This is a genomic window from Pseudomonas sp. SWI36, from assembly GCF_002948105.1.
Lineage (GTDB): Bacteria > Pseudomonadota > Gammaproteobacteria > Pseudomonadales > Pseudomonadaceae > Aquipseudomonas > Aquipseudomonas alloputida.
Map to the genome: position 1 here is coordinate 3,327,501 of NZ_CP026675.1, position 57,184 is coordinate 3,384,684.

Annotated in this window: 47 protein-coding genes and 2 rRNA genes (2 of these 49 only partly in view); 29 read left to right on the forward strand and 20 right to left on the reverse strand. The window is 62.7% G+C overall.

Going from position 1 to position 57,184, the window contains the following annotated elements; all coding sequences use genetic code 11:
• The 8 genes from C4Q27_RS15905 to C4Q27_RS15940 form a co-directional block, all read left to right on the forward strand.
• Positions 1–576 (forward strand): 23S ribosomal RNA (locus C4Q27_RS15905); it begins 2,317 nt to the left of the window's first position.
• Between the two features lie 142 nt (positions 577–718).
• Positions 719–834: ribosomal RNA gene (gene rrf, locus C4Q27_RS15910) — 5S ribosomal RNA — on the forward strand.
• Between the two features lie 188 nt (positions 835–1,022).
• A complete protein-coding gene (recC, locus tag C4Q27_RS15915; RefSeq protein WP_064491014.1) occupies positions 1,023–4,505 on the forward strand; it encodes an exodeoxyribonuclease V subunit gamma in 3,483 nt (1,160 codons plus the stop codon).
• Complete coding sequence (gene recB / locus C4Q27_RS15920; RefSeq protein WP_104887048.1) at positions 4,502–8,176, forward strand: exodeoxyribonuclease V subunit beta; 3,675 nt, start codon at positions 4,502–4,504, stop codon at positions 8,174–8,176. Before recC ends, recB begins: the two co-directional genes overlap by 4 nt.
• Positions 8,173–10,248 carry an exodeoxyribonuclease V subunit alpha gene (recD, locus tag C4Q27_RS15925; RefSeq protein ID WP_104887049.1) on the forward strand — a complete coding sequence of 692 codons (2,076 nt, stop codon included), beginning with the start codon at positions 8,173–8,175 and terminating at the stop codon, positions 10,246–10,248. The genes recB and recD overlap by 4 nt, the downstream gene beginning before the upstream one ends.
• 100 nt (positions 10,249–10,348) lie before the next feature.
• Positions 10,349–10,915 (forward strand): YfiR family protein, encoded by a 567-nt coding sequence (locus C4Q27_RS15930; RefSeq protein WP_104887050.1) that lies wholly within the window; start codon positions 10,349–10,351, stop codon positions 10,913–10,915.
• The gene (locus C4Q27_RS15935; RefSeq protein ID WP_104887051.1) at positions 10,912–12,183 is read left to right on the forward strand and encodes a diguanylate cyclase domain-containing protein; all 1,272 of its coding nucleotides are present in this window, start codon (positions 10,912–10,914) and stop codon (positions 12,181–12,183) included. Before C4Q27_RS15930 ends, C4Q27_RS15935 begins: the two co-directional genes overlap by 4 nt.
• Positions 12,184–12,187: 4 nt before the next feature.
• On the forward strand, positions 12,188–12,679 hold the full coding sequence (locus tag C4Q27_RS15940) for an OmpA family protein (RefSeq protein WP_104887052.1): 492 nt from the start codon (positions 12,188–12,190) through the stop codon (positions 12,677–12,679).
• Positions 12,680–13,344: 665 nt separating this feature from the next.
• On the opposite strand, the gene C4Q27_RS15950 is transcribed toward C4Q27_RS15940, so the two are convergent.
• Positions 13,345–14,295, reverse strand: coding sequence for a LysR family transcriptional regulator (locus C4Q27_RS15950; RefSeq protein ID WP_010955323.1), 951 nt, complete (start codon positions 14,293–14,295; stop codon positions 13,345–13,347).
• 132 nt (positions 14,296–14,427) lie between these two features.
• On the opposite strand from C4Q27_RS15950, the gene C4Q27_RS15955 reads away from it, so the two are divergent.
• Entirely contained in the window at positions 14,428–15,954 is a 1,527-nt protein-coding gene (locus C4Q27_RS15955; protein ID WP_003251574.1) for a CoA-acylating methylmalonate-semialdehyde dehydrogenase, read from the forward strand.
• A 10-nt stretch (positions 15,955–15,964) separates the two neighbouring features.
• Positions 15,965–16,852, forward strand: coding sequence for a 3-hydroxyisobutyrate dehydrogenase (gene mmsB, locus C4Q27_RS15960; RefSeq protein WP_010955321.1), 888 nt, complete (start codon positions 15,965–15,967; stop codon positions 16,850–16,852).
• A gap of 192 nt (positions 16,853–17,044) precedes the next feature.
• On the opposite strand, the gene C4Q27_RS15965 is transcribed toward mmsB, so the two are convergent.
• Positions 17,045–17,389, reverse strand: a complete 345-nt coding sequence (locus C4Q27_RS15965) for a cupin domain-containing protein (RefSeq protein ID WP_003251579.1) — start codon at positions 17,387–17,389, stop codon at positions 17,045–17,047.
• A gap of 141 nt (positions 17,390–17,530) precedes the next feature.
• The gene (locus C4Q27_RS15970) at positions 17,531–18,412 is read right to left on the reverse strand and encodes a LysR substrate-binding domain-containing protein (protein WP_104887054.1); all 882 of its coding nucleotides are present in this window, start codon (positions 18,410–18,412) and stop codon (positions 17,531–17,533) included.
• A gap of 77 nt (positions 18,413–18,489) precedes the next feature.
• Here C4Q27_RS15970 and C4Q27_RS15975 point away from each other — a divergent pair, with 77 nt between their 5' ends.
• Entirely contained in the window at positions 18,490–19,254 is a 765-nt protein-coding gene (locus tag C4Q27_RS15975; RefSeq protein ID WP_104887055.1) for a sulfite exporter TauE/SafE family protein, read from the forward strand.
• Here C4Q27_RS15975 and C4Q27_RS15980 read toward each other — a convergent pair.
• Positions 19,244–19,558: a putative quinol monooxygenase gene (locus tag C4Q27_RS15980; protein ID WP_064491006.1), complete on the reverse strand. Its 315-nt coding sequence runs from the start codon at positions 19,556–19,558 to the stop codon at positions 19,244–19,246. The genes C4Q27_RS15975 and C4Q27_RS15980 overlap by 11 nt on opposite strands.
• 163 nt (positions 19,559–19,721) lie before the next feature.
• Between C4Q27_RS15980 and C4Q27_RS15985 the strand changes: the two genes are divergently transcribed.
• The 3 genes from C4Q27_RS15985 (at position 19,722) to ggt (ending at position 23,177) form a co-directional block, all read left to right on the forward strand.
• Positions 19,722–20,312, forward strand: a complete 591-nt coding sequence (locus tag C4Q27_RS15985; protein ID WP_049587100.1) for an NAD(P)H-dependent oxidoreductase — start codon at positions 19,722–19,724, stop codon at positions 20,310–20,312.
• A 183-nt stretch (positions 20,313–20,495) separates the two neighbouring features.
• Positions 20,496–21,392 (forward strand): LysR family transcriptional regulator, encoded by an 897-nt coding sequence (locus C4Q27_RS15990; RefSeq protein WP_010955316.1) that lies wholly within the window; start codon positions 20,496–20,498, stop codon positions 21,390–21,392.
• Between the two features lie 117 nt (positions 21,393–21,509).
• A complete protein-coding gene (gene ggt, locus C4Q27_RS15995) occupies positions 21,510–23,177 on the forward strand; it encodes a gamma-glutamyltransferase (RefSeq protein WP_010955315.1) in 1,668 nt (555 codons plus the stop codon).
• A gap of 139 nt (positions 23,178–23,316) precedes the next feature.
• Here ggt and C4Q27_RS16000 read toward each other — a convergent pair whose 3' ends face one another.
• Positions 23,317–25,284, reverse strand: coding sequence for a methyl-accepting chemotaxis protein (locus C4Q27_RS16000; RefSeq protein WP_371919372.1), 1,968 nt, complete (start codon positions 25,282–25,284; stop codon positions 23,317–23,319).
• Positions 25,285–25,407: 123 nt separating this feature from the next.
• Entirely contained in the window at positions 25,408–26,292 is an 885-nt protein-coding gene (locus C4Q27_RS16005; RefSeq protein ID WP_020193242.1) for a neutral zinc metallopeptidase, read from the reverse strand.
• Positions 26,293–26,492: 200 nt separating this feature from the next.
• On the opposite strand from C4Q27_RS16005, the gene pcaH reads away from it, so the two are divergent.
• Together pcaH and pcaG are read left to right on the forward strand one after the other, a co-directional pair.
• A complete protein-coding gene (gene pcaH / locus C4Q27_RS16010; RefSeq protein ID WP_009682255.1) occupies positions 26,493–27,212 on the forward strand; it encodes a protocatechuate 3,4-dioxygenase subunit beta in 720 nt (239 codons plus the stop codon).
• A gap of 10 nt (positions 27,213–27,222) precedes the next feature.
• Positions 27,223–27,828 carry a protocatechuate 3,4-dioxygenase subunit alpha gene (gene pcaG, locus C4Q27_RS16015; RefSeq protein ID WP_010955312.1) on the forward strand — a complete coding sequence of 202 codons (606 nt, stop codon included), beginning with the start codon at positions 27,223–27,225 and terminating at the stop codon, positions 27,826–27,828.
• Positions 27,829–27,965: 137 nt separating this feature from the next.
• Here pcaG and trmA read toward each other — a convergent pair whose 3' ends face one another.
• From trmA to C4Q27_RS16030, 3 genes are all read right to left on the reverse strand, one after another.
• On the reverse strand, positions 27,966–29,051 hold the full coding sequence (gene trmA, locus C4Q27_RS16020) for a tRNA (uridine(54)-C5)-methyltransferase TrmA (protein ID WP_004575991.1): 1,086 nt from the start codon (positions 29,049–29,051) through the stop codon (positions 27,966–27,968).
• Positions 29,048–30,343, reverse strand: a complete 1,296-nt coding sequence (locus C4Q27_RS16025; protein WP_010955311.1) for an NCS2 family permease — start codon at positions 30,341–30,343, stop codon at positions 29,048–29,050. Before C4Q27_RS16025 ends, trmA begins: the two co-directional genes overlap by 4 nt.
• 229 nt (positions 30,344–30,572) lie before the next feature.
• On the reverse strand, positions 30,573–31,793 hold the full coding sequence (locus tag C4Q27_RS16030) for an MFS transporter (RefSeq protein WP_010955310.1): 1,221 nt from the start codon (positions 31,791–31,793) through the stop codon (positions 30,573–30,575).
• 343 nt (positions 31,794–32,136) lie between these two features.
• Here C4Q27_RS16030 and C4Q27_RS16035 point away from each other — a divergent pair, with 343 nt between their 5' ends.
• The 3 genes from C4Q27_RS16035 to C4Q27_RS16045 are packed head-to-tail and all read left to right on the forward strand — an operon-like array spanning position 32,137 to position 34,749.
• Positions 32,137–33,573, forward strand: coding sequence for a cytochrome ubiquinol oxidase subunit I (locus C4Q27_RS16035; protein ID WP_010955309.1), 1,437 nt, complete (start codon positions 32,137–32,139; stop codon positions 33,571–33,573).
• 3 nt (positions 33,574–33,576) lie between these two features.
• On the forward strand, positions 33,577–34,584 hold the full coding sequence (gene cydB / locus C4Q27_RS16040) for a cytochrome d ubiquinol oxidase subunit II (protein ID WP_010955308.1): 1,008 nt from the start codon (positions 33,577–33,579) through the stop codon (positions 34,582–34,584).
• 9 nt (positions 34,585–34,593) lie between these two features.
• Positions 34,594–34,749 carry a DUF2474 domain-containing protein gene (locus tag C4Q27_RS16045; RefSeq protein WP_003251614.1) on the forward strand — a complete coding sequence of 52 codons (156 nt, stop codon included), beginning with the start codon at positions 34,594–34,596 and terminating at the stop codon, positions 34,747–34,749.
• A gap of 105 nt (positions 34,750–34,854) precedes the next feature.
• On the opposite strand, the gene C4Q27_RS16050 is transcribed toward C4Q27_RS16045, so the two are convergent.
• Both C4Q27_RS16050 and C4Q27_RS16055 read right to left on the reverse strand, forming a co-directional pair.
• Positions 34,855–35,979 carry a methyltransferase gene (locus tag C4Q27_RS16050; protein WP_064491002.1) on the reverse strand — a complete coding sequence of 375 codons (1,125 nt, stop codon included), beginning with the start codon at positions 35,977–35,979 and terminating at the stop codon, positions 34,855–34,857.
• Between the two features lie 96 nt (positions 35,980–36,075).
• Complete coding sequence (locus C4Q27_RS16055; protein WP_104887056.1) at positions 36,076–36,783, reverse strand: autoinducer binding domain-containing protein; 708 nt, start codon at positions 36,781–36,783, stop codon at positions 36,076–36,078.
• A gap of 215 nt (positions 36,784–36,998) precedes the next feature.
• Here C4Q27_RS16055 and C4Q27_RS16060 point away from each other — a divergent pair, with 215 nt between their 5' ends.
• Entirely contained in the window at positions 36,999–37,775 is a 777-nt protein-coding gene (locus tag C4Q27_RS16060) for a ferredoxin--NADP reductase (RefSeq protein WP_014592355.1), read from the forward strand.
• 532 nt (positions 37,776–38,307) lie between these two features.
• On the opposite strand, the gene mscL is transcribed toward C4Q27_RS16060, so the two are convergent.
• Positions 38,308–38,727, reverse strand: a complete 420-nt coding sequence (mscL, locus tag C4Q27_RS16065; RefSeq protein ID WP_020193520.1) for a large-conductance mechanosensitive channel protein MscL — start codon at positions 38,725–38,727, stop codon at positions 38,308–38,310.
• 176 nt (positions 38,728–38,903) lie between these two features.
• Between mscL and radA the strand changes: the two genes are divergently transcribed.
• Positions 38,904–40,274: a DNA repair protein RadA gene (gene radA, locus C4Q27_RS16070; protein ID WP_003251626.1), complete on the forward strand. Its 1,371-nt coding sequence runs from the start codon at positions 38,904–38,906 to the stop codon at positions 40,272–40,274.
• A 35-nt stretch (positions 40,275–40,309) separates the two neighbouring features.
• Here the strand turns inward: radA and C4Q27_RS16075 are convergent, their stop codons facing one another.
• Both C4Q27_RS16075 and C4Q27_RS16080 read right to left on the reverse strand, forming a co-directional pair.
• Positions 40,310–41,827, reverse strand: coding sequence for a nucleobase:cation symporter-2 family protein (locus C4Q27_RS16075; protein ID WP_012053706.1), 1,518 nt, complete (start codon positions 41,825–41,827; stop codon positions 40,310–40,312).
• Positions 41,828–42,090: 263 nt separating this feature from the next.
• Positions 42,091–42,453 carry a PilZ domain-containing protein gene (locus tag C4Q27_RS16080; protein WP_029615590.1) on the reverse strand — a complete coding sequence of 121 codons (363 nt, stop codon included), beginning with the start codon at positions 42,451–42,453 and terminating at the stop codon, positions 42,091–42,093.
• Between the two features lie 177 nt (positions 42,454–42,630).
• Between C4Q27_RS16080 and C4Q27_RS16085 the strand changes: the two genes are divergently transcribed.
• The 3 genes from C4Q27_RS16085 (at position 42,631) to yjiA (ending at position 45,967) form a co-directional block, all read left to right on the forward strand.
• Positions 42,631–44,697, forward strand: a complete 2,067-nt coding sequence (locus tag C4Q27_RS16085; protein ID WP_004577217.1) for a carbon starvation CstA family protein — start codon at positions 42,631–42,633, stop codon at positions 44,695–44,697.
• A 17-nt stretch (positions 44,698–44,714) separates the two neighbouring features.
• Positions 44,715–44,912 carry a YbdD/YjiX family protein gene (locus C4Q27_RS16090; protein WP_003251633.1) on the forward strand — a complete coding sequence of 66 codons (198 nt, stop codon included), beginning with the start codon at positions 44,715–44,717 and terminating at the stop codon, positions 44,910–44,912.
• A gap of 77 nt (positions 44,913–44,989) precedes the next feature.
• Positions 44,990–45,967 (forward strand): GTPase, encoded by a 978-nt coding sequence (gene yjiA, locus C4Q27_RS16095; RefSeq protein ID WP_064491637.1) that lies wholly within the window; start codon positions 44,990–44,992, stop codon positions 45,965–45,967.
• On the opposite strand, the gene C4Q27_RS16100 is transcribed toward yjiA, so the two are convergent.
• The gene (locus C4Q27_RS16100) at positions 45,927–47,414 is read right to left on the reverse strand and encodes a methylenetetrahydrofolate reductase C-terminal domain-containing protein (protein ID WP_104887057.1); all 1,488 of its coding nucleotides are present in this window, start codon (positions 47,412–47,414) and stop codon (positions 45,927–45,929) included. The two genes, yjiA and C4Q27_RS16100, sit on opposite strands and share 41 nt — an antisense overlap.
• 229 nt (positions 47,415–47,643) lie before the next feature.
• Between C4Q27_RS16100 and C4Q27_RS16105 the strand changes: the two genes are divergently transcribed.
• Both C4Q27_RS16105 and C4Q27_RS16110 read left to right on the forward strand, forming a co-directional pair.
• Complete coding sequence (locus tag C4Q27_RS16105) at positions 47,644–48,468, forward strand: 5-methyltetrahydropteroyltriglutamate--homocysteine methyltransferase (protein ID WP_104887058.1); 825 nt, start codon at positions 47,644–47,646, stop codon at positions 48,466–48,468.
• A 213-nt stretch (positions 48,469–48,681) separates the two neighbouring features.
• Complete coding sequence (locus C4Q27_RS16110) at positions 48,682–49,740, forward strand: IS110-like element ISPpu11 family transposase (RefSeq protein ID WP_104887826.1); 1,059 nt, start codon at positions 48,682–48,684, stop codon at positions 49,738–49,740.
• A 599-nt stretch (positions 49,741–50,339) separates the two neighbouring features.
• On the opposite strand, the gene C4Q27_RS16115 is transcribed toward C4Q27_RS16110, so the two are convergent.
• Entirely contained in the window at positions 50,340–51,518 is a 1,179-nt protein-coding gene (locus C4Q27_RS16115) for an acetyl-CoA C-acetyltransferase (protein WP_104887059.1), read from the reverse strand.
• A gap of 301 nt (positions 51,519–51,819) precedes the next feature.
• Here C4Q27_RS16115 and fabV point away from each other — a divergent pair, with 301 nt between their 5' ends.
• Together fabV and C4Q27_RS16125 are read left to right on the forward strand one after the other, a co-directional pair.
• On the forward strand, positions 51,820–53,031 hold the full coding sequence (fabV, locus tag C4Q27_RS16120) for an enoyl-ACP reductase FabV (protein WP_104887060.1): 1,212 nt from the start codon (positions 51,820–51,822) through the stop codon (positions 53,029–53,031).
• 144 nt (positions 53,032–53,175) lie between these two features.
• Positions 53,176–54,084, forward strand: coding sequence for an alpha/beta fold hydrolase (locus tag C4Q27_RS16125; RefSeq protein ID WP_104887061.1), 909 nt, complete (start codon positions 53,176–53,178; stop codon positions 54,082–54,084).
• Between the two features lie 44 nt (positions 54,085–54,128).
• On the opposite strand, the gene C4Q27_RS16130 is transcribed toward C4Q27_RS16125, so the two are convergent.
• Genes C4Q27_RS16130 through C4Q27_RS16145 form a run of 4 tightly spaced genes read right to left on the reverse strand, consistent with a single transcriptional unit; the run spans position 54,129 to position 56,100 of the window.
• A complete protein-coding gene (locus C4Q27_RS16130; protein ID WP_014592347.1) occupies positions 54,129–54,470 on the reverse strand; it encodes a HopJ type III effector protein in 342 nt (113 codons plus the stop codon).
• On the reverse strand, positions 54,463–54,759 hold the full coding sequence (locus C4Q27_RS16135) for a DUF1244 domain-containing protein (protein WP_158666133.1): 297 nt from the start codon (positions 54,757–54,759) through the stop codon (positions 54,463–54,465). Before C4Q27_RS16135 ends, C4Q27_RS16130 begins: the two co-directional genes overlap by 8 nt.
• Before the next feature lie 9 nt (positions 54,760–54,768).
• The gene (gene folM, locus C4Q27_RS16140) at positions 54,769–55,506 is read right to left on the reverse strand and encodes a dihydromonapterin reductase (RefSeq protein ID WP_010955293.1); all 738 of its coding nucleotides are present in this window, start codon (positions 55,504–55,506) and stop codon (positions 54,769–54,771) included.
• Positions 55,507–55,539: 33 nt separating this feature from the next.
• Positions 55,540–56,100: a hypothetical protein gene (locus C4Q27_RS16145; protein ID WP_064491633.1), complete on the reverse strand. Its 561-nt coding sequence runs from the start codon at positions 56,098–56,100 to the stop codon at positions 55,540–55,542.
• A 219-nt stretch (positions 56,101–56,319) separates the two neighbouring features.
• On the opposite strand from C4Q27_RS16145, the gene C4Q27_RS16150 reads away from it, so the two are divergent.
• Positions 56,320–57,184, forward strand: the 5' portion of a protein-coding gene (locus tag C4Q27_RS16150; RefSeq protein WP_041167076.1) for a MerR family transcriptional regulator. The gene runs 71 nt beyond the window's last position; only the first 865 of its 936 coding nucleotides appear in the window; its start codon is at positions 56,320–56,322; its stop codon lies off the right edge, out of view.

Genomic DNA, 57,184 nt, shown 5'->3' on the forward strand with positions numbered 1-57,184 from the left:
AGGCAAAAGCGCGCTTGACTGCGAGACAAACACGTCGAGCAGGTACGAAAGTAGGTCTTAGTGATCCGGTGGTTCTGTATGGAAGGGCCATCGCTCAACGGATAAAAGGTACTCCGGGGATAACAGGCTGATACCGCCCAAGAGTTCATATCGACGGCGGTGTTTGGCACCTCGATGTCGGCTCATCACATCCTGGGGCTGAAGCCGGTCCCAAGGGTATGGCTGTTCGCCATTTAAAGTGGTACGCGAGCTGGGTTTAGAACGTCGTGAGACAGTTCGGTCCCTATCTGCCGTGGACGTTTGAGATTTGAGAGGGGCTGCTCCTAGTACGAGAGGACCGGAGTGGACGAACCTCTGGTGTTCCGGTTGTCACGCCAGTGGCATTGCCGGGTAGCTATGTTCGGAAGAGATAACCGCTGAAAGCATCTAAGCGGGAAACTTGCCTCAAGATGAGATCTCACTGGGATCTTGAATCCCCTAAAGGGCCGTCGAAGACTACGACGTTGATAGGTTGGGTGTGTAAGCGCTGTGAGGCGTTGAGCTAACCAATACTAATTGCCCGTGAGGCTTGACCATATAACACCCAAGCAATCTGCTACGCAGATTGTGGTGGTGAAGACGAAAGACCCGAAAATTCGTGCTTTACACAAGAGCTTTGCAAATATCGCATATCCGAATTCGCTGGGCTGTCCATCTGGACATTCTGGCAACAGAATTTCTTGACGACCATAGAGCATTGGAACCACCTGATCCCATCCCGAACTCAGTAGTGAAACGATGCATCGCCGATGGTAGTGTGGGGTTTCCCCATGTGAGAGTAGGTCATCGTCAAGATTCATTTCGCAAAACCCCTATCTGCACATGCAGGTAGGGGTTTTGTCTTTGTGGGCAAAAAAACTCGACCTGCGCGAATCACTGCGGGAGCGGACACGCCCGCTCCCGTGGCCTGATGGCATTCGGCCGTTTCCTGTACGCGTGATATCGTTCCCCTCTCAGCCATCAGTGCCTCCAGAGATCTTCCGATGCTCAACACCGCCCATCTCCACCCTGGCTTCATGATCGTCCACGGCAACCGCCTCGACGACCTGCGTAGCCTGGTAGTGAGCTGGATGCGTCGCTACCCGCTGGCGCCTCTGGAAAACGAAATTGCCCTGGTTCAAAGCAATGGCATTGCCCAATGGCTCAAGTTGGCCCTGGCTGAAGATCCGCTAGACGATGACCTGGGCGGCTGCGGCATCGCTGCTGCAATCGATGTACAACTGCCCGGTAGCTTTATGTGGCAGCTCTACCGCAGCGTGCTTGGCCGTAGCGAAATCCCCGAAGTGTCTCTGCTCGACAAGGCACCCCTGACCTGGCGCCTGATGCGCCTGTTGCCAGCACTCATCGAGCGCCCGCATTTCGAGCCACTGCGGCGCTTCCTCACCGATGACAGTGACTTGCGCAAGCGCTACCAGCTCGCCGAGCGCTTGGCCGACCTGTTCGACCAGTACCAGGTCTACCGCGCCGATTGGCTCAAGGACTGGGCCACTGGTGAGCACGTCATCAACACGGCCCGCGGCGAGTGCAAAGTTCTGCCGCCAGGCAACCGCTGGCAAGCCGAGTTGTGGCGAGCATTGCTGGAGGATGTTGGCGAGCAAGGCATGGCGCAAAGCCGCGCCGGGGTACACCAACGTTTCATCGAGCGCATCAACAGCCTGGAGCAGGCGCCTGCCGGGCTGCCACCGAGGGTGATCGTGTTCGGTATCTCTTCGCTGCCGGCCCAGGCCCTGGAAGCACTGGCAGGCCTGTCGCGTTTCAGTCAGGTATTGCTGTGCGTACACAACCCATGCCGCCACCACTGGGCCGATATCGTTGCCGACAAGGACCTGTTGCGCCACCAGTACAAACGCCAGCAACGCAAGCAAGGCATGCCCCTGCAACTGGACGACCAGACGCTGCACCAGCATGCCCACCCATTGCTGGCTGCCTGGGGTAAACAAGGCCGCGACTACATCAACCTGCTCGACAGCTATGATGACCCGGGCAGCTACCAGGGCGTGTTCAGCGACGGCCGCATCGACCTGTTCAGCGACGGTTCGCCCACCACGCTGCTCAACGAACTGCAGGACGACATCCTGGAATTGCGCCCGCTCGCCGAGAGCCGCGAACGGTGGCCGGCAGTCGACACCACAAAAGACCGCTCGATCCGCTTCCATATCGCGCACAGCCCGCAACGTGAAGTGGAGATCCTCCACGACCAGCTGTTGGCCCGCTTCAGCGCCGACCCGACTTTGCGCCCGCGCGACGTGATCGTCATGCTGCCGGACATCGACACTTACGCGCCGCATATCCGCGCCGTCTTCGGCCAGTTGCAGCGCAACGACCCGCGCTACATCCCGTTCACCCTGACAGACCAGGGCCAGCGTGGTCGCGAGCCTTTGCTGATCGCGCTTGAGCACCTGCTCAAACTGCCTGACAGCCGCTTCGCGGTCAGCGAAGTGCTCGACCTGCTGGACGTGCCGGCAGTCCGCGCCCGCTTCGGCATCCGCGAAAACGACCTGCCCACGCTGCACCGCTGGATCGAGGGCGCTGGCATCCGTTGGGGCCTTGACGCCGAGCAGCGGGCGAGCCTGGGCTTGCCCGCCGGGCTCGAACAGAACAGTTGGCGTTTCGGCCTGCGCCGCATGCTGTTGGGTTATGCCGTGGGGGTGGGTGAGGCCTGTGATGGCATTGAACCCTACGATGAAATCGGTGGCCTGGACGCGGCACTGATCGGCCCGCTGGTCGCGTTGCTCGATGCGCTCGAAGTCGCCTGCCAGGCCCTGTCCGAGCCTGCCACCGTCAGCCAGTGGGGCGAACGACTGCATGCCTTGCTGCACGTGTTCTTCCTCGCCGAGGACGAGGGTGATGAATTCCTGTTGATGCAGTTGCAGGATCTGCGCGATAGCTGGCTTGAGGTGTGCGAGACCGTCGGCCTGCACGACCCGCTACCGCTGACCGTGGTGCGTGAAGCCTGGCTGTCGGGCCTCGATCAGGGCAAGCTGTCGCAACGTTTCCTCGCCGGCTCGGTCAACTTCTGCACACTCATGCCCATGCGCGCGATCCCCTTCAGGGTGGTCTGCCTGCTGGGCATGAACGATGGCGATTACCCGCGTGCGCAGCCACCGCTGGACTTCGACCTGATGGCCAGCGACTATCGCCCCGGCGACCGCTCACGCCGCGAAGACGACCGTTACCTGTTACTTGAAGCGCTACTGTCAGCACGTGACCAACTGTATGTCAGCTGGGTCGGGCGCAGTATCCGCGACAATAGCGAACGCCCGGCCTCGGTGCTGATCGGCCAGTTGCGCGATCACATCGCTGCGGGCTGGCATTTGGCCGACGCGCAGCAGGGCCAGCCCGCGAAACCGGGCGAGCAACTGTTGCACGCACTGACCCAGGAGCACCCGCTGCAGCCGTTCAGCCCTCGGTACTTCCAGAAGGGCAGCCCACTGTTCAGCTATGCCCATGAATGGCAGGTGCTGCACCAGCAGGGTGAGACAGACGCGCAGAGCGAGCCGGGCTTGCCGCCTTATCAGGACGCTGAAGCCCTGAGTCTGCACCAGCTGAATGACTTCTTGCGCCACCCGGTACGCCACTTCTTCAGCCAGCGCTTGAAGGTGTACTTTGAGGCGCTGGAAGCGCCGACCCCGGACGAAGAGCCCTTCGTCCTCGATACCCTGCAACGCTACGGCGCCAGTGAAAGCCTGCTTGGCGCCGCCTTGGCCGAACCGGACAACGCCGAACAAGCCTTGCGCGCCCAGGCCCGACGCCTGCAGGCCTGCGGTTTGCTGCCGCTAGCCGGTTTCGGCGAACTGCTGCAAAACGAGTTGATCGAACCGCTGCCGGACCTGCTGCAACGTCACCAGCAATTGCTGCAACGCTGGCCACAGCTGGTCGAGGGCGCTTTGCCAGTGCATTTCGAGCACGGTCAGCACCGACTTGAGGGCTGGCTGGGCCGGGTGTTCCAGGCGGAAGATCAGAGCCTTCTCAGCATCACCACAGTACCCAACACCATCAGTGCCGGGCGCAACAACCTGAAGTGGCACCGCCTTATCGCGCCCTGGGTTACGCACCTGGCGGCCTGTGCGGCGGGCTACCCCTATAACAGTGCATTGGTAGCCAGTGACCTGACCCTGTTGCTTGCACCGCTGCCGCAAGCGCAGGCCGCGCAACTGCTGGGCGACCTGTTGGTGGCCCGTCAGGCGGCAATGAACGCGCCGTTGCCAGTCGCGGCCAAGACCGCGTTCGCCTGGTTGGCCCAGGACGATGCGGATAAAGCCATGGCCGCAGCAGCTCGCGCCTACGAAGGCGACGAACGCACCAGCTTTGGCGAACGGAGTGAAAGCATTGCCTTGGCCCGCCAGTTCCGGGACTTTGCAGCACTCACCGCTGACGAAACGTTTGAAGGCTGGTGCGAAACCTTGTATCGCCCGTTGTTTACCGCCCCTTGGCAGACCTTGGGCAACCCGGAGAAAGGCGCATGACCCAGGACCGTCCTCTGGCACTGAGTTTCCCCCTGCACGGTAGCCAGCTGATCGAGGCCAGCGCCGGTACGGGCAAGACCTTCACCATTTCGGCGCTGTACCTGCGCCTGATCCTCGGTCACGGTGGCGAACAGGGCTTCGAGCGCGAGCTGCTGCCACCGCAGATTCTCGTGGTGACCTTCACCGATGCCGCCACCAAAGAGCTGCGCGAGCGTATCCGCGCCCGCCTGGCTGAAGCCGCACGGTTCTTCCGTGGCGAACTGGAAGGGGCCGATCCGCTGTTGCACCAACTGCGTGACGATTACCCACAAGAGAACTGGCCGCGTTGCGCCGGCCGGTTGGAAATCGCCGTGCAGTGGATGGACGAGGCTGCGGTATCGACCATCCATGGCTGGTGCCAGCGCATGCTGCGCGAGCATGCCTTCGACAGCGGCAGCCTGTTCACCCAGACCCTGGAAACCGACCACAGCGAGTTGTTGGGCCAGGTCATGCGCGATTACTGGCGGCGCTTCTGCTATGGGATGCAAGGGGACGCACTGGCCTGGGTGCGCGGCAACTGGGGGAGCCCCGACGCCTTGCTGCCGCGCATTCGCCCATTGTTTGGCCGTGTGCGCGCCCAGCAGAATGGGCCAGAGCCCGCCGCATTGATCCAGGCATCGTTGCAGCAACGGGGTGCACAGTTGGCCCGGATCAAGGCGCCGTGGGCACAGTGGGCCGAGGAACTGCGGCAAATCTGCCGCGATGCGCTGGCCGCCAAACAGGTCGACGGCCGCAAGATGCAAGCCCGTTACTTCGAGCCCTGGTTCGACAAGCTCTGCGCTTGGGCCAGCGATGAGCAACTGGTAGAGCTCGACTTGGGCACCGGCTTTACCCGGCTGACCCCGGCGGGCATGGCCGAGGCCTGGAAGGGAGAACCTCCCGAGCACCCAGCCCTCAACGCCATGCAGCACTTGCAGCAGCAACTGCAGGCACTGGACAGCCCGGATGCCCCGCTGCTCGAGCACGCCGCCAGTTGGGTATCGGCGCGTTTCGAAGTGGAGAAGCGCCGGCGTGCAGAAATGGGCTTCGACGACATGCTCGTGCGCTTGCAGCACGCGCTCGCCAGCGAGGCCGGCGAGCGCCTGGCCAGCCTGATTCGTGAGCAGTTCCCGGTAGCGCTGATCGACGAATTCCAGGACACCGACCCGGTTCAGTACGGCATTTTCGAGCGCATCTACCAGATCAGCGAAAATCGCGCAGAAACCGGTCTGTTCATGATCGGCGACCCCAAGCAGGCGATCTACGCCTTTCGGGGTGCCGACATCTACACCTACCTAGCCGCGCGACGCGCTACCAGCGGCCGCCTGCACAGCCTGGACACCAACTACCGCTCCAGCAAAGCCATGGTGGCGGCGGTCAATCAGGTGTTCCTGCAGGCCGAGGCGCGTGAAGCGGGGCGGGGTGCATTCCTGTTCCGCGAGGCTGATGACAACCCGCTGCCATTCATCGAAGTGCGCGCCAAGGGGCGTGGCGAACAGCTGCTGATTGACGGTGAAGTCGGTGCAGCCCTGCAATGCTGGCAGCTGGAAAGTGAAGAGCCAGTCTCCAGCAGCGTTTACCGCCAGCAACTGGCCGCCAGTTGCGCCAGCCATATTGTGGCCTTGCTCAATGGCGGCCAGCAGGGCACGGCGGGCTTCCAGAATGCCGAAGGCGAATTGCGCGCCTGCTTGCCCTCGGACATTGCCATCCTGGTGCGCGATGGCCATGAGGCGCAGATGGTCCGCGCCGAACTGGCCGCACGCGAGGTGCGCAGCGTCTACCTGTCCGACAAGGACTCGGTGTTTGCCGCCCAGGAAGCCCACGACCTGCTGGCCTGGCTCAAGGCCTGCGCCGAGCCTGACTCGGAGCGCCTGCTCAAGGCTGCTCTGGCCAGCCTTACACTGGGCCTGTCGCTGGCTGCGCTGGACCGGCTTAACCAGGACGAGCGGGTCTGGGAAAGCTGGGTGATGCGTTTTCGCCTGTACCGCGACACCTGGCAGCGCCAGGGGGTGTTGCCGATGTTGCGCCACCTGCTGCATGACTTCCAGCTACCGCGCACGCTGATCCGCCGCAGTGATGGCGAGCGGGTGCTGACCAACCTGCTGCACCTGGCCGAGCTGCTGCAGCAGGCCGCTGGCGAACTGGACGGCGAACAGGCGCTTATCCGCCACCTGGCCGAGCATCTGGCCAGTTCCGGGCAGGCCGGTGAAGAGCAGATCCTGCGCCTGGAGAGCGACGAACAGTTGGTCAAGGTGGTGACCATCCACAAGTCCAAGGGCCTGGAATATCCCTTGGTCTACCTGCCATTCATCTGCACCAGCAAACCGGTGGATGGTAGCCGTCTGCCGCTGGCCTGGCATGACAGCGAAGGTAACGCCCACCTCACTCTCACACCCGATCAGGAGCAGATCGAGCGTGCTGACGACGAGCGCTTGGCCGAAGACCTGCGCCTGCTCTACGTGGCCCTGACCCGCGCCCAGCATGCTTGCTGGCTGGGTGTCGCCGACCTCAAGCGCGGTAATCAGAAGAGCTCGCAGCTGCACCGCTCGGCGTTTGGCTACCTGCTGGGGGGCGGCCTTGCCTTGGCTGGCTCGGCGCAGCTGGCGGACTGGTTGCAGGCTTTGGCGGCAAGTTGCCCGCACATCACTTGCCCAGGCCTGCCGCAGGCGGATGAGCAGATGTATCGCACGCCACACGCCGAACGTGAGCTGCTGCCAGCACGCAGGCCACGCCATGCGGCTGCCGAGCACTGGTGGATCGCTTCCTACAGTGCCCTTCGTGTCGGCGATCAGACCCTCGGTGCCGACAGCTCGCAGGCCCAGCAACTGCTGGACGACGAGGTGCCCGATGCCCAGGTGTTGCGCGAGGTCCCGGCCGACAGCGGCGATATCCATCGCTTCCCACGGGGGCCTAACCCCGGCACCTTCCTCCATGGTTTGCTGGAGTGGGCAGGCCGTGAGGGCTTCAGCGAGGTCAGCGGTAACCCTCAACTGATTGAGCGCACCGTTGGCCAGCGCTGCAATCGCCGTGACTGGGCCGGCTGGATCCCCACCCTGAGCCACTGGATGCAACGTTTGCTGGGCGAGGCGTTGCCGCTGCCGGGCAGCGACCAGAGCGTAACGCTGGGCCAGCTGCGTCATTACCAGATTGAAATGGAGTTCTGGTTCGCAAGCCACCGGGTCGACGCAGAACAACTCGATCGCCTGGTGGCACGCCACACCCACCCCGGTCTGGCGCGCCCAGCTGCGCAGCCGACCGTGCTCAACGGCATGTTCAAAGGGTTCATCGACCTGGCGTTCGAGCTGGACGGGCGTTACTACGTGACCGACTACAAGTCCAACTGGCTGGGTGCGGACATCCAGGCCTACGATGCCATGGCCATGGAAAAGGCGATTCTTGAGCACCGCTACGACCTGCAGTATGTGCTGTACCTGCTGGCCCTGCACCGCCAGTTGCGCGCGCGGCTGGCGGACTACGATTATGACCGCCATGTTGGCGGCGCCCTGTTCATCTTCCTGCGCGGTGCCAGCAGCAGCGGCCACGGCGTGTACCACGCCAAGCCACCGCGTGAGCTGATCGAAAGCCTCGATGCGTTGTTCCGTGGCGAGCACGCGCCGGTACAGCAGGACCTGTTTGCCGGAGTTGCGCCATGAGCCGAAGCCTTGTCGACCTGTTGCCCACTCCGTTGCACGCCGAGCACCTGCTGGCGCTGGCACCACAGCACAGCAGCGCTGACCTGCTGCAATTACTCGACCGCTGGGTTGAGCGGGGCTGGCTACGAGCCCTGGACCGCGCGTTCGTGTCGTTCCTGGAAGAGCGCGCCCCCGGCAGTGATCCCTTGCTATTGCTGGCAGCGGCGCTGGCCAGCCACCAACTGGGGCACGGACATGTCTGCCTCGACCTGCAACAAACCTTGGCCGAGCCTGATTTCGCCCTGTCGTTGCCGCCGGAAGGTGACGCCCTTATCGGCCCTTTGCTACTGCCATCGCAACTGCTGGCCAACCTTGACTTGAATGCCTGGCTTCAGCGCATCAGCGCCAGCCCGCTGGTGGCCGCAGGTGATACGCCTGGCCAGCAATCGCGGCCACTGGTACGCAGTGGCGAGCGCCTTTACCTGCGCCGTTACTGGAGTTACGAGCGGCGCATCGACCAGGCCCTGCGCCAGCGCCTGAGTCAGGCCGAAGCACCGCCTGCGGACCTGCCAGAGCGTCTGGCGCAACTGTTCGAGGGCGGCGCGCCAGCTGGCCAGGTGGACTGGCAGAAGCTCGCCTGCGCCTTGGCCACCCGGGCCGGTTTCAGCATCATCACTGGCGGCCCCGGCACCGGCAAGACGACCACCGTGGTGCGCCTGCTGGCGTTGCTGCAGGCGCCGGCAGTGGAGCAGGGCAGGCCACTGCGCATCCGCCTGGCTGCACCGACCGGCAAGGCCGCTGCGCGCCTGACCGAATCCATTGGCCAGCAAGTCGAGCGCCTGCAAGTCAGCGCCGCAGTACGCGGGCAAATCCCCACTGAAGTCAGCACCGTGCATCGCCTGCTCGGTAGCCGCCCGGGCTCGCGGCACTTCCGCCATCATGCTGGCAACCCGTTGCCGTTGGACGTGCTGGTGGTCGACGAAGCGTCGATGATCGACCTGGAAATGATGGCCAACCTGCTCGATGCCTTGCCGCCGCGGGCGCGTCTGGTGCTGCTGGGCGACAAGGACCAGTTGGCCTCGGTCGAGGCCGGCGCGGTGCTGGGTGACCTGTGCCGGGATGCTGAGGAGGGCTTTTACTCGCCGGCGACTGCAGCGTGGCTTCAGCAGGTCAGTGGCGAGTCGCTGGCCGGCAGTGGCCTCAAGGCCGGCGATGAGCAGCGTCACCCGCTGGCCCAGCAGGTGGTGATGCTGCGTTTTTCACGGCGTTTCGGTGAAGGCAGCGGAATTGGCCAGCTGGCCAGACTGGTCAATCGTCAGGACGCTCACGCGGCGCGCAACCTGCTGGCCGCGCCGCCTGCCGACGTGCACAGCCTTTCGCTCAAGCACGAACAGGATCGTGCGTTCGACCGCCTGTTACTCGACGGCCTGAACCGCGGTACCGATGGACCGCAAGGCTACCGCAGCTACCTGCGCACCCTTGGCCGTTACCGGCCGGCACTTGATACCGCCTTTGACGACCCCGCCTGGGAGCAATGGGCGGGCAAGGTGTTGCGCAGTTTCGAGGATTTCCAGTTGCTGTGCGCGGTGCGCCGGGGCGCCTGGGGTGTCGAAGGCCTCAACGAGCGGGTGGCGCGAGTGCTGCACAATGCCGGTCTGATCGACAGCCAGCAGCCCTGGTACGAAGGACGCCCGGTGCTGGTGACCCGCAACGACTACGGCCTTGGCCTGATGAACGGTGACATCGGTATTGCCCTGCGCCTGCCGGATGAGCATGGCCAGCCGCTGCTGCGCGTGGCCTTCCCGCGCAACGACGGCAGTGGTGGTGTGCGGTTCGTTCTGCCGAGCCGGCTCAACGAAGTGGAAACGGTATTCGCCATGACCGTGCACAAGTCCCAGGGCTCGGAGTTCAGCCACACTGCCCTGGTGCTGCCGGAGGCGCTCAACCCGGTGCTGACCAAGGAATTGGTGTACACCGGCATCACTCGGGCCAAGCACTGCTTCAGCCTGGTCGAGCCACGCCAAGGCATTTTCGAAGAAGCGGTGGCGCGCAAAGTACGGCGTATTTCCGGGTTGATGCTCGAGCAGGTCTAGGGCCATGAAACCCATTACACGTGGCCGCACGCTCCTACAATAAAGCGGCCATGTGCTATCGTTGCGCCGATATCGGAAGGGGCTTCAAGGGATTTCCCACATGAACGTGGCCGCAAGGCGAGTGACAAGCTGTGCGCTTTCGCTATTGCTGGCCGTCCTGTTCCTTTCTGCAGGCGCTGCCCGGGCAGACCCCGGCACAACCTCCGCCCAGGCACAGCAACGCGCCAAGGCAGTCACCCAGGTAGTACTGGGTATCTTCAGTTACGCCCGCTGGCCCGTCGAACCTTCTCCTTTACGCCTGTGCCTGGTCGGCCCGACCGAGTACGCCGACGATCTCATCAAGGGCCATGTCCAGGAGTCCGGCCGGCCGCTGCGGGTGCGGCGCCTGCTGGCAGAAGACACCCAGGTCGCCCAGGCCTGCGATGCCCTCTACATTGGCAAGCTTGACCAGGGCCAGCGCGATCGGCTGTTCCAGCGTATCGGCGGCCACCCGGTGCTGAGCATCAGCGAGGCGGATGACCCCTGCACGGTCGGCAGCCTGTTCTGCCTGCGGGTCAGCGACCAGCAGGTGGCCTTTGAAGTCAATCTCGACTCGGTGGCACGCTCTGGCGTGCGTATTCACCCCAGCGTGCTGCAATTGTCGCGGCGCCGGGCGGAGCAGCCATGAAGCCGACCCGCAAGCGTACCGTGCGCCCGACCCTGCGCTCGGTGCTGGGCCGTGGCCACCTCAGCGTCGCCTTGCTTGCCGTTGGCCTGGCGGGTATCTCCCTCACCCTGCTGGGCGTGCTCGCCCTGCGTGTCTATGCCAACCATAACCTGCAGTTGATCGCCCGCTCGATCAATTACACGGTAGAGGCGGCGGTGGTGTTCGATGACAGCGCCGCTGCCAATGAGTCGCTGGCGTTGATTGCCAGTACCGAAGAAGTGGCCGAGGCCAAGGTCTTCAACAACGAGGGCGAGCAACTGGCGCACTGGCAACGCGACAATACCGGCATGCTCGCGCAGCTGGAGGTGCAGGTTGCCAGCACCTTGCTGGATGAGCCGGTCATTCTGCCGATCGTGCACCAGCAACAGCAGGTCGGGCATATCGAACTGGCAGGCCAGGGCAGGAGCCTGTTGCTGTTCCTGCTCAGTGGCTTGGCCGGAATCCTGTTCTGCACGGTCCTCAGCGCCCTGGCTGCCCAGTATCTGTCGCGGCGCCTGCTCAACGATATCACCCGCCCGCTGCGTGGCCTGGCCAGTGTCGCCCATGCCGCCCGCCGCGAGCGCAGCTTCGACCGGCGCGTGCCAGAAGCGCCGATTGCCGAGCTGAACGAGCTGGGTAACGACTTCAATGCCCTGCTGGATGAACTGGAGGTGTGGCATAGCCACCTGCAGAGCGAAAACCAGACCCTGGCCCATCAGGCCAGCCACGACAGCCTGACCGGCTTGCCCAACCGCGCCTTCTTTGAAGGGCGCCTGAGCCGCAGCGTGCGAAATGCGGCGCGCCAGCAGGACCACCTGGCAGTGCTGTTCCTCGACAGCGACCACTTCAAGCAGATCAACGACACCCTCGGCCACGCCGTGGGTGACGAGGTGTTGATCAGCGTGGCCGAACGTGTGCGCGCCCAGTTGCGCGAGCAAGACCTGGTGGCGCGCCTGGGGGGCGACGAGTTTGCCGTGTTGTTGACGCCTTTGCATACGCGCAAGGATGCCGAACACATTGCCGAGAAGATCGTTGCCAGCATGAGGCTGCCGGTGCAACTGGACAGTGGCCGCAGTGTTTCCACCTCGCTGAGTGTCGGTATTGCCTATTACCCGGATGACGGCGCTGACCCCGCCAGTCTTCTGAATGCCGCCGATGCGGCAATGTACCAGGCCAAGCGCGAACGCCGTGGCCATTGGCAACTGGCGCAGACGGAACGGTCCGCCAACGAAATCAGGAACAGGAGTTGAACCCGTGATGCAAGCTTTACGTTTTCCGCTTTGGGCCTTGTTGCTCGTCATGCTGGCGCTGACGGGTTGCCAGAGCGCTCCCCCGAAAGGCCTTACCCCAGAACAGATTGCCGTGCTCAAGCGCGAAGGTTTCACCCCGACCGATGAAGGTTGGGCCTACGACTTGTCTGGCAAAGTGCTGTTCGGCAGCGATCTGGACAGCCTCAACGGCCAGAGCCAGGCGATTGTCGAGCGCATCGGCAAGGCGCTGCTGGGCGTGGGTATCCAGGGCGTGCGGGTGGACGGGCATGCCGACTCGTCGGGCAAGGCGGCGTATAACCAGCAGCTGTCCGAGCGCCGCGCGCAAAGTGTGACCAAGGCGTTGGTGGGGATTGGCATGCAGGCGCAGAACATTCAGAGCCGCGGCCTGGGCAGCAGCCAGCCGGTAGCGGACAACCGCACCAGCGCCGGGCGTACCGAGAACCGTCGGGTGTCCATCGTGGTAGCGTCCTACTGATCGTTGCCGCTCGGGCTGTCACATAGTCCCTGTAGGTGCGGGCAACGCGGTGCCTGGCACCGGCTTCGCCGGTGTTCGCGGGCAAGCCCGCTCCCACAGGATCTGTGCTTGTCCTTGGAAATGTGCAGGCCCATCGGTCACATATCCCCTGTGGGAGCGGGCGTGCCCGCGAAGCAGGCAAGGCGGTATCTGGCACCGGCTTCGCCGGTGTTCGCGGGCAAGCCCCCACAGGATCTGTGCTTGTCCTTGAAAATGCGCAGGCCCGTCGGTCACATATCCCCTGTGGGAGCGGGCGTGCCCGCGAAGCAGGCGACGCGGTATCTGGTACCGGCTTCGCCGGTGTTCGCGGGCAAGCCCCCACAGGATCTGTGCTTGTCCTTGGAAATGCGCAGGCCCGTCGGTCACATATCCCCTGTGGAAGCGGGCGTGCCCGCGAAGCAGGCGACGCGGTGTCTGGCACCGGCTTCGCCGCTGTTCGCGGGCAAGCCCGCTCCCACAGGATCTGTGCTTGTCCTTGGAAATGTGCAGGCCCGTCGGTCACATATCCCCTGTGGAAGCGGGCGTGCCCGCGAAGCAGGCGACGCGGTATCTGGCACCGGCTCCGCCGGTGTTCGCGGGCAAGCCCCCACAGGATCTGTGCTTGTCCTTGAAAATGCGCAGGCCCATCAGTCCTGGGCAAAGCGCATCTCGCGGGTTTGCCCCATCAACAACGGCGCATTCGCCTCGGTCACCCCGCGGATGTAATCCCACAGCAGGGTAATGCGTTTCAACTTGCGCAAATCCTCCCGGCAATACATCCAGAACTGCCGCGTCACCTCGATCTCCTCCGGCAACACCGTGACCAATCGCGGGTCCTGCGCGGCGAGGAAGCACGGCAATATCGCCAGCCCACGCCCCTGCAACGCTGCCGTGTACTGCGCGATCACGCTGGTACTGCGCAAATGTGCGCTGGCGTTGGGGATCAGGTTGGCCAGGTACAGCAGCTCGGAGCTGAACGCCAGGTCATCCACGTAACTGATGAAGGGGTGTTTGGCCAGGTCCGTCACCTGGCGGATCGGCGCGTGGCTGTCCAGGTAGCCCTGGGTGGCATATAGCCGAAGGCGGTAATCGCACAGCTTGCAGCACACATAAGGCCCATGCTCGGGCCGCTCCAGCGCGATGACGATGTCCGCTTCACGCTTGGACAGGCTGATGAAGTGCGGCAGCGGCAGGATGTCCACCGAAATTGCCGGGTAGGCGTCGACGAAGTGGCTTAGCTGCGGCGTGATGAAAAAGCTGCCAAAGCCCTCGGTGCAGCCCATGCGCACATGGCCCGACAACGCCACCCCCGACCCGGACACCTGCTCGCAAGCCATGTGCAGCGTGCTCTCGATCGATTCGGCATAGCCCAGCAGGCGCTGGCCCTCGGCGGTCAGCACAAAGCCGTTGGTGCGCGACTTTTCGAACAGCAAGGTGCCCAGCGCACCCTCCAGCGAGCTGATGCGTCGCGACACGGTGGTGTAGTCCACGCTCAGCCGTTTGGCGGCACTGCTGGCCTTGCGGGTGCGAGCCACTTCGAGGAAGAACTTCAAATCGTCCCAGTTGAGCGCGCTCAGGGATGTGAGGTCTTTTTGCATGATGATCCGGTTTTTTTGTGCGTTCTTGTTGGATGTTTGCACATCTATACTCGAAACAAGCCTCAGGACGCCACCCCGCGTTTGCCCGGCGCTGGCGATCTCGTCCCGACAACAATTCCAAGGAGAACGCAGATGAACGCACCGCAATCCCCTAACAGCACCAAGGTCGAGCAGGTCAAGCTGCTGATCGACGGCCAGTGGGTCGAGTCCAAAACCACCGAATGGCGTGACATCGTCAACCCGGCCACCCAAGAGGTGCTGGCGCGCGTACCGTTCGCCACCGTCGAGGAAGTCGATGCAGCCGTGGCCGCTGCTCACCGCGCTTTCCAGACATGGCGTAACACCCCGATCGGCGCGCGCATGCGCATCATGCTCAAGCTGCAGGCGCTGATCCGCGAACACACCAAGCGCATTGCCCAGGTGCTCAGCGCCGAGCAGGGCAAGACCCTGGCCGACGCTGAAGGCGATATCTTCCGCGGCCTGGAAGTGGTCGAGCACGCGGCGTCCATTGGTACCCTGCAGATGGGCGAATTCGCCGAGAACGTCGCCGGCGGTGTCGATACCTACACCTTGCGCCAGCCGATCGGCGTATGCGCTGGCATCACACCGTTCAACTTCCCGGCAATGATCCCGCTGTGGATGTTCCCCATGGCCATCGTCTGCGGCAACACCTTCGTGCTCAAACCGTCCGAGCAGGACCCGCTGTCGACCATGCTTCTGGTCGAGCTGGCGCTGGAAGCCGGCGTACCGGCCGGCGTGCTGAACGTGGTGCACGGCGGCAAGCAGGTGGTGGATGCCATTTGCACCCACCAGGACATCAAGGCGATTTCCTTCGTGGGCTCTACTGAAGTCGGCACGCACGTTTACAACCTTGGCAGCCAGCATGGCAAGCGTGTGCAGTCAATGATGGGGGCCAAGAACCACGCGGTGGTGTTGCCTGATGCCAACCGCACGCAAACCATCAATGCGCTGGTGGGTGCTGCCTTTGGCGCGGCGGGCCAGCGCTGCATGGCGACCTCGGTGGCCGTGTTGGTGGGCAAGGCCCGCGAATGGTTGCCGGATATCAAGGAGGCCGCCAGCAAGCTCAAGGTCAATGCTGGCTGTGAGCCGGGCACCGACGTTGGCCCGGTGGTTTCCAAGCGTGCCAAGGAGCGCGTGCTGGGCCTGATCGAAAGCGGTATCAAGGAAGGCGCCAAGCTGGAACTCGACGGCCGTGACGTCAAGGTACCGGGCTATGAGCAAGGCAACTTCGTCGGCCCGACCCTGTTCTCGGGCGTGAAGACCGACATGCAGGTGTATACCCAGGAAATCTTCGGCCCGGTGCTGGTGACCCTGGAAGTCGATACGCTCGACGAGGCCATCGCCCTGGTCAATGCAAACCCGTTCGGCAACGGCACCGGCCTGTTTACCCAGAGCGGCGCTGCGGCCCGCAAGTTCCAGAGCGAAATCGATATTGGCCAGGTCGGCATCAACATCCCGATCCCGGTACCCGTACCGTTCTTCAGCTTCACCGGTTCGCGTGGCTCCAAACTCGGTGACCTCGGGCCGTACGGCAAGCAAGTGGTGCAGTTCTACACTCAGACCAAGACCGTCACTGCTCGCTGGTTCGATGACGACAGCGTCAACGACGGTGTGAACACCACCATTAGCCTGCGCTAAGGAGTACGTCATGCGTATCGCATTCATCGGCCTGGGCAACATGGGCGCGCCCATGGCCCGCAACCTGATCAAGGCCGGGCATCAGCTGAACCTGTTCGACCTGAACAAGGCCGTGCTGGCCGAGCTGGCAGAACTGGGCGGGCAGATCAGCCCCTCGCCCAAGGACGCGGCGGCCAACAGCGAGCTGGTGATCACCATGCTGCCGGCCGCAGCCCATGTGCGTAGCGTGTACTTGAACGAGGACGGCGTACTGGCCGGTATTCGTCCTGGCACGCCGACCGTTGACTGCAGCACCATCGACCCACAGACCGCACGTGACGTGTCCAAGGCCGCAGCGGCAAAGGGCGTGGACATGGGGGATGCGCCGGTTTCCGGTGGTACTGGCGGCGCGGCGGCCGGCACCCTGACGTTCATGGTCGGCGCCAGTACCGAGTTGTTCGCCAGCCTCAAGCCGGTACTGGAGCAGATGGGCCGCAACATCGTGCACTGCGGGGAAGTCGGTACCGGCCAGATCGCCAAGATCTGCAACAACCTGCTGCTAGGCATTTCGATGATCGGCGTGTCCGAGGCCATGGCCCTGGGTAACGCGTTGGGCATCGATACCAAGGTGCTGGCCGGCATCATCAACAGTTCGACCGGGCGTTGCTGGAGTTCGGATACCTACAACCCGTGGCCGGGCATCATCGAAACCGCTCCGGCATCGCGTGGTTACACCGGTGGCTTTGGCGCCGAACTCATGCTCAAGGACCTGGGGCTGGCCACCGAAGCGGCACGCCAGGCACACCAACCGGTGATTCTCGGTGCCGTTGCCCAGCAGTTGTACCAGGCCATGAGCCTGCGAGGCGAGGGTGGCAAGGACTTCTCGGCCATCGTCGAGGGTTATCGCAAGAAGGATTGATGCAAGAGGTGGACTTCATCGCGGGCCAGGTGGCCTTCCCTCTGTAACTGCGCACCAGAGGGAAGGGCGTCTGCTCCGCGATATTTTTTGTCCACGCTTACAGGTAGTGCGCGGCCGTAGTAGGAGCGGGTTCACCCGCGAATGCGACAGAAGCCTCACCGCCGCATTAGCAGGTAAACCCGCGCCTGCAAGTCAGGCGAAGACGAAATACTTACGTACAGTCTCGACCACTTCCCACGTACCTTTCATGCCCGGTTCGATCACGAACACATCACCCGCTTTCAGGTGCTTGGGCTCTTCGCCTTCCGGGGTGATGATGCAGTAGCCATCGAGGAAGTGGCAGAACTCCCATTTATCGTAGTTGACCTCGAACTTGCCTGGGGTGCAGATCCAGGTGCCCATGATTTTGCTGCCGTCGGCCGACAGGTAGGCATTGAGGTTGACGGTGTGCGGATCGCCGCCGATGCGCTTCCACTTGGTGGCGTCCACGACCGGCGTCGGGCAGGTTTCGCGCAGGACGGTGATGAAATCGGACATGGCACAACTCCTGGTGACTGGCTGAATGACGGGTCACCATAGGCCCAACGGCCGAGCCGCAGTTGCCTGGGCTCGACGTCCAGGTGTCTGGCCGCGCTATGGCAGGCGGTTTACCTCGACAGTGGTGTGCGCCCTTGCGCATCAGCCGGTAAAGGTGGCTACCAGTTCTGCGGCATAGCCTGGTAATGCCGCAAAATCCCGCGCGCACACCAGCAACCGGCGGTTGGCCCATGGCTCCTGCAGCGCCACCCAGTGCAACGGCAGCATGCCTTGCCAGCGCTGTACTGCTGCCAGCGGCACCACCCCGATTCCGGCCCCGCCCGCGACCATGCGGATCACCCCATCAAACCCCTCCGCACGCACCCGAACCTGCATGCGCTGCCCCTCGTGCAGCGCTTGCTCTTCAAGGTACAACCCCAATGCACTGCCGGCCCCCAGGCCGACATAGCCATGGGCCAGGCTGTCGACGAAGCTTGGCGCCAGCGCACTGGCCAGGGGGTGGCCCTGTGGCGTCACCAGCACCAGCGGGTCGTCTCGAAACGGCCGGGTCTGCAGGTGCTCGCTGGGGGCGGCTGTGGACACGATGCCCAGGTCGGCCATGCCTTGGGTAATTGCCTGCACGATGCGCAAACTCGGCAGCTCTTGCACATCCACGCTGACGCCCGGGTTCTCAGCCAGGTAGCTGGCCAGCAGTTCGGGCAGGTATTCGGTCAGCGCTGCGGTGTTGCACAGCAGGCGCACCTGGCCTTGCTGCCCTTGCGCGTATTGGCCCAGGTCGAACTGCAGGCGTTCGACCTGCTGCGTTATCAGCCGTGCATGCTGCAAGAGTGCCTGGCCAGCCGGCGTTGGTTGTACGCCACGGCGGTTACGTTCCAGCAAGGGAATGCCCAGCGATGCTTCCATGGCGCGAATGCGCGCACTGGCTGCCGGCAGCGACAGATGGCTGCGGCTGGCGCCGGCGGTAATGTTGCCGCACTCCAGGGTGTGCTGGAACAGCTTGAGGTCGATCAGGTCGAAATGCATATGGCTCTTTCCTGGCAAGAGGCTGGCTGAGTATATGGCAGATTCTCACGTCGCCCGGGGCACGGCATCATCGACCCATGACGACCTTGCTTGCTTTCTACCAGAACATTGGCCCGGCACTCTCGTTGCTGGTTGTACTGACCTTTCTGCTGGCTGGCGCAGTGAAGGGGGTCATCGGCCTGGGCCTGCCGACCATTGCCATGGGCCTGTTGGGCCTGGCTATGCCACCGGCGCAGGCTGCCGCGTTGTTGATCGTGCCCTCGACACTCACCAACCTGTGGCAGCTGGCCAGCGGCGGGCATCTGCGAGGGTTGTTGGTCCGCCTGGGGCCGATGCTGGCATTGATTTTTGTCGGCACCTTGCTGGGCAGCGCCTGGCTGGGAATCAACAGTGGCCCCTGGGCTGCGCACGCGCTGGGGGGCGCCTTGCTGGTCTATGCGTTGTATGGGTTGGTCGGCCCGGGCTTGCAGGTAGCCCCGGGACACGAGCGCTGGCTGGGACCGCTTTGCGGGCTGGTCACGGGTGTGGTCACCGCGTCGACCGGAGTGTTCGTGATGCCAGCGGTGCCTTACCTGCAGAGCCTGGGCTTGAGCCGCGAGCAGATGATCCAGGCCCTGGGCCTGTCGTTCACGGTCTCGACCCTGGCCTTGGCCCTAGGCCTGGCCGGGCAGGATGCCTTGGGTGGCCAGGCGCTGGGGGCGTCGCTGCTGATGCTGGCGCCGGCCTTGCTCGGCATGCTGGCGGGCCAGTGGCTGCGTCAGCGGATCAGCGCGCTGCTGTTCAAGCGTTGCTTTTTCATCGGCCTGGCCGCCCTCGGCGGCCACCTGCTGATCAACGGCTAGCGGACGAAGCGCTGAGCATGTCGACCCTCTGGATATCGAAATCGCGCTCCAGGTAATCCATGCGGCTTTCGAAGAAGGCGGCCATGTGCGGGAGGGCCGAGTGCACGTCCAGCGCGGCCTTGTCGGCCCACACTTCGAAGAACACAAACAGGCTCGGGTCCTGCTGGTCGCGCAGCATGTGGTACTCGATGCAGCCGGGTTCCTGGCGGCTTGGCTCGACGTAGGGACGCAACAGGTTTTCAAACGCATCAGCCATTTCCGGGCGGGTCTTGGCTTTGAGGATAAAGGCGAACGGCTCACTCATGGGGCGCTACTCGGTGATGGGTGGTGAGTCGATTCTACGGCAATAATGCATCGCTCATTCGTGACTTCTGGTCAATTGTATTTTGCCCCGTCACCGCTGTATCCCGCCCCCGCGAGCCTCTAACCTGCCGGCATCAATTTTTGATTCGGCCGTGGAGGCCAGCATGAAAAAGATCCTTCTGCTCAATGGTGGTAAACAGTTCGCTCACTCCGAAGGCCGCCTCAACGCGACCTTGCACGAAGCGGCCATCGCTCACCTGGACCGCGCCGGTTTCGATGTGCGCCAGACGTTCATCGACGGCGGCTACGATGCCCAGGAAGAGGTGGAGAAATTCCTCTGGGCCGATGTGGTGGTCTATCAGATGCCCGGCTGGTGGATGGGCGCGCCGTGGACCGTGAAGAAGTACATCGACGAGGTGTTCACTGCCGGTCACGGCAGCCTGTATGCCAATGACGGTCGTACCCGTTCTGACCACTCGCAGAAATACGGCAGCGGTGGTCTGGTGCACGGCAAGCAATACATGTTGTCGCTGACCTGGAACGCGCCGCAGCAGGCGTTCGATGACCCGAGCGATTTCTTTGAAGGCAAAGGGGTGGATGCCGTGTATTTCCCGTTCCACAAGGCCAACCAGTTCCTGGGCATGACCGGCCTGCCGACCTTCCTGGCTGTGGATGTGATGAAGCGCCCGGATGTGCCGGCGGCGTTGGCAGCTTATGAGGCCCATCTGGACAAGGTGTTTGGCAAGGCACAGTAATTTTATGTCTGTACCGGCCTCTTCGCGGGCTTGCCCGCTCCCACAGGTATTACGCAGGTTTCAAGGACTTTGCAGTACTTGTGGGAGCGGGCAAGCCCGCGAAGAGGCCCGTACAGGCGCTGCTGGACTTGGCCTCGACAAGCGGTTATCTAATCCTTGCACAGACCAACCACAGGCCCTGATGTGAAAACCCGATCCGAAGAACTCCAGGTATTCGTCGCCGTCATCGACTGCGGCTCGATTTCCGCTGCTGCCGAGCAGATGGGCCAGACCCCGTCTGCCGTCAGCCGCACCTTGTCGCGTCTGGAGGGCAAGCTGGGCACCACGCTGGTCAACCGCACCACCCGGCGCATGGACCTTACCGAAGAGGGGCGCTACTTTCTTGAGCGCGCGCGGCTGATCCTGCAGCAGATGGACGAGATGGAAGAGCGTCTGTCGATGAACCGCCAGACCCCGACCGGGCGATTGCGCATCAATGCCGCTGCGCCGTTCATGCTGCATGCCATCCTGCCCTGGATCGGCGAGTTCCGCCGCCAGTACCCAGGCATCGAACTGGAGCTCAACACCGACGACCTGATCATCGACCTGCTGGAGCAGAGCACTGATGTGGCGATACGCATCGGAGAGCTGGCCGACTCCAGCCTGCACGCGCGCAGCCTGGGTTGCAGTCCGGTGCAGGTGCTGGCCAGTCCGGCCTACCTGGAGCAGCACGGCACGCCACGGCAGGTCGAGGACCTGGCCAACCACTGTCTGCTCGGCTTCAGCCAACCTGAGTCGCTCAATCACTGGCCGCTACGCCACGCTCAGGGCGATCGCTGGAGCATCCGCCCGACGCTGGTCGCTTCCAGCGGCGAAACCCTGCGCCAGCTGGCGTTGGCCGGGGAGGGCATCGTCAGCCTGTCGCACTTCATGACCCACGAAGATATCCGCACAGGGCGCCTGCAGGTGCTGCTGAGCGAGGCCAACAATGGCTACCGTCAGCCGATCCACGCGGTGTATTACCGCAACACCCAGTTGGCGCTGCGCATCCAGTGCTTCCTGGATTTCATCCAGCGCAAGCTGGCGATGTACGCCTGCTGAGTTGCCTGATCGCGACAAATCCTGTCCACAGGCGGCGAAACTTCCGACGGTTGATTGCACAGTCGAAGCGCTTCGGCCTTACTGACTGCTCAACAAAAACAACACCAAGGAAGTGTCATGCGTATTGTCCCGTTCCAGTACCTGGCTCTCGCAGCCGCGATCCTGAGCTGTTCCTCGGTTTACGCCGCCACCCTGGAGGGCGGCGCGGTGGCCGCCCCCGATCAATATGGCGCACAGGTGGCCGCCGATATTCTGAAAAAGGGCGGCAACGCGGTGGACGCGGCAGTGGCGACCGCCTTTACCCTGGCGGTGACTTACCCAGAGGCCGGTAATATCGGCGGTGGCGGCTTCATGACCCTGTTCGTCGATGGCAAGCCTTACTTCCTCGACTACCGCGAAGTCGCGCCCAAGGCCGCCACGCGCAACATGTACCTGGACGACAAGGGCGAGGTCATCGAGAACCTCAGCCTGGTCGGGGCACGCGCCGCAGGCGTACCCGGTACGGTAATGGGCCTGTGGGAGGCGCACCAGAAGTTCGGCAAGCTGCCCTGGAGCGAGTTGCTGACCCCGGCCATCGGCTATGCGAAAAACGGCTTCAAGGTGGCGGAAAAGCAGTACCAGTACCGCAACGATGCCCAAGGCATGTTCAAGACGGCGACCAACTTCAACGATTACTTCGGCAACATGAAGGTCGGCGAGCTGTTCAAGCAGCCGGAAATGGCCCAGACCCTGGAGCGCATAGCCGACAAGGGCGTGAGCGAGTTCTATCAAGGCAAGACCGCCGATTTGCTGGTGGCGCAGATGCAGGCTGACAAAGGCCTGATTACCAAAGAAGACCTGAAGGATTACAAGGCGGTATGGCGTGAACCGATGGCCGTGAGCTGGCGTGGCAATGTGGTGTATACCGCGCCACCGCCGAGCTCGGGCGGTGTGGCGCTGGCCCAGTTGCTGGGCATCAAGGAAGACCGCGCGGCCGACTTCAAAGGGGTGGCGCATAACTCGGCGCAATACATCCACCTGTTGGCCGAGATCGAAAAGCGGGTGTTCGCCGACCGCGCCGATTACCTGGGCGACCCGGCCTTCACCAAGGTGCCGGTGGACCAGCTGGTGGCCAAGGATTACCTGGCCAAGCGCGCAGCTCAGGTCAACCCGAAGGCCATTTCCGACACCGACAAGGTCAAGCCGGGCCTTGAACCGCACCAGACCACGCATTTCTCGATCGTCGACAAGCAGGGCAACGCGGTCAGCAATACCTACACCCTCAACCTCGACTACGGCAGTGGTGTGGTGGTGAAGGGCGCCGGTTTCTTGCTCAACGACGAGATGGATGATTTCAGCGCCAAGCCGGGGGCGGCGAACGCCTTTGGCGTGGTCGGCGGTGATGCCAACGCGATCGAACCGGGCAAGCGCATGCTGTCGTCGATGAGCCCCAGCCTGATGACCCGCGATGGCAAGGTCGAGCTGGTTATCGGTACCCCGGGTGGTTCACGGATCTTTACCTCGATCTTCCAGGTGATGAACAACCTGTACGACTACGGCATGCCGCTGGACAAGGCGGTGGCGGCGCAGCGCGTGCACCATCAGTTGCTGCCCAAGGACACCATCTACTTCGACAGCTATGCGCCACTGACCGGGCCGGTAGCTGATGAGCTGAAGAAGATGGGCTATGTGCTGGAGGACCAGGGCTGGGAGATGGGCGACATCCAGGCGATCCGCGTCGATGGGGCGAAGCTTGAGACCGCTTCCGACCCACGTGGGCGTGGGGTGGGGATGATCGTCAAGTAGTACCTGTCAGAACGCCGGGAGGGCTTTGCCCTCCTATCGCGACACAAGGCCGCTCCCACGAGGACCTGCGTACGTCGATCAATGTGGGGTGCGGCCTTGAATCGCGAAAGGGCCGCAAAGCGGCCCCAGGTGCCAACGGTCAGACGCGGAACTGGCTGACCAGTGTCTGCAACTGCCCACCCAACCGCGCCAGCTCCACACTCGACGCTGCCGTCTCGTCACTGGCTGCTGCGGTTTGCTCCGAAACATCACGCACATTCAGGATGCTTCGGCTGATCTCTTCAGCCACCGCACTCTGTTGCTCTGCCGCCGCAGCAATCTGCTGGTTCATCGACTGGATGCTCGATACCGTACTGGTGATGCTCTCCAGCGATGACCCGGCCTTTCGCGCCAGTTCGACGCTGCTGTCGGTCAGGGCACGGCTGCCCTGCATGGCATTCGCCACTTGCTGGGTACCGTGCTGCAGGCTGGCAATCAGCTCTTCGATCTCTTCGGTAGACTTCTGCGTGCGTTGGGCCAGGCCGCGCACTTCGTCGGCAACCACGGCAAAGCCACGGCCTGCCTCGCCGGCACGCGCCGCCTCGATCGCTGCGTTGAGCGCCAGCAGGTTGGTCTGTTCGGCCACCGACTTGATCACGTCCATCACGCTGCCAATTTTCTGGCTTTCCTGCTGCAGCAGGTTCATGGCCTCGGTGGAGCGGTGCATGTCTTCGGCCAGGCGTTCGATCTGGCCAATCGCTTCGCCCACCACGCGGTCGCCGGCACGGGCTTCGTCATCGGCTCCGGTGGCTGCATGTGAGGCCTGCTCGGCATTGCGCGCCACTTCCTGAACGGTAGCGGCCATTTCGTGCATGGCGGTGGCCACCTGGTCGGTCTCGACTTTCTGGCTGTTGGCGCCTGCGCTGGTCTGTTCGGTGACTGCCGACAGCTCTTCGGCGGCGCTGGCAATCTGGGTGACACCATCGCGGATGCCGCTGATCAGCTCGCGCAGGGTGGTGCCCATGCGCGCGATGCCTTGCTGCAGCACGCCCAGTTCGTCACGGCGGGTGACGCGCATGTGCTGGGTAAGGTCGCCACTGGCGATTTTTTCCACGGCCACCAGGGTGTCTTGCAACGGGCGCGTGATCTGGCGGGTGATCAGCACCGCCGCCAGCACGCCGACCAGCAGCGCCAGCAGTGTGGCGATGGCCTGCAGGCTGCGGGCCTGGGTGCTCTCGATGTCACGGCGCTCCAGCTGGATCTGGTACAACGCGTCGCTGCGCTTGACGATGTCGGCACCCTGCACGGTCATTTCGGCACGCGAGGTGGTGATGTTGGCAACCGCGTCGCGGAACTGGCGTACGGCGTCACGATAGGCCAGTACTGCGTTTTCGAACTGTTGCAGGCGCGCATCTTCGCTGGGCAGCTGGCGCTTGAGGTTGTCGGTATCGGCCAGTGCTGCATCCAGCTGGCGCAAGGCGGCCTGCTCGTTGGCGCTGCTGTTGTCGGCGATGTAGCCACGCACATCGATGCGTACCTGCAGCAGTTGCTGGCGGGCCTTGCTGATCAGCTGGTACTGGGCCAGGCGCACGCTGTCAGCCTCGGGGCGAGCCATCACCTCCCGGCTGAGCGCATCCATGGCCTGGTCGGCGCGGATGGCCGAGCTGTCCATGGAAACGCGCGCTGCGCGGGTGGCGTCGTAGCCCTGGCGCATCTTGTTCAGCGACAGCTTGTAGGCACTGATGGTATCGCCCAGCTCACCCAGCAGCTTGACGTTCTCCGGGCTTTTGAAGGTGGTGGCCAGGTAGGCTTGCTGCTTGCTGAATGCGTCCAGCTTGGCCAGGGTGTTGGCGGCGGCGGTATCGTCGCCGTTGGCGATCATGTACTGCAGGCGCGCAATGCGCAGATCGGTGAGGTCCTTGTTCAACTGGCCAATATCGCCCATCCAGTTGCTACGGTCGATCAGGCTGCCCAGGCTGGTCCAGCCGGTGAGGGCCAGCAGGCCAGTGAGGACCAGCACCAGGCCGAAGCCCAGGCCGAGTTTAAGGTTGACGCTGATGTTGGCGAACCAGCTGTTCATGCACGCTCTCCAGAAGTTGATTTCGCTCTCTTGATCTTCGATCGCCAGGCGTTGTTGTTCTGGATGCCCGCTGATTCGTGCAGGGGTTATCGGCCGTGATCGGGGAAGCTGAAACGCTTTTTCAGCAAAATATCAGCAGATGGTCTCACTTGGTCCCTGTTGGGCCCGGGATCAGAGGGTGCGTGCGCTGAAGGTGTCGCAGCGGTTCACTTCACCTTCGGCAAACCCGATCTTGAACCAACGCACCCGCTGCGCGGAAGTACCATGGGTGAACGAGTCCGGCACTACGCGGCCGCGGCCTTGCTGCTGCAGGCGGTCGTCGCCAATGGCATTGGCCGCATTCAGCGCTTCCTCGACATCGCCTGGCTCCAGCCAGTTCAGGCGTTTCTGCGCCTGGTAGGCCCATACCCCGGCCAGGCAGTCAGCCTGCAACTCCTGGCGCACCAACAGGCCGTTGTCGCCCTCCATGCGCTGGCCGGCGCGTCGTGCGGCATCGATCTTGGCCGAAACGCCCAGCAGGGTCTGCACATGGTGACCGATTTCGTGAGCTATTACGTAGGCCTGGGCGAAGTCGCCCGCTGCAGCGAAGCGGGTTTCCATTTCGCGGAAGAACGACATGTCCAGGTACACCCGCTGGTCCGCCGGGCAATAGAACGGCCCGACCGCTGCCGAGGCAAAACCACAGGCCGAATTGACCTGGCCACTGAACAGGACCAGTTTGGGGTCACGGTATTGTTTGCCGGCCTGGGCGAACAGGGCTTTCCAGGTGTCCTCGGTGTCGCCCAGAATCGAGGCGACGAACTCGGCCTGCTGGTCGTTGGCCGGGGGGGCCTTGGCGCTTGTACCACTGGGGGCCGTTTGCTGTTGCTCCAGCTGGCCGGTGAGCTGGCCAAGAATCTGCAGCGGGTCCTGCCCGGTGAGCCAGCCGATGCCGACGATCAGCAGAATCGCCCCGAGCCCCAGCCCCTTGCCGCCGCCGAAGCGCATGCCGCCACCGCCACCTTCGCCCCGAGCATCGACCACGTTGTCGCTGCGTCGGCCTTTTCGCCATTCCATGAATGCTCTCCCGAGCGTGAAACAAGAAGTCAAAGATTAGTTCAGGAAAGCGGCAGGTGTCAGGCAAAGGTGTTAAGCCATAACCATTTGGTTATGTATGAGGTGGTCGATTTCAATATTCATCGCGCGCGACCTGCCGGAAACTGCAAGTCCGCCTGCCACGCCCAGGCGTTCTCACAATTCCAAGAGAGGAAACCGGCATGCCCGCCCAGGACAACAGCCGCTTCGTGATCCGTGATCGCAACTGGCACCCTAAAGCCCTTACGCCTGACTACAAGACCTCCGTTGCCCGCTCGCCGCGCCAGGCACTGGTCAGCATTCCGCAGTCGATCAGCGAAACCACTGGTCCGGACTTTTCCCATCTGGGCTTCGGCGCCCACGACCATGACCTGCTGCTGAACTTCAATAACGGTGGCCTGCCCATTGGCGAGCGCATCATCGTCGCCGGCCGTGTCGTCGACCAGTACGGCAAGCCTGTGCCGAACACTCTGGTGGAGATGTGGCAAGCCAACGCCGGCGGCCGCTATCGCCACAAGAACGACCGCTACCTGGCGCCGCTGGACCCGAACTTCGGTGGTGTTGGCCGGTGCCTGACCGACCGTGACGGCTATTACAGCTTCCGCACCATCAAGCCGGGCCCGTACCCATGGCGCAACGGCCCGAACGACTGGCGCCCGGCGCATATCCACTTCGCCATCAGCGGCCCATCGATCGCCACCAAGCTGATCACCCAGTTGTACTTCGAAGGTGACCCGCTGATCCCGATGTGCCCGATCGTCAAGTCGATCGCCAACCCGCAAGCCGTGCAGCAGTTGATCGCCAAGCTCGACATGAGCAACGCCAACCCGATGGACTGCCTGGCCTACCGCTTCGACATCGTGCTGCGCGGCCAGCGCAAGACCCACTTCGAAAACTGCTGAGGACCCCGCCATGCCAATCGAACTGCTGCCGGAAACCCCTTCGCAGACTGCCGGCCCCTACGTGCACATCGGCCTGGCCCTGGAAGCCGCCGGCAACCCGACCCGCGACCAGGAAATCTGGAACTGCCTGGCCAAGCCAGACGCCCCGGGCGAGCACATTCTGCTGATCGGCCACGTATACGACGGAAACGGCCACCTGGTGCGCGACTCGTTCCTGGAAGTGTGGCAGGCCGACGCCAACGGTGAGTACCAGGATGCCTACAACCTGGAAAACGCCTTCAACAGCTTTGGCCGCACGGCTACCACCTTCGATGCCGGTGAGTGGACGCTGCAAACGGTCAAGCCGGGTGTGGTGAACAACGCTGCTGGCGTGCCGATGGCGCCGCACATCAACATCAGCCTGTTTGCCCGTGGCATCAACATCCACCTGCACACGCGCCTGTATTTCGATGATGAGGCCCAGGCCAACGCCAAGTGCCCGGTGCTCAACCTGATCGAGCAGCCGCAGCGGCGTGAAACCTTGATTGCCAAGCGTTGTGAAGTGGATGGGAAGACGGCGTACCGCTTTGATATCCGTATTCAGGGGGAAGGGGAGACCGTTTTCTTCGACTTCTGAGGTGAAGCTTGGGGCCGCTATGCGGCCCATTCGCGGGCAAGCCCGCTCCTACAACGATCTGCGTACACCGACGCCGATCAATGTGGGAGCGGGCTTGCCCGCGAATGGGCTGCAAAGCAGCCCCGGCGATACAACGATCAGCGCCGAACCAGCAGAACCCCACTCTCCATATGGTGGGTATACGGGAACTGGTCAAACAATGCACAGCGCTCGATGCGGTGGGTGTCCTGCAACTGGGCAATGTTCGCTGCCAGCGTTTCCGGGTTGCACGAGATGTACAGAATGCGCTCGAAACGACGGGTCAGCTCGCAGGTATCCGGGTCCATCCCCGCACGCGGTGGGTCGACGAACACTGTACCGAACTGATAACTCTTCAGGTCGATGCCTTCCAGGCGCCGGAACGGCCGCACTTCATTCAGTGCCTGGGTCAGCTCCTCTGCCGACAAACGTACCAGCCGCACGTTATCCACAGCGTTTTCGTCAAGGTTGCTCAGTGCGGCATTGACCGACGTCTTGCTGATTTCGGTGGCCAGCACCTGGCGTACGCGCGTGGCCAGCGGCAGGGTGAAGTTACCGTTGCCGCAATACAGCTCCAGCAGGTCATCCTCACGCTCGCCAATGGCCTCGAAGGCCCAGCTGAGCATCTTCTGGTTCACTGCGCCGTTGGGCTGGGTGAACGCACCCTCCGGCTGGCGGTAACTGAACACGCGGCCAGCCACATCGAGTTTTTCCACTGCGTAGTCGCGGCCGATAACCAGGCGTTTGCCCTTGGAGCGGCCGATGACGCTCACCCCCAGCGCTTCAGCCAGTTGCCGTGCTTCCACTTCCCAGGCCTCGTCCAGCGGGCGGTGATAGCACATCGTGATCATCGCATCGCCAGCCAGCGTGGTGAGGAACTCCACCTGGAACAGGCGGTTGCCCAGTTCTTCGCTGGCCTGCCAGGCTGCCTTCAGGCGTGGCATCAACGCGTTGATGCGTTCGCTGGCAATGGGGAAATCGTCGATCAGGATTGCCTTGTGCTTCTCGCCCGGGGCGAACATGGCGTAGTGGCGCTGGCCATCCTCGCGCCACAGGCGGAACTCGGCGCGCAGGCGGTAATGCTCGCGCGGTGAGTCGAAAACAGCCGGTTCCGGCGCGCCGAACGGTGCCAGCAGCTCGCGCAGCCGGGCCACTTTGGCATCCAGCTGGGTGGCGTAGGAGGAGGGGTCGAAAGCAGCACTCATGCGTTGAACCAGCCTAGCTTGATGACGAACAGGATGGAAAGGATCACCAGCGCCGAGTTCAGTTCGCGGTGGCGGCCCGAGATCAGCTTGACGGCGGTCCAGGCGATGAAGCCGAAGGCGATACCATTGGCGATCGAGTACGTCAGCGGCATGGCCAAGGCAGTTACCACCACCGGTGCGGCTTCGGTGACGTCGTCCCAGTTTATTTCCGCCAGGCCCGAGGCCATCAGTACCGCGACGAACAGCAGCGCCGGAGCGGTGGCGAAGGCGGGCACGCTACCGGCCAGTGGGGCGAAGAACAGCGCCAGCAGGAACAGCACGGCAACCACAATGGCCGTCAGGCCGGTGCGGCCACCGGCGCTCACGCCCGCAGCGGACTCGATATAGCTGGTGGTGGTCGAGGTGCCCAGCAGGGAGCCGGCCATGGCGGCGGTGCTGTCGGCGATCAGGGCGCGGCCCATCTTCGGCATGTGGCCGTCCTTGCCCATCAGGCCGGCGCGCTTGGCCACGGCGATCAGTGTGCCGGAGTTGTCGAACAGGTCGACGAACAGGAACGCGAAGATCACGCTGATCAGGCCCACATCGAGGGCACCGGCGATGTCCAGCTGCAGGAAGGTGGGTGCCAATGAAGGTGGCATCGACACGATCCCGCCGAACGGCGTGACGCCCATGGCGATCGATGCGACGGTGACGGCCAGGATGCCGATCAGCACCGCGCCGCGAACTTTCAGCGACTCAAGGCCGACGATCAGGAAGAAGCCCAGTGTGGCGAGAATCACCGAAGGCTGCTTGAGGTCGCCCATGCCCACCAAAGTGGCTGGGTTATCGACGACGATGCCGGCGTTATGCAGGGCGATCAATGCCAGGAACAGGCCGATGCCGGCGGCAATCGCCGAACGCAGCGGCAGCGGAATGCTGTTCACGATCCACTCGCGGATGCGGAAGATCGACAGCAGGAAGAACATCACTGCTGACAGGAACACGGCACCCAGTGCCACCTGCCAGGTGTGGCCCATGTGCAGTACTACGGTGTAGGTGAAGAACGCGTTCAGGCCCATGCCCGGTGCCAGGGCGATCGGGTAGTTGGCAATCAGGCCCATGGTGGCGGAGCCGATGGCGGCTGCCAGGCAGGTGGCGACGAAGATCGCGCCCTTGTCCATGCCGGTCTCGCCGAGGATGCTCGGATTGACGAACAGGATGTAGGCCATGGCCAGGAAGGTGGTGACGCCCGCGAGAATCTCGGTGCGCACGTTGGTGTTGTGTGCTCTTAGTTGAAACAGCCTTTCCAGCATGCCCGCTCCCCAAGGCGCCCCCGGCGCCATGAATGTATCGACCCCATCAGCAAAGCACAGACCGTACCGGATGCTGTGGTTTTGTGTGGGGAGGAAAAAAGCCGCGCATCATACCAGCATGCATGGCGGGGGCCTATGGCCGTTGGGGAATGGGTTTTTCTGGCCCTGCGCGGGGTACGCCCCCTGTAGGCGCGGGCTTGCCCGCGAAGCGGCGGGCACAGGTGACCCATCACCCGTTATGCAACCGATCCCGCTTGGCCAGGGTAGGGAACAGTTTTATCCACACCCCGGTCACCACCAAGGTGCCCACCCCGCCCAGCACTACCGCCGGCACTGTACCAAACCAGTGCGCGGTCACCCCCGATTCGAACTCACCGAGCTGGTTCGAGGCACCGATGAACAGGCCGTTCACTGCGCTCACCCGCCCACGCATTTCATCCGGTGTCTCCAGCTGCACGAACGAGCTGCGAATGACCATGCTGATCATGTCTGCCGCACCCAGTACCACCAGTACCGCCAGCGAGAACCAGAACGAGGTCGACAGGCCGAAGGCGATGGTCGCCACGCCGAACACCCCGACCGCAGTGAACATCGTCCGCCCGACGTTGCGCTGGAACGGGAAGCGCGCCAGCCAGAGCGACATCAGCAACGCCCCCACCGCTGGCGCGGAGCGCAACAGGCCAAGGCCCATCGGCCCGGTCAGCAGGATGTCTTTGGCAAATACCGGCAGCAACGCGGTGGCCCCGCCCAACAATACGGCGAACAGGTCCAGCGAGATGGCGCCGAGGATGTCGGGCCGGCTGCGAATGAAACGGATGCCAGCCAGCAGCGATTCGATGCTGGCGCGCCCGCGCTGGGCGACCTGGCCGCGCGCCTGCAGGCTCAGGGTCAGCACGCAGGCAATGGCGTACAAGGCCACCGTCGGGCCGTACACCCACATGCTGCCAAAGGCATACAGGAAACCGCCCACCGCCGGCGCCACGATGGTCGCCGACTGGGTGGCCGAGGCCGACGCCGCCACTGCCCGCGGGAACAGCCCGGCCGGTACCACATTGGGCAACAGCGCCTGGGTTGCCGGCATTTCGAATGAGCGGCTGGCGCCGAGCAGGAAGGCCAGGGCAAAGATCAGTTCGCGGGTGACGTTGTCGGTGGCACTGCCCACCGCCAGCGCCAGGGCAATCAGCCCCTGAAGGCTCTGGCACAGGGCGGCGACCTTGCGCCTGTCATAGCGGTCGGCGACATGGCCGGTGTGCAGCATGAACAGCACCCGTGGGGCGAACTCGACCAGGCCGACCAGGCCCAGGTCCAGTACGTTGCCGGTCAATTGGTAGAGGTGCCAGCCGATGGCCACGGTGAGCATCTGGAAGCCGCTGGCGGTGAACACGCGAGCCAGCCAGAAGGCCAGAAAAGGACGATGGTGACGCAACAACTGCGGTGCGGAATCGGACATCGGAAACCAGGGGCCTCGGCGCAGTAGAGGGGTGCGCAGCGTATCATCTGTTTGTAACAAACGGTTACTGTTTGCTCAGGTCGGCACTTTTCCACTGCTAATCAAAGAGGGTGAGGCAACAGGTCACGCGGCAATCCACCACACGGCCCACCAGGCCATTCGGGACTATGCTTCCTAGCATTCATTGATCTGGGTCAATCGTTCCAGATCAATGAATTGGCCGTCTGGCCGGAATCCCTGCGATCGAACAGAACAATTCCAACACGCCGTACTCGACCCAGTGGGGGCAGTGGGCGACTGGGGCCACAAGCCCGGACGCCGGATTATCTGAAGAGGAAGCACCATGTTCGGAATAGAGGCCTTAGAGCTCGCCCGAATGCAGTTTGCCTTTACCGTGTCGTTCCACATCCTGTTCCCGGCCATCACCATTGGCCTGGCCAGCTACCTGGCAGTCCTCGAAGGCCTATGGCTGCGGACCCACAACCAGGTCTACCGTGACCTCTATCACTTCTGGTCGAAGATCTTCGCCGTCAACTTCGGCATGGGCGTCGTCTCCGGCCTGGTCATGGCCTACCAGTTCGGCACCAACTGGAGCCGCTTCTCCGACTTTGCCGGCGCCGTTACCGGCCCGCTACTCACCTACGAAGTACTGACTGCGTTCTTCCTCGAGGCCGGTTTCCTGGGCGTCATGCTGTTTGGCTGGAACCGCGTCGGCCGTGGTCTGCACTTCTTCTCCACGGTGATGGTAGCGCTCGGTACGCTGGTCTCGACCTTCTGGATTCTCGCCTCCAACAGCTGGATGCAAACCCCGCAAGGTCACGAGATCATCGATGGTCGGGTGGTGCCGGTGGACTGGTTTGCGGTGGTGTTCAACCCCTCCTTCCCCTACCGCCTGATGCACATGGCCACTGCCGCGTTCGTGTCCACCGCGTTCTTCGTCGGTGCCTCGGCGGCCTGGCACCTGCTGCGCGGGCGTGACAACCCGGCTGTACGCAAGATGCTGTCGATGGCCATGTGGATGGCACTGATCGTCGCCCCGATTCAGGCAGTGATCGGCGATTTCCACGGCCTCAATACTCTCAAGCACCAGCCGGTGAAAATTGCTGCGATCGAAGGCCACTGGGAGAACGTGCCCGGTGAGCCGACGCCGCTGATCCTGTTCGGCATTCCCGACATGGAGGCCGAGACTACCAGGTTCAAGATCGAGATCCCGGCGCTCGGTAGCCTGATCCTGACTCATAGCCTGGACAAGCAGGTGCCGGCGATGAAGGAGTTTCCGCCCGAGGACCGGCCTAATTCGACCATTGTGTTCTGGTCGTTCCGGATCATGGTCGGGCTTGGTTTCCTGATGATCTTCGTTGGCCTGTGGAGCCTGTGGTTGCGCAAACGCGGCACGCTGTACAGTTCACGCCCGTTCCTGCATGTGGCCCTGTGGATGGGCCCATCCGGGCTGGTCGCGTTGCTGGCCGGCTGGTTCACCACCGAAATTGGCCGCCAGCCCTGGGTGGTGTACGGCCTGATGCGCACGGCGGACGGTGTTTCCAACCACAGCTACGCCCAGCTCGGCTTCACCCTTGTGGCGTTCGTGGTGGTGTACTTCGCCCTGTTTGGCACCGGCCTTGGCTACATGATGCGCCTGGTGCGCAAAGGGCCGCAGACCGGCGAGGGTGACGAGCACACACCGGGAGGCCCAGGCCAGAAACGCACGCCGGCACGGCCTTTGTCCGCTGCCGATGATGGCCGCGAGGCCACCTCTGCCAGCCTGAACGAGGGGAACTGAACCATGGGTATCGACCTTCCACTGATCTGGGCCGTGATCATCATCTTCGGCGTCATGATGTACGTGGTGATGGACGGATTCGACCTGGGGATCGGCATGCTCTTCCCCTTCGTCAAGGGCGAGCAGGACCGTGATGTCATGATGAACACTGTCGCGCCGGTATGGGACGGCAACGAAACCTGGTTGGTCCTGGGCGGTGCCGGACTGTTCGGGGCCTTCCCGATGGCCTATGCCGTGGTCCTCGAGGCCCTGTACCTGCCCCTGATCCTGATGCTGATCGGCCTGATTTTCCGGGGCGTGGCCTTCGAGTTTCGCTTCAAGGCCAAGGCCGACAAGCGGCACATCTGGGACAAGGCTTTCATCTGGGGTTCACTGATCGCCACCTTCTTCCAGGGTGTGGCGCTGGGCGCGTTCCTGGAGGGGTTCAAGGTGGTCGACCGGCATTTTGCCGGTGGCACCCTGGACTGGCTGACCCCATTCAGCCTGTTCTGCGGGCTGGGGTTGATCGTGGCCTACACCTTGCTGGGTTGTACCTGGCTGATCATGAAGACCGAAGGGCCGCTGCAGCAGAAGATGCACGATATGGCCCGGCCGCTGGCGCTGGTGCTGCTGGTGGTGATCGGTATCGTCAGCCTGTGGACGCCCATCGCCTACCCGCAGATTGCCGACCGCTGGTTCAGCATGCCCAACCTGATATGGTTCATGCCGGTGCCGCTGCTGGTGCTGGTGACCTTCTACGGGTTGCTCAAAGCGGTGGCACGCAACGCGCACTACACGCCGTTCCTGCTCACGCTGGTACTGATCTTCCTTGGCTACAGCGGCTTGGGAATCAGCCTGTGGCCTAACATCATCCCGCCGTCGATTTCGATCTGGGATGCCGCAGCGCCACCGCAAAGCCAGGGCTTCATGCTGGTGGGTACCCTGTTCATCCTGCCGTTTATCCTCATGTATACCTTCTGGAGCTACTACGTGTTCCGCGGCAAGGTGACCCACGAAGACGGCTATCACTAGGAGGGCCGCATGATGGCTGGCAAGCATGGTTTGGAAGACAAGAAACCGCTGTGGCAGCGACTGGGTTGGCTGTTGCTGATCTGGGCGATGAGCGTCGCAGCGCTGGGTGTGGCGGCCTGGGTGATGCGGCTGTTCATGGGGGCGGCGGGCCTGACCACACACTGATAAAGAGCGGCAGCGGGCTTGCCCGCGAAGCAGGCAACGCGCTAGATGGCACCGGCGTTGCCGGTGTTCGCGGGCAAGCCCGCTCCTACGGGAGCGGTGGCGCGCTTACTTGCGGGCTTTCAGAATGACGAACTTGGGCGTTGCCGCCACCTGCTCCACCCCCCGGAACAACCGCGCCAGCTTGCTGTGATAGCCCAGGTGCCGGTTACCCACGATGTACAGCGCCCCACCTACCACCAGCGCTTCACGCGCCTGCTGGAACATGCGCCAGGCGAGGAAATCGCCTACTACCTGCTGTTGGTGGAACGGCGGGTTGCACAGCACCACGTCCAGCGACTGTTTCTCCAGCCCGGCCAGGCCATCGGCCGCGAAGAAGGTCGCCGGGCGCTCGCCCAACGCTGCCAGCCAGTTCTCCCGCGCCGATTGCACTGCCATGTACGACTCGTCGACCAGGGTGTACTCGGCCTCCGGGTTGGCCAGGGCGCTGGCGATTGCGAGCACGCCGTTGCCGCAGCCCAGGTCTGCCACCCGCGCACGGCCGAGGTCGCGAGGCAGATGCGGGAGGAACGCCCGCGTCCCGATATCCAGGCCTTCACGGCAGAACACGTTGGCGTGGTTGACCAAGTCAAGAGCCGGCGTGTCGAGGCGGTAGCAGCTGGGGTAGGGGGACTTGGCGAGCGGCCGCTCGGCAACCGTTGCTGTCAGCAAACGGGCCTTTTTCAGTGCCAGCGAAGCCTGTACGGGGCCGATGTACTTCTCCATCAGGTCGCCGGCCGCGCGCGGCAGGTGCTTGATCATCGCCCCGGCAATCACCTGCGCACCGGGTGCCAACTGGCCTTGCAGGCGGATCAGTTGTTCTTCCAGCAGGGCCAGGGTCTTGGGCACACGCACCAGCACCCGGTCGAACGGGCCTTGCCAGTGTTCGCTGGCCGGTACGAACGGCACGCTGTCGAACGGCAGGCCATTGCGCGCCAGGTTCTTTTCCAGGGCCAGGTGCCCCAGGTGCGAGTCACCGCTGCTGACCACCTGCATCTGGCCCGCCAGGCTGGCGGCCAGGGCACCGAAGCTGTCATTGAGCACCAGTACCCGGCAATTGGCGTCGGGTGCCTGATCGTGTAGCTGCGCAAGCAGGTACTCGTCGGCGGCATCGAAGGCCTGCAACGGGTCGTTGGCCTGCTCCGGCTGGCGGATCAGGTCGAGTTCGGCGTAGGGGGTGGTCAACAGGGGCATGGCGTCTGGCTCGGGTACGAAACTGCCCGTTGCGGTTCGCGCCGGGCTTTGCCGGGCGATTCTACAGGGCTTTGCCCAAGGTCGCAGGTTCGAAGATCAGATCCAGCCACGCAAGGCGGCAATGGCGATGGCTCCGGCCTTGTTGGCAGCGTTGGTCTTGGTGATCACGCTGCGGATATGGAAATTGACCGTGCTTTGCGACAGCGAGAGGATGGAGGCAACATCGGCAGCGGTCTTGCCGGCGGCAGACCATTTCAGCACTTCCAGTTCGCGCTCGCTCATTTTCGGCTGGGGTGGGCACAGCGCGTTCAGGTGGTGCTCGCCCAGTACCGCGTGAAGGGTGTGGCACAGCCACTGCACACTGCCGGCTTTGTCGTACAGCTCGAGCACATCGATGTGTCCGTTTGGCCGAGCGACACTGATCTGGCTTTCGTTGTGCTGCTGGTCGTGAAGCGACTGTGTCCAGCCGTGGCGCAAGCCATGCAGGCAGGCCATTTCGCGAAATTGCGGGGCTTCCTTGTACAGTTCATCGGTCCACAGCACCGGCGTCGTCGAGCTGTGGCTCAGGTTCGCTGCCGGGTCCTGCTTGTAGAAGTCGTCGCGCTGGTAGCGCTCGATCCACTCAATTGGGTAGTTGCTGTAGAGGTACAGCCTTGGCGTTTGCGTAGCGATCTGAATGCGGATGTTCAGCCCAAGGTAATCCATGTCCAGGTCCTGAGCCAGATGGACTGCGATGTCGAATAGCTTCTGCGGGCTGCGTTCGCTGACGAACGCATGAAGATACTCGGGTTTCCAGTGAAGCATTTGAAACACTCCTAGGGGCGCGCAGGATCCAATCCGTTTGAGTACCCGGATGATTGTAGGAAAAGACCTACCATCCTGTTGGGATTTTTTTGTTATAGCGAACAGGATTTTCTGCGAGTTCGGCACGTTCAACCTGGATGAGGCCCTACAAAGCGGTGGTTTTTATCCTGGCCACTTTAGGCGACACTGTGCACACGCCAACCCTGGAGCCCGATATGACCGCTAGCGCCGAAAAGTTCACTCGCCAGACACTGCTTGATGTTCAGCCACTGACGCCGAACCTCTTCAGCCTGCGGGTTACGCGCGATGCGGGGTTCCGCTTCCGTTCCGGCCAATTCGCCCGGCTAGGTGTGACCAAGGCCGATGGTAGTGTGGTGTGGCGCGCCTATTCCATGGTCAGCGCCCCCCATGACGAGCACCTGGATTTCTTTTCCATCGTGGTGCCAGGTGGTGAGTTCACCAGTGAGCTGAGCCGTTTGGGTGCAGGCGATACGTTGCTGATCGACCGCCAGGCGTTCGGTTTCCTCACCCTCGACCGCTTCGTCGGTGGTCGTGACCTGTGGCTGCTGGCTACCGGTACCGGCATTGCGCCATTCATGTCGATCCTCCAGGACTTTGAGGCCTGGGAGCGCTTCGACAGCATCAAGCTGGTGTATTCAGTGCGCGAAGCGAAGGAGCTGGCCTATGTGGATGAAATTGCCGGGCTGGAACAGCGCGATTATCTGGCCGAGTACGCGGGCAAGTTGCAGTTCATTCCCGTGGTGACCCGTGAACAACACCCTGGGGCGTTGAATCAGCGGATTACGACGTTGATCGAGAATGGCGAACTGGAGAAGGCGGCGGGGCTTGAGCTGTCGCCGGAGCATTCGCGGGTGATGCTGTGCGGTAACCCGGAAATGATCGACGAAACCCGCAAGGTCCTCAAGGCGCGAGACCTGCAACTGAGCCTGAGCAAGCGGCCCGGGCAGGTGGCCGTCGAGAACTACTGGTAAGACCATTGCGGCCGTTGCGGGCCTGTAGGCGCGGGTTTACCCGCGAAAGGGCCGGGCCTGCTGGCCAATCTCCACCCGCCGTTCACCGTTGCTGCCGCCACCGTATTCGGGGGTAATCCGGATCCTACACAGACCGCCGTGTAGGAGCGGGTTTACCCGCGAAGAGGCCGGCCCTGCTGGCCAATTTCCACCCGCCGTTCACCGTTGTCGCCGCCACCGTATTCGCGGGTAAACCCGCTCCTACACCGGATCGGTGGTGGACACACCTCAGTGGTTTAACACAGGCCGCCGTGTAGGAGCGGGTTTACCCGCGAAGAGGCCGGCCCTGCTGGCCAATCTCCCCCCGCCGTTCACCGTTGCCGCCGCCACCGTATTCGCGGGTAAACCCGCTCCGATGGTGGACACGCATTGGAGGTTGGACACAGGCCGCCGTGTAGGAGCGGGTTCACCCGCGAACACCGGCAGAGCCGGTGCCATCCACCGCATTGGTTTCTACGCGAGCATGCCCGCCCCCACAGCGCCCCCGGCTATTTCAAGGCAAGCGGTTCTGGTTCTGCGTCTTGAGCAAATCGCGAATCTCGGTCAGCAGCGTCTCTTCAGCCGAAGGCACAGGCGGTGTAGTCGGTGCCACGGCTTCTTCACGCTTGAGCTTGTTGATCGCCTTCACGCCCATGAAGATGGCAAAGGCCACGATCAGGAAGTCGATCACGGTCTGGATGAACTTGCCATACGCCAGCATCACCGCTGGCACGTCACCTTCGGCAGCCTTCAGGGTAATGGCCAGATCGCTGAAGTCCACGCCACCGATCAGCAGGCCCAGTGGCGGCATGATCACGTCGCCGACGAAGGACGAGACGATCTTGCCGAAGGCCGCGCCGATGATGATACCGACCGCCATGTCGACGACATTGCCTTTGACTGCGAAAGCCTTGAACTCGTTGAGCATGCCCATGTTTGGTTCCTTGTAACAAAAGGTAAGGTTAAGGCAGTGTAAGCCACTTAAACGCTTCATGCGTTGTGTTCAGGGCTACTGACTGCAGTTAGAACGAATAGTTTTGTCGCATCCCGAGGCGTTCGAGACACGTCCTGCTCAGCTATCATGGCGAATTTTTCCAGGAGACCTCACCCATGGCCAAGGCCAAGCGCTTGTATGGCTGCACCGAATGCGGCGCGACCTTCCCCAAATGGGCCGGCCAGTGCGGCGAATGCGGGGCCTGGAACACCCTGGTCGAAACCATGATCGAAAGCGGCGGCGCTGCTGCACCCAGTAGCGGCCGCGCTGGCTGGACAGGGCAGCAGGCGCAGATCAAGACCCTGGCCGAAGTCAGTGTCGAGGAAATCCCGCGCTTTACGACCAGCAGCACCGAACTGGACCGTGTGCTGGGTGGCGGCCTGGTGGATGGCTCGGTGGTGCTGATCGGCGGTGACCCCGGCATCGGCAAGTCGACCATTTTGCTACAGACCTTGTGCAACATTGCCGTGGGCATGCCGGCCCTGTATGTCACGGGGGAGGAGTCGCAGCAGCAGGTGGCCATGCGCTCGCGGCGGCTGGGCCTACCCCAGGACCAGCTCAAGGTGATGACCGAAACCTGCATCGAGACGATCATTGCCACGGCGCGGGTCGAGAAGCCGCGGGTAATGGTGATCGACTCGATCCAGACTATTTTCACCGAGCAGTTGCAATCGGCCCCGGGCGGCGTGGCCCAGGTGCGCGAAAGCACAGCGTTGCTGGTGCGTTATGCCAAGCAAAGCGGTACGGCAATCTTCCTGGTCGGCCACGTGACCAAGGAAGGCTCGCTGGCTGGCCCAAGGGTGCTGGAGCACATGGTCGACACGGTGCTGTATTTCGAGGGTGAGTCCGATGGCCGCCTGCGCTTGCTGCGGGCGGTCAAGAACCGTTTTGGCGCGGTCAACGAGCTGGGCGTGTTCGGCATGACCGATCGTGGCCTCAAAGAGGTATCCAACCCGTCGGCGATCTTCCTCAACCGTACTCAGGAAGAGGTGCCGGGTAGCGTGGTGATGGCAACCTGGGAGGGTACCCGGCCAATGCTGGTCGAGGTGCAGGCGCTGGTCGACGATAGCCATCTGGCCAACCCGCGGCGGGTAACCTTGGGCCTGGACCAGAACCGTCTGGCCATGTTGTTGGCGGTGCTCCACCGCCATGGCGGTATCCCGACCCATGACCAGGATGTGTTTCTCAACGTGGTCGGCGGGGTGAAGGTGCTGGAAACGGCTTCGGACCTGGCGCTGCTGGCGGCGGTGATGTCGAGCTTGCGCAACCGGCCACTGGCCCATGGTTTGCTGGTGTTTGGCGAGATCGGCTTGTCGGGCGAGGTACGGCCGGTGCCCAGTGGCCAGGAGCGCTTGAAGGAAGCGGCCAAGCACGGCTTCAAGCGTGCCATCGTACCTAAGGGCAATGCGCCGAAAGAAGCGCCTGCGGGGTTGCAGGTGATTGCCGTTACCCGGCTGGAACAGGCGCTGGATGCATTGTTCGAATAGCGTGCAGGAGCGAGCAAGCTCGCTCCTGCAACCCGTCAGTGCTCGGCAACGGCCGTGCGCCTGACCGTTTCATTGCCGTGCTCGTCCAGTTCCAGCATCGGCACTTCGTTACCCTCGGCATCGAACAGCTTGCCATCTTTGAAGTAGTCCCCATCACGCAGCGCGGAAATGTCCGAATACTGGATGGTGCGCTCGTAGGCTGCAGCGAACACTGACTGGTTTTCGGAGTTGCCGGTGGTGAAATGGTTGAAGATCAGGTTCAGCAGGATGGCCATGATCGCCGCCGAGCTGATGCCGGAGTGGAAGATGGTCTCGAACCAGTTCGGGAAGTGGTGGTAGAAGGTCGGCGCGGCAATCGGGATCATGCCGAAGCCCAGCGAGGCCGCGACGATGATCAGGTTGACGTTGTTCTTGTAGCTGACCTTGGACAGGGTGCGGATACCGCTGGCCGCCACGGTGCCGAACAGCACGATACCGGCGCCGCCCAGTACCGGGGTAGGCACGGCGGCAATCACCCGGCCCATGACTGGCAGCAGGCCGAGTACCACCAGAATCACGCCGCCGGTAGCCACCACGTAGCGGCTCTTGACCCCGGTCACGGCCACCAGGCCAACGTTCTGGGCGAACGCGCTTTGGGTGAACGAACCGAAAATCGGCGCCAGGATGCTCGAGGCCATGTCGGCGCGCAGGCCGTTGCCCAGGCGCTTGGAGTCCACCTTGGTGTCGATGATCTCACCCACGGCGAGGATATCGGCCGACGTTTCCACCAGGGTGACCATGATCACGATACACATCGACAGGATCGCGGCGATGTGGAACTCCGGCATGCCAAAGTGGAAAGGCGTGGGGAAGGCGAACATCGGGCCTTCGCTGACCTTGCTGAAATCGGTCATGCCCAATGCCCAGGCGATCAGCGTGCCGACCACCATGGCCAGCAGGATCGACAGGCGTGAGATGGTGGCGCTGCCAAGCTTGCTCAGCAGCAGCACGATGGCGAAGGTCAGCCCGGCCAGGCCGATGTTGGCCACGCTGCCGAACTCCGGCGAGGCGCTGTTGCCACCCATTACCCAGCGTGCGGCAACCGGCATCAGGGTCAGGCCGATGGTGGTGATGACGATACCGGTCACCAGCGGCGGGAAGAACTTGGTGATGCGCGAGAACACCGGTGTGATCAGAAAGCCGATCAGCGACGCAGCCATGACCGCGCCGAGCACCCCAGGCAGGCCACCGCCCCCCTCGCTGCTCAGGATCGCACCCATGGTCGCCACACCGGCGAACGACACGCCTTGCACCAGTGGCAACTGGCAACCGAAGAACGGCAGGCCAAGGGTCTGCAGCAGGGTAGCAAGGCCACCGGCGAACAGCGAGGCGGCGATCAGCATGCCGATTTCGGCACCATTCAGGCCCGCGGCCTGCCCCAGGATCAGGGGTACTGCGACGATCCCACCATACATGGTCAGCACATGCTGCAGACCATAGGCCAGGTTGGCACCAAGGCCGAGGTTTTCATCCTCGGGTCGCTTGGCGGGAGACGTGCTAGGGGACGTAGTCATGGAGCAGGCTCTCTGTTTATTGTTGTGCCGCTACTGTAGACACTTCCTACAAATGATTGCCACAAGAATTGTATACAATATTTTGATCGGAGCGCGAACAGGTCTGGCTGCAGGGTGTGCTAAAACCCAATGCAGAAGGCGTACCAACTTGGCAGAAGCTGTATTAGAAGGGTGTGTACAAAGCATCGCTACCCAGGCTTAAAGCTGTCTGGGTAGACAAGAAACACCAGGCGGGAAGGCTATTAGCTAGCTAAGAGATTTTATTATTCGATGAGTTCGCGCAGCTCACGCATCATTTCGGTGCTGTCAGCCACGTTCAATTCCACAAGACGGTGCAAATGGGTCATCGAATCGACGTCGATGTACAGGCAAATGAAGCCCAGGCGGTCCGGTTCTTCGTGGCGCAGTTCGACCTGCATCTGCACACGGACCTCGTTGTCCAGGTCGATGATGGCGTCGAAGTCCTGGGTCAGGTCGGCATCCCAGTCTGCCGGGCGTTCGATCAGCAAGCCTTTGAGTGAAAGGTCCAGCAGTTTTGCAGGCCAGCGTTTCAGCCCCTGGCGCAGCTCGGTGGGGGCATCGAAGTCGATGCGTTGAAAGCGGCGGCGTTCGTCATGATCGCTCATGGCATGGATCCTCGAATAGGTCATCAGGTGTCATCCTGACTATAGTTAGAGTTGCATGTGCATCAGGTACTGCAATCTGGCCGCAGAGGCTCTAGAACGAAGCAAGTGTGGCAATGCCGCTTGACTGGCCCTAGACTCGGTGGGCGGTCTTTCCAATCCACCAGCTGGAAGCTAACCATGAACAACAATAATAGCCTGCTACGCCATATTCCGTGGCTGGCGCTGGCAGTCATAGGCGCCTGCGCACTGGGTGTGGTTGCCCTGCGTCGCGGCGAGGCGATCAACGCCTTGTGGATCGTGGTCGCGGCAGTGGCCATCTACCTGGTCGCCTATCGTTACTACAGCCTGTTCATCGCCACCAAGGTGATGCAACTCGACCCCCGCCGTGCCACCCCGGCGGTGCTCAACAACGACGGCCTGGACTACGTCCCGACCAACAAACACATTCTTTTCGGTCACCACTTCGCTGCCATCGCCGGCGCAGGCCCGTTGGTCGGGCCGGTACTCGCCGCGCAAATGGGCTACCTGCCCGGCACGCTCTGGCTGATCGCCGGCGTGGTGCTGGCCGGTGCGGTGCAGGACTTCATGGTCCTGTTCCTGTCTACCCGCCGCAACGGGCGCTCGCTGGGCGACATGGTGCGCGAGGAAATGGGCAGAATCCCGGGCACCATCGCCCTGTTCGGCTGTTTCCTGATCATGATCATCATCCTCGCGGTGCTGGCGTTGATCGTGGTCAAGGCCCTGGCCGAAAGCCCATGGGGCATGTTCACGGTGATGGCGACCATCCCGATCGCGATGTTCATGGGCATCTACATGCGCTACATCCGTCCGGGCCGTATTGGCGAAATCTCGGTCGTTGGTGTGGTACTGCTGCTGGCCTCGATCTGGCTGGGCGGCGTGATCGCTGCGGACCCGGTGTGGGGCCCGGCGTTCACGTTCACCGGCGTGCAGATCACCTGGATGCTGGTGGGCTACGGTTTTGTCGCCGCCGTGCTGCCAGTGTGGCTGGTGCTGGCACCGCGTGACTACCTGTCGACCTTCCTCAAGATCGGCACGATCCTTGGCCTGGCCATCGGTATCCTGATCATCGCACCTGAGCTGAAAATGCCGGCGCTGACCCAGTTCACCGACGGCACCGGCCCGGTGTGGAAGGGGACCCTGTTCCCGTTCCTGTTCATCACCATTGCCTGTGGTGCGGTGTCCGGCTTCCACGCGCTGATTTCCTCGGGGACCACCCCCAAGCTGCTGGATAACGAAACCAACGCCCGCTATATCGGCTACGGCGGCATGCTGATGGAATCGTTCGTTGCCATCATGGCCATGGTTGCGGCCTCGGTGATCGAGCCGGGCGTGTACTTCGCCATGAACAGCCCGGCTGCAGTGGTCGGTACCGATGTCGCGTCGGTGGCGCAGACCGTCAGCAGTTGGGGCTTCCTGATTACACCTGAGCAGCTCGAAGCCGTTGCCCGTGACATCGGCGAGCACACCATTCTGGCCCGTGCCGGCGGTGCGCCAACCCTGGCGGTCGGTATCGCGCAGATCCTGCACCAGGTGTTGCCAGGTGAAAACACCATGGCCTTCTGGTACCACTTCGCAATCCTGTTCGAGGCGCTGTTCATCCTCACGGCGGTAGACGCTGGTACCCGTGCCGGGCGCTTCATGTTGCAGGACCTGCTGGGCAGCTTCGTGCCTGCACTCAAACGCACCGAATCGTGGGGGGCCAACCTGCTCGCCACCGCTGGCTGCGTGGCACTCTGGGGCTATCTGCTGTACCAGGGCGTCATCGACCCACTGGGTGGCATCAACACCCTGTGGCCGCTGTTTGGTATCTCCAACCAGATGCTGGCCGGTATCGCCTTGATGCTCGGTACTGTGGTGCTGATCAAGATGAAGCGTCAGCGCTACATCTGGGTCACCCTGCTGCCGGCCGTATGGCTGCTGATCTGCACCACGGCTGCAGGCCTGATCAAGCTGTTCGACCCCAACCCGGCTGTCGGCTTCCTGGCCTTGGCCAAGAAGTACAGCACTGCGCTGGACGCTGGCCAGGTACTGGCCCCGGCCAAGGACATCGGGCAGATGCAGCACGTGATCTTCAACGCCTACACCAACGCGGGCCTGACGATCTTGTTCCTGCTGGTGGTCTTCAGCATCCTGTTCTTCGCCATCAAGGTCGGCTACGCCGCCTTGGGCCGCAAAGAACGCAGCGACAAGGAAACCCCGTTCCAGGCGTTGCCTGACGCGTAATCGAGAGGACTGCAATCATGTTCAACGACTTGGGTCGACTGGGCAAATACCTGGGGCAGGCAGCCCGCCTGATGGTCGGCATGCCCGACTACGACAACTATGTCGAACACATGCAGAAAACGCATCCGGACAAGCCGGTGATGAGCTACGAGGCGTTCTTCCGCGAACGTCAGGAAGCACGTTACGGTGGCAAGTCCGGGCCCAAGTGCTGTTGAGCCTGCGGTACGTGTAAACCTGTGGGAGCCTGGGTAACCGGCTCCCACAGTCATTTTCAGATTCAGGAGTATTTTGCGTGCAGACGCCCATTCCCGTAACCGTCCTTACAGGCTTCCTCGGTGCCGGCAAGACCACCTTGCTCAAGCACATGCTCAAGGCCGAGCATGGCCTGAAGCTCGCCGTGATCGAAAACGAATTCAGCGAGGCCGGCATCGACAGCCAACTGCTGGGGGACCAGCCGGTGCAGGTCATGACCTTGGCCAACGGGTGTGTATGCTGCAGCATCCATGGCGACCTGACTCGCGCGCTGTACCTGCTGCTTGAACGCCTGGATGCCGGGGAAATCGCCTTCGATCGCCTGGTGATCGAATGCACCGGCCTGGCCGACCCGGCGCCGGTAGCGCAAACGTTCTTCATCGACGAGGAGCTGCGTGAGCGCTACATCCTCGACGGCATCATCACCCTTGTCGATGCCGCGCATGCCGAACTGCACCTGACCCAGACCATCGCTCAGGCTCAGGTCGGCTTTGCCGATCGTCTGCTGCTGAGCAAGACTGACCTGGTCGAGCCGGCTGCTGTTGAAGCCCTGCGCGAACGCCTGGCCCGCATCAATAGCAGGGCTGCGATCCGTGTGGTCGAACACGGCTGCATCGACCTGGCTGAGTTACTGGATGTGCGAGGTTTCAACCTCAACCCTGACCTTGGGGTGAACCTGAAACCGATGTTGCGACCGGTGCTCAAGCCTGCCACCCCGGACCGTATCTCCACGATGGTGCTGCGTACCGAAGCCCCGCTGGATATCGACCGCCTCAGCAGCTTCATGAACGAGCTGCTGGAAACCCACGGCAAACAGCTGCTGCGCTACAAGGGCGTGCTGAACATTGCCGGCGAGGAGCGCAAGCTGGTGTTTCAGGGCGTGCTCAAGCTTTATGGCTTCGACTGGGACGCCGAGTGGGCTGCAGGCGAAGCGCGCGAGAGCGTGATGGTGTTCATTGCCGATGAACTGCCCGAGGCTACGATTCGGGCTGGCTTCGAGGCAATGGCTGCGGGCTGAGCCGCTGCGGCGCCTGCCCTGCGAACCACTGCGGCCATGAGCTGCGGTGGCGGGTTTCGACCTCGATGCACGGGATCAGGCGTTCGGTCAGCACAGCGGTTTGCCGCACTGCTTTGGCGGTGCGGTACTTGACGCTGTGGATGCACTCGCGGTCGCCGAACTCGCAGCGGTTCAGGGCGGTTCCGCCGCAAGGGCCATTGGCCAGGCCTTTAGGGCAGGTTTCCGGGCAGATATACAAGGTGTCTTCCAGGCGGCAACGGCCGCAGGTGTCGCAACCCACCAGCGGGCGCTTCACACTGCGCTCCAGCGTGTGCAGCACGTGTGCGCCGACGCGTGTACCCCACAGAGGCTGGCGCACCGCCCAGCCGAAGGCCTTGCTCAGGCTGTTGCGCCGGCTGAACAGCAGTGCGTGCATGCCATGCATCAGATGATAGCGGGCTTTTTCCTTGAATGAGGCATCGACCCGTGACTCGTCCAGGCGCCAGCCAGCCTGTGGCGGATGGAAGGTCACCGCCGGCAGGCCAGGCATCTGCCAGCTGGCGTGCCAGGCCGGTGCCCATTGCTCCAGGGACTGAACCTGGGTTTGCCAGTACTCGATACGGGTCTCCAGGGCCAGCAGCTGTTCGAGCGTGTGAACCCCTGACAGGTGCACACCGGCGTAGCCCATCAGCTTTGTACCGATAATCTGCAAGGCCAGGCGGTCAACACTGCGCGCCTGGGCAAAGGCCTTGGACTGCGCCGTCTCCGCTTCGAGCATGTCGCGCATGGATGGCGTGACAGTGACGCCGGCCACGTGGTCGAGCATCGCCGCGCGCCCGTGGGTGAGGCTCATGAGGCAGGCCAGCATGGGCTTGGGTGAGGCCTGACGGCGCATCCAGTGTATGGCTTCCTGATGCTTGGCGGCATCGAAGCCCAGCTGCAAGGTGAGGAAGTCAGCCCCCGCTGCCAGCTTTTTCTCGGCCTTGAAGTACTGGGCGCCGCCTTCTTCCTCGTGGTACTTGAACGGGTTCAGCGCCGCGCCCAGCAGCCAGTGCGGGCAGGCCTGGCGGGCAACCTGCAGGGCGGCGACCGATTCCAGATAACGCACCGGGCGCTGGCCTGGTTCATGGCCGGGCAGGCGGTCGCCAGTCAGCAGTAACAGCTGGTCGAGGCCGGCGGCGTCCATGCGCTGCAGTTGGGCGAGCAGGTGGTGGCGTTCGCGATCCTTGCCTGAAAAATGCGGCAGGGCGGGCACCGGGTTGCTGAACGAGGCGAGGGCGTCCAGCGGTGACATGTCCAGCGGGCTGCCGACACGATCACCGATGGCCACGGTCATGGGCCAGCCGCACAGGTGCGTACGGGCCATGATCGCTTCCATGGCGGCAAAGCGTTCTGCGGAAGGCTTGGGGACGAACTCCATTACGCAGACGAAGTTCTGTTCGCGCAGGGCGGTTTTCAGCAGGCTCATATTGGCCGGGCACCTGGTGTGGTCAGGGTGGCATTGTGCGGCAGAAGGCGAGCTGGGTCATGTCCGGATGCGCAAGGTGGTGATCTGAATGAGACATGGGGGCGTGAAGATCATGACAGTATGATCATGAAGATTTCTTGGGTTCATCTCAAATTTAATGAGTTTGTCTCAATACCCCGCCAGCCGGAGAATCCCCCTCATTCATTCAAGCATGCTGAAGGGACAAGACATGGCACTGGCACATAACCTGGGCTTTCCACACATCGGCCGTGACCGCGAGCTGCGTGCTCGCCATTGGCAGGTGCAGAAAGACGCCGGCATCGAGCTGGTGCCGGTCGGTGACTTCGCCTGGGACAGCCACGTGCTTAGCGCAGGCGATCAGCCGTTCGTTCTGAACTGGGAACCACTGTTCGAAGAAGTGGAGCACGCCAAGGCCCTGGGCCTTGCAGTCAAGCCGGTGGTGATCGGCCCCTTGACCTATCTGTGGCAGGGCCAGACCCTGGGCGGTGACTTCGACAAGCTGGAGCTGCTTGACCGCCTGCTGCCCGTGTATGACCAGCTCCTCAACCGCCTGGCCGCGCTGGGCGTTGAATGGGTGCAGATCGATGAACCCATCCTCGCTCAGGCGCTGCCCCAGGACTGGAAAAACGCCTATGAACGTGTCTACAACATCCTTCAACGCGCACCGTTGAAGAAGCTGATCGCCACGTACTTCGGCGGCCTGGAAGGCAACCTCGGCCTGGCCGCCAACCTGCCGGTCGATGGCCTGCACGTCGATCTGGTTCAGGCGCCCGAGCAGTACCAGACCATTCTCGATCGCCTGCCGGCCTACAAGGTACTGTCGCTGGGCCTGGTCGACGGTCGCAACGCCTCGCCTTGCGATCTGGGCAAGACCTTGGGGCTGCTGCACGAAGCCCATGAACGCTTGGGTGAGCGGCTGTGGTTGGCGCCGGCTTGTTCGTTGCTGGAGAGTCCAGTGGAACTGGCCGTGCAGAAGTGCCAGGAAGTGGCGGTGCTGGCCGCGTCGCTGGAGCAGGACCGAGCCGCGGCTTGATCAGATGCTGCCTGTGCCGGCCTCTTCGCGGGTAAACCCGCTCCTACGACGGCCTGCGCCCGATCACCGATGAGTGTCCACCACCAGTAATCGATGGACTCGCCCCCGCCGAGGCATCACAGTGCCACGGTGGTGTTCGAAGAAGCCAACGGCAGCGAGGGCGAGACCATGAAAAAGCATAGTTCGAAACACGATTCCCTGTCTTCCACTGATGTGGAGCTTTGCACAACCATCTGCGTAGACCTGGCCAAACAGGTCTTCCAATTAGCAGGCGAGGACGCTACTGGTCGGGTGATCTACGAAGATCGCATCAAATCCCGCCAAGCGTTCCACGATTTCCTGCTCAGGCTGCCAACGACCGTGGCCGTCTTGATGGAGTGCGGTCCAGGTGCACAAGCCTGGGCCAGACTGCTGCAGGCCAAAGGTAATCCGGTTCGCATCCTGCCGGCGCAACGTGTCGCCGAACATCGCAGCGGTGCTAAGAACGATCGTAACGACTGCTATGCCATTTTGCGTGCCGGTCGCGATACGAGCATCGCTTCGATACCGATCAAGAGCACCACAGCACTGGCTATTCAAGCGCTGCACCGTATCCGGCGCGGTAACATCAAGCGACATACCGCGCTGGGTAATCAGATCCGTGGTTTGCTACTCGAGCATGGCGTATCCATGCCCCAGGGCGATGCCGCGATCAATAAGCATGTGCCTCAGGCGCTTGAGGATGCTTCCTTGCCTCTACCCGACCTGTTGCGCGAGTTGCTCGATGAGTTGCTGATGGACTGGTTGTCTCTAGGTGAACGCATAACGGCGCTGAGCCGCCGGCTCGAAGCGACTGCCCAAGAGGATAAAGTCGCTCAGCGACTGATCACCATTCGCGGCGTCGGCCCTATCATTGCCACGGCGATCGTGGCGAAACAGACCGACCCCAGCCGCTTCGCCAGTGGCCGAATGTATTCCGCCTTCTTCGGTATCGTGCCCGATCAGCACAGCAGCGGAAACAAAATCAGATTGGGCAAGATGAGCAAGCGCGGTGACGGCTACATACGCAGCCTGATGATCCAGGGCGCGCATGCTGTCTTGAGTCAGTTAAGGCCTGATTCCGATCAGCCAGATGATCGCCGCCTCTTGCGCTGGCTATCCCGCCTTGGGCGCAAGGAGGCGGCGATCAGGCTGGCTAATCGAAATCTGCGGATTATCTGGGCCCTGTTACAGAGCGATCAGGTTTACCAACGCAAACCGAACGAAAAACCGGAGGCGGCTATGAGCCTCTGACCAACCGGGTAATGCCACCGGGGCGCTAGGCGCTCCAACCCCTGCTAGTGAACATTGACCCTAGGTAAGACCGTCGCAGACCGATGCCTCCGCTCCTACAGGCCTGATAGTGGCCTCCATGTAAACGGCACACTGCGAGCTCACCACGATGTTGGCCAGAAGCAAAAAGCTTCCTCGAACAGGCCTGATACATAGATGCAACCGGGTTCCTATGTTCAAAAAAGCAGCTAGACAGTGTGGGCGAGTCCATACATAGGAGCGGGTTTACCCGCGAATACGGTGGCAGCTGCAACGGTGAACGGCTGGTGGAAATTGGCCAGCAGGCCCGGCCCTTTCGCGGGTGAACCCGCTCCTACACGCGGCCTGCGCCCGATCACCGATGTGTGTCCGCCACCGATCAGTGGTAGGAGCGGGTTTACCCGCGAATGCGGTGGCAGCTGCAACGGTGAACGGCGGGTGGAAATTGGCCAGCAGGCCCGGCCCTTTCGCGGGTGAACCCGCTCCTACACGCGGCCTGCGCCCGATCACCGATGTGTGTCCGCCACCGATCAGTGTAGGAGCGGGTTTACCCGCGAAGAGGCCGGGCCTGCTTGAATCAATCAGCGCTCGATGGCCAGCGCCACCCCTTGTCCACCACCAATGCACAAGGTCGCCAGGCCTTTCTTGGCATCCCGTTTGATCATCTCGTGCAACAGGGTCACCAGCACCCTGCACCCGGAAGCACCAATCGGGTGGCCCAGGGCAATCGCCCCTCCATTGACGTTAACCCGCGCGGCATCCCATGCCAGCGCATTGCCCACGGCCAGCGCCTGGGCGGCAAAGGCTTCGTTGGCTTCGATCAGGTCCAGTTCGGCCAGTTGCCAACCGGCCTTGTCCAGGCAACGCTGGGTCGCCGAAACCGGACCAATGCCCATGATCGCGGGGTCTACCCCGGCACTGGCGTAGGCGGCGATCTTCGCCAGTACCTGCAAGCCCAAAGCCTCGGCCTTCGCTGCGCTCATCAAAAGCACGGCGGCGGCGCCGTCGTTCAGGCTGGAGGCATTGCCTGCGGTGACGCTGCCGTCCTTCTTGAAGGCCGGACGCAGTTTGGCCAGGGACTCGGCGGTGGTGTCCGTGCGTGGTTGCTCGTCACGGGCAAAAACCTTGGGCTCTCCCTTCTTCTGCGGCAGCACGATGGGGGTGATTTCAGCGTCGAAACGGCCGGCCTCGATCGCTGCCACTGCCTTGCGCTGCGATTCGGCAGCAAAGGCATCCTGCTGCTCACGGCTGAGGCCGTACTTGTCCACCAGGTTTTCGGCAGTGATGCCCATGTGGTAGTCATTGAAGGCATCCCACAGGCCGTCCGTGATCATGCTGTCGATCAGTTGGCCATGGCCCATGCGTTGGCCGGTGCGGGCCGAGGGCATCACGTAGGGGGCTAGGCTCATGTTCTCCTGGCCACCGGCAATCACCACCTCGGCATCGCCACAGCGGATCGCCTGGGCGGCCAGGTGCAGGGCCTTGAGGCCCGAGCCGCAGACCTTGTTCAGGGTCAGGGCCGGTACGCTGAAGGGCAGGCCAGCCTTGATCGCTGCCTGGCGTGCCGGGTTCTGACCGGCACCGGCAGTGAGCACTTGGCCGAGGATGACTTCGTCGACCTGCGCCGGGTCCAGCCCGGTTTGTTTCAGCAGTTGCTTGATCACGGCGGCGCCGAGGTCAACCGCAGGCACAGTGGCCAAGGCGCCCTGGAAGCTGCCGATGGCGGTACGGGTTGCGGCGACGATCACCACGTCGTTCATGTTGTTGTTCTCCGTGCAATGGGCGTAGTGCCGCCAGCATCGGCGGGATTGGCTTATTTGTTAAGTTTGTTTTTCTTTCTGATTGATGTGAAAAGCAAATCAATGGGTGGCTGGCGTTCTCACCAGCCAATCTGGATTTCCTGCAGCCATGACCCTCCTGCACAGACGAACTCTGGTTTTGCATCCCTCTGATCACCCCGTAATATGTGTCGGATAACCTGCGGGGGTAGTCTCACCCTCTGATCAATCGGAATCGCCCCAAGCGGCGCTTTCCTGGCATAAACCTGACGAGGTACAGACATTGGCCATCATTCATCCTAAGGTTCGCGGTTTCATCTGCACCACGACTCACCCGAAGGGCTGCGAGCTCAACGTCCGTGACCAGATCGAAGCCACCCGCAAGCTGGGCGTACGCGAGGATGGCCCGAAGAAGGTCCTGGTCATCGGTGCTTCCAGCGGCTACGGCCTGGCTGCCCGCATCACGGCGGCCTTCGGCTTCAAGGCCGACACCCTGGGCGTGTTCTTCGAAAAACCAGGCACCGAGACCAAGGCCGGCACTGCTGGCTGGTACAACGCTGCCGCCTTCGACAAGTTCGCCAAGGCCGAGGGCCTGTACAGCAAGTCGATCAACGGTGACGCCTTCTCCGACGAAGCCCGCGCCAAGGTCATCGAGCTGATCAAGAACGAAATGGGTGGCAAGGTCGACCTGGTCATCTACTCGCTGGCTTCGCCCGTGCGCAAGCTGCCGCAGACCGGTGAAGTCATTCGCTCGGCACTCAAGCCGATCGGCCAGCCATACAAGTCGACCGCCATCGACACCAACAAGGACACCATCATCGAGGCCAGCGTCGAGCCGGCCACCGAGCAGGAAATTGCCGACACCGTCACCGTCATGGGTGGCCAGGACTGGCAGCTGTGGATCGATGCGCTGGCTGGCGCCAATGTACTGGCCGAAGGCGCTCGCACCGTGGCCTTCAGCTATATCGGCAGCGATATCACCTGGCCGATCTACTGGCACGGTGCACTGGGCCAGGCCAAGCAGGACCTGGACGAAACCGCCCTGCGTCTGAACCAGAAGCTGGCCGGTGAAGTGAAAGGCGGCGCCAATGTGGCGGTGCTCAAGTCGGTGGTTACCCAGGCCAGCTCGGCCATCCCGGTGATGCCACTGTACCTGTCGATGGTCTTCAAGATCATGCAGGAGAAAGGTGTTCACGAAGGCACCCAGGACCAGCTCGACCGCATGTACCGCGACCGTATGTACCGTACCGACGGTGCGCCGGCAGAGGTCGACGAGAAGGGGCGCCTGCGCCTGGACGACTGGGAACTGCGTGACGACGTGCAAAACGCCTGCAAGGCCCTGTGGCCACAGGTGACCACCGAGAACCTGTTCGAGCTGACCGACTATGCCGGTTACAAGAAGCAGTTCCTCAACCTGTTCGGCTTCGAGCGCGCTGACGTCAACTACGACGAAGACGTGGCCACCGATGTGAAGTTCGACTGCGTCGAGCTGTAATCGGGTAAGCCTGTACCGGCCTCTTCGCGGGTGAACCCGCTCCTACAGGTCTCCACCCCTGTAGGAGCGGGTTCACCCGCGAAGAGGCCGGTACAGGCTACAAAATATTTGCTAGTTTTGGCGCACAACGACAGGGAATGCGCCATGAGTAGCCTCACCCAACCTGCTACCCCATTTCGCCACCCCGCGGCCGACGGCTACCGCCTCGGCGGCTTCTGCTGGCGCCACGCCCAACCTGACCCCCAGCGCCCGCTGGTGATCATCAACGCTGCCACTTCGGTACGCTGCCGCTATTACGCCCGCTTTGCCGACTACCTGTTCGCCCACGGCTGCGATGTGCTGACCTACGACTACCGTGGCATCGGCGAATCCCGGCCGGCGTCGCTGCGTGGTTTCCAGGCCTCCTGGAGCGACTGGGGCCGGCTGGATTTCGAAGCCATGCTGGCGCATGCGGCAGCGCATTTTCCAGGTCAGCCGGTGGACGTGGTGGGGCACAGTTTCGGCGGTTGTGCAGTAGGCCTGGCACCGTCGGCTGGCCAGATCCGTCGGGTCGTGATGGTTGGCGCGCAGTTCGCCTACTGGCGCGACTACGCGGCCAACCAGCGCTGGCAGCTGTTCGGCAAGTGGCATGTGGTCATGCCGCTGCTGACCCGGGTATTCGGCTATTTTCCCGGCAAGCGCCTGGGTTGGCTGGAAGACACGCCGTCCGGCGTGGTGCACGACTGGAGCACGCGTACCCCACGTTATGAGCACCGCCCCAGCGGGCGGGCGTTGGCGGCGCTACCGTTCGCCCAGGTGCGTGCGACGACGCTGGCCATCAGTCTGACGGACGACCCTTTCGGGACCGTGGCGGCGACCGAGCGTTTGTTGGGTTATCTACAGGGGGCCGAGCGAAAGCACCTGCGCATTGCACCTGTGGATATCTCGGCCGAGGAAATTGGCCATTTCGCGTTTTTCCATGACCGGTTTCGCGAAAGCCTGTGGCCGGTGGCCTTGCAGTGGTTGCGGCAGGGGAGGCTGGAAGGCGGGGGGCCTGGCACCATCATGGATTGAGGGTGGGCGCGGGATCGTGGGGCCGCAAAGCGGCCCCGGCAATCTCAAGCCTTGCGCGCAAGCGGTTGCGCAGCAAACTTCACACCCGCCAGACCGTGTTTGATCAGTGCACGGATGTTGCCATGGTCGCTGCCCTCAGGCGTGGCCAGCACATCACGGTAGTGTTCGCCGAAGGCCAGCAGTGCTTCCTGGTCGCTCAGCCCTTCAAGCAAGGCCAGGCCCAGGGTTTTGCACGAACCTTCGTTCTGCCCTGCCGCATTCTCTACGCCGCCGTTGTTGAAGGCCTGCGGCTGGTAGCTGTAGTTGTCGGCAATGAACGCCAAGGTATCGGCAAATACATGTTGGCCGCTGGCCAGGCTTGCGCGCAGGGTATTCAGGTCAGTCACGAGGTTTTCCTTTTTCGAACGCCGCTTGTTGTTCGGCGCTGGCTTCTTTCTGGTATTGGGCTTTCCACTCGGCGTAGGGCATGCCGTACACCGCTTCGCGGGCATCATCCAGGCTCAGGTCCAGCTGACGCTCGTCAGCGGCGGCCTTGTACCACTTGGACAGGCAGTTGCGGCAGAAACCGGACAGGTTCATCAGGTCGATGTTCTGTACATCGGTGCGCTTTTGCAGGTGTTCGATCAGGCGCCGGAACGCGGCGGCCTCGAGCTCGAGCTGTTGCTGTGGGGTCATGGTCTTCTCTCAAGTCATGCGGTTCTTCAGGTGGCGGCCACCGTTGATGACCACCTGGCTGCCGGTGCTGTACTGGCTGGCGAGCAGGTACTTGACGGTCTCGATCAGCGGGCCGGCGCCGGGTTCGAACTCCAGCAGGGCCTTTTTCAGGGTTTGCTGGCGGTAGGCGTCGTCACCCCCTTCCTTGAGGATCAGCAGCCCGGGCAGGATACCGTTCACACGCACCTTGGGCGCATATTTTTCGGCGAATGACAGCACCATGTTCTGCAGCGCGGCCTTGGTGGCGGCGTAGCCGATGTGGCTTTTACTGCCGCGCGAGGAGGTTTCGTCGCAGATGTGGATGATGTCGGCCTTTTCCACCTTGGCCAGCAGGTCGCCCAGGGCCAGGTTGAGGTGGTAGGGCGCTTCGACGTGCAGGCGGAACATGGTCTCGAGGTTGTCGAGGCCGTCGTCGAGCCATAGCGAGGCGTTGTGGATGATGGCGCGCAGTCCGTCGTAACGATCGTGCAGGTGATCGATCAGCGCCTGGCGGTCGCCCGCCTGGCACAGGTCGGCCTGAAACTGCACGATGTTGGGGTGGGCTGCCTGCGGCTGGATGCTGCGGCTGGCACTGACCACCGTATGGCCGGCCTGTGCCAGTTCGAGGGCCAGGGCCAGCCCGACGCGCTGGCTGGCTCCGGTAACGAGAATGGGGCTGTTCATGTTCGGGGTGGTCAACTTGTCTGTCCTTTGGTTGCCACCCAGCATACCCGAACTGTTTCCCTGTTGTATGGCCTGGCCTCAGCGGCTGCGCAAGGCGCCGGCAGTGGCCGGGGAGGCATGCAGCCAACTGGCTAGCAGGCGGGTGGACAGCGGGATGAACAGGTACACCATGACCGGCGTCAGGGCCAGGGTGCTGAGCAGTACCCGGGGCACGAGGTCGAGTGCCGTCAACCAATGGCCGAACAGCAGGTTGAAGGCCAGCGAAACTGGGAAAAACGCCAGCCAGATGGCCACGGCCTGCTTCCAGCGTGGCGGTTTCCGCACCGTGTTGGTGCCGAACCAGTCGTCGATACCGCTAACGCGCGCCTCTTTGGGGCGTTCGAACAGACCGTTGCCGCGTTGTAACCATGCGCGGCGAGAGGCGGAGTGCTCCCAGGCATGCAGCGTCGGCTCGTCGCTGAAGCGGAAGATGATCTGAAATTCGTCGCCATCCCGGGGCGGGGCAAGGATGCCCGAGCCGAGGTAGCCAGGGAAGTCGGTGGCCAGCTGTTCGCCTTCGTGCAGCCAGGCCAGCAGGTCCTGGTAGCGGCCATGGGCGGCGCGGCGCGACACCATGAGGGTGACGGGTGGGGTAGACATTGTGTATCTCCTGGCAACGGGGCTGGCGGGTAGCTGGCCCTTTGGCTGTGTGGCCCGGGGTGGTGGGCGACGCAGTCGTGCATGCAAGAATCGGGCACGCATTATCGCGAAGTTGCGTTCCTCGGCAACTATCAGCTGGCAAACGGTGGGTCCAACAGACCGACACGGTCGTAGTAAGCTATGTGCACAGTTTTTACGCACTCAGGGTACTTCGTGCAGATGAACGAGCAGGGACGTAAACCGGTGATCGATGCGAGTTTCGAGCAGCAGGAGCTGTTTCCGATTCGTGAAGTGTCACGCTTGACCGGTGTCAACGCCGTGACCCTTCGCGCCTGGGAACGCCGTTATGGGCTGATCCAGCCCATCCGTACCGACAGTGGCCACCGCCTGTATTCCCTGGCTGATATCGATGAAATCCGCCGTATCCTCGGTTGGCTGGAGCGCGGCGTGGCGGTCAGCAAGGTGGGCAGCATTCTCGCTCGCGACAATGCGCTCTCCGGGCAGGCTGGCGGCGCGGTGGACGCCTGCCTGCGCTGGCAAAACCAGATTCGCCTGGCGGTACAACACTTCGATGTGGCGAGCCTGAATCGCCTCTATGACGAGGTGTTCGCGGCCAGCACCCTGGACCAGGTTTTCGCCGATGTGTTCATGCCGGTTTGGCATGACATGGTCGTTCGGCAAGGCGGCTATGGGCAGGCCAGCGAATGGCTGTTCTATGACCAGTTCCTGCGCGGTCGGGTTTTCGCCCGCTTGCAGCTGGCCCGTGTGCCGTGTAGCCGCACCGTGCTCTTGGCGCCATTGCCGGGGCAGTGCCATGAGCTTGAGTTGCTGGTAACCAGCCTGATACTGGGCAGCGACGAAACACGCGTGATCCCACTGGCTAACGGGCAGCCGCTGCAAGAGCTTGCGCTGGTCTGCGAACGGCTGAAGCCGGACGCCCTGGTGCTGTTTTCCCATCAGTCCCCCACAGCAGAACTCGCCCGGCACTTCAAGCGCCTGGCATCGATGCTGGAATGCCCATTGTTACTGGCCGGTGAAGCGGCGGAAGCGGTACAGGACAGCCTGGCTGGCAGCCCTGTAGCCT

Bases quoted from the DNA above. Each gene is read 5' to 3' on its own strand.
- C4Q27_RS16105 (WP_104887058.1), top strand. From the start codon at position 47,644: ATGGCACTGGCACATAACCTGGGCTTTCCACACATCGGCCGTGACCGC.
- mmsB (WP_010955321.1), top strand. From the start codon at position 15,965: ATGCGTATCGCATTCATCGGCCTGGGCAACATGGGCGCGCCCATGGCC.
- C4Q27_RS15985 (WP_049587100.1), top strand. From the start codon at position 19,722: ATGAAAAAGATCCTTCTGCTCAATGGTGGTAAACAGTTCGCTCACTCC.
- cydB (WP_010955308.1), top strand. From the start codon at position 33,577: ATGGGTATCGACCTTCCACTGATCTGGGCCGTGATCATCATCTTCGGC.
- C4Q27_RS16090 (WP_003251633.1), top strand. From the start codon at position 44,715: ATGTTCAACGACTTGGGTCGACTGGGCAAATACCTGGGGCAGGCAGCC.
- ggt (WP_010955315.1), top strand. From the start codon at position 21,510: ATGCGTATTGTCCCGTTCCAGTACCTGGCTCTCGCAGCCGCGATCCTG.
- C4Q27_RS15965 (WP_003251579.1), bottom strand. From the start codon at position 17,389: ATGTCCGATTTCATCACCGTCCTGCGCGAAACCTGCCCGACGCCGGTC.
- pcaH (WP_009682255.1), top strand. From the start codon at position 26,493: ATGCCCGCCCAGGACAACAGCCGCTTCGTGATCCGTGATCGCAACTGG.
- C4Q27_RS16115 (WP_104887059.1), bottom strand. From the start codon at position 51,518: ATGAACGACGTGGTGATCGTCGCCGCAACCCGTACCGCCATCGGCAGC.
- C4Q27_RS15980 (WP_064491006.1), bottom strand. From the start codon at position 19,558: ATGAGTGAGCCGTTCGCCTTTATCCTCAAAGCCAAGACCCGCCCGGAA.
- C4Q27_RS16055 (WP_104887056.1), bottom strand. From the start codon at position 36,783: ATGCTTCACTGGAAACCCGAGTATCTTCATGCGTTCGTCAGCGAACGC.
- recD (WP_104887049.1), top strand. From the start codon at position 8,173: ATGAGCCGAAGCCTTGTCGACCTGTTGCCCACTCCGTTGCACGCCGAG.
- pcaG (WP_010955312.1), top strand. From the start codon at position 27,223: ATGCCAATCGAACTGCTGCCGGAAACCCCTTCGCAGACTGCCGGCCCC.
- radA (WP_003251626.1), top strand. From the start codon at position 38,904: ATGGCCAAGGCCAAGCGCTTGTATGGCTGCACCGAATGCGGCGCGACC.
- recB (WP_104887048.1), top strand. From the start codon at position 4,502: ATGACCCAGGACCGTCCTCTGGCACTGAGTTTCCCCCTGCACGGTAGC.
- C4Q27_RS16030 (WP_010955310.1), bottom strand. From the start codon at position 31,793: ATGTCCGATTCCGCACCGCAGTTGTTGCGTCACCATCGTCCTTTTCTG.
- C4Q27_RS15950 (WP_010955323.1), bottom strand. From the start codon at position 14,295: ATGCAAAAAGACCTCACATCCCTGAGCGCGCTCAACTGGGACGATTTG.
- C4Q27_RS16080 (WP_029615590.1), bottom strand. From the start codon at position 42,453: ATGAGCGATCATGACGAACGCCGCCGCTTTCAACGCATCGACTTCGAT.
- C4Q27_RS16100 (WP_104887057.1), bottom strand. From the start codon at position 47,414: ATGAGCCTGCTGAAAACCGCCCTGCGCGAACAGAACTTCGTCTGCGTA.
- C4Q27_RS16045 (WP_003251614.1), top strand. From the start codon at position 34,594: ATGATGGCTGGCAAGCATGGTTTGGAAGACAAGAAACCGCTGTGGCAG.
- C4Q27_RS16135 (WP_158666133.1), bottom strand. From the start codon at position 54,759: ATGACCCCACAGCAACAGCTCGAGCTCGAGGCCGCCGCGTTCCGGCGC.
- C4Q27_RS16025 (WP_010955311.1), bottom strand. From the start codon at position 30,343: ATGCTGGAAAGGCTGTTTCAACTAAGAGCACACAACACCAACGTGCGC.
- C4Q27_RS15935 (WP_104887051.1), top strand. From the start codon at position 10,912: ATGAAGCCGACCCGCAAGCGTACCGTGCGCCCGACCCTGCGCTCGGTG.
- C4Q27_RS16035 (WP_010955309.1), top strand. From the start codon at position 32,137: ATGTTCGGAATAGAGGCCTTAGAGCTCGCCCGAATGCAGTTTGCCTTT.
- C4Q27_RS16075 (WP_012053706.1), bottom strand. From the start codon at position 41,827: ATGACTACGTCCCCTAGCACGTCTCCCGCCAAGCGACCCGAGGATGAA.
- C4Q27_RS16005 (WP_020193242.1), bottom strand. From the start codon at position 26,292: ATGGAATGGCGAAAAGGCCGACGCAGCGACAACGTGGTCGATGCTCGG.
- recC (WP_064491014.1), top strand. From the start codon at position 1,023: ATGCTCAACACCGCCCATCTCCACCCTGGCTTCATGATCGTCCACGGC.
- C4Q27_RS16145 (WP_064491633.1), bottom strand. From the start codon at position 56,100: ATGTCTACCCCACCCGTCACCCTCATGGTGTCGCGCCGCGCCGCCCAT.
- trmA (WP_004575991.1), bottom strand. From the start codon at position 29,051: ATGAGTGCTGCTTTCGACCCCTCCTCCTACGCCACCCAGCTGGATGCC.
- mscL (WP_020193520.1), bottom strand. From the start codon at position 38,727: ATGGGCATGCTCAACGAGTTCAAGGCTTTCGCAGTCAAAGGCAATGTC.
- C4Q27_RS15970 (WP_104887054.1), bottom strand. From the start codon at position 18,412: ATGCATTTCGACCTGATCGACCTCAAGCTGTTCCAGCACACCCTGGAG.
- C4Q27_RS16060 (WP_014592355.1), top strand. From the start codon at position 36,999: ATGACCGCTAGCGCCGAAAAGTTCACTCGCCAGACACTGCTTGATGTT.
- C4Q27_RS16085 (WP_004577217.1), top strand. From the start codon at position 42,631: ATGAACAACAATAATAGCCTGCTACGCCATATTCCGTGGCTGGCGCTG.
- folM (WP_010955293.1), bottom strand. From the start codon at position 55,506: ATGCTGGGTGGCAACCAAAGGACAGACAAGTTGACCACCCCGAACATG.
- C4Q27_RS16125 (WP_104887061.1), top strand. From the start codon at position 53,176: ATGAGTAGCCTCACCCAACCTGCTACCCCATTTCGCCACCCCGCGGCC.
- C4Q27_RS15975 (WP_104887055.1), top strand. From the start codon at position 18,490: ATGACGACCTTGCTTGCTTTCTACCAGAACATTGGCCCGGCACTCTCG.
- C4Q27_RS16050 (WP_064491002.1), bottom strand. From the start codon at position 35,979: ATGCCCCTGTTGACCACCCCCTACGCCGAACTCGACCTGATCCGCCAG.
- C4Q27_RS15955 (WP_003251574.1), top strand. From the start codon at position 14,428: ATGAACGCACCGCAATCCCCTAACAGCACCAAGGTCGAGCAGGTCAAG.
- C4Q27_RS15930 (WP_104887050.1), top strand. From the start codon at position 10,349: ATGAACGTGGCCGCAAGGCGAGTGACAAGCTGTGCGCTTTCGCTATTG.